The following is a 57,671-nucleotide window of genomic DNA, read 5'->3' as shown; positions in this document are numbered from 1 at the left end:
AGTAACACCACTGCGCCATGTTAGTTCTTTTTTTGACATTACGTCTAAAGAACATCAAGGCTTGCTTACACTTCTTGAAATTGCCCGTCATGAAACCCAGCTTCGTCATCAACCAGATGGCTTTCATATTGGCTTTAATGATGGTGAAGTTTTTGGAAAAACTTCAGATCATTTCCACATTCATGTCATTCCTTACTATAAAAACCAGCCGTTGAAACTAGATCAACTTTGGGGTGTACAAAAGGATTAATTCTTTTTACCCATAGAACAGGGACTACATTTTTGATGTAGTCCCTGTTTTTATATGTCCATTTTCTTCGTTTTCTTTAAACAAAATTTCATCTAAATTTCAGCTATAATTTAGCCCTTACTTCTCTTCTATAGCTGTTCATGCCTGAATTTTCTTTTTCTGATGCCCTCTTAAACTGGTTCGATCAACATGGTCGTCACGATTTGCCTTGGCAAGTTGCCAATGATCCATACAAAGTTTGGGTTTCTGAAATTATGCTACAACAGACTCAGGTAAAAACAGTTCTGCAATATTTTGATCGCTTTATGGAGCGCTTCCCGACTGTAGAAGCTTTAGGTCATGCAACTTGGGATGAAGTAGCACCTTATTGGGCTGGCCTCGGTTACTACGCTCGTGCCCGCAATTTGCATAAAGCGGCTGGTCTTGTCACGCAGCAAGGTAAATTTCCTGAAACGCTAGAAGAATGGATTGCACTACCTGGCATTGGTCGCTCTACCGCAGGCGCGCTCATGTCTTTAGGTTTACGTCAGTACGGCGTCATTATGGATGGCAACGTGAAACGCGTTTTAGCTCGCTTCTTTGCCATTGAAGATGACTTAAGCAAACCACAACACGAGCGTGAAATGTGGAAACTGGCTGAAGAGCTTTGCCCTACACATCGCAATCATGACTACACTCAAGCGATTATGGATCTCGGCGCAACCATTTGTACGCCTAAAAAACCGCTATGTTTATATTGTCCAATGCAAGCTCATTGTCAGGCTTATCAGCAAGGTTTAGAACAAGAGTTACCTTTTAAAAAGCCGAAAAAAACACCGCCTGTAAAAACAGCAGATGTTCTTATTATTCAGTGCGAAGATGAATGGTTCTGGCAACAACGTCAAGCTCATGGTCTATGGGGCGGTTTATTCTGTTTACCTATTTTAGAAAATGAACATGAACGACTGAGCTTAAGCCAACAATTTAAACTACAGCCTCAAGCACAAACTTTTCAGATCAGCCATAGTTTCACTCATTTCACATGGTTACTTAATGCTCACGTGTTCCACGTGGAACCTGATCAAAAAGAACATCTGGCTATTGAACTTGAAGGTCAATGGTTGAGTCAAGAACAAGCCATTGCCAAAGGTGTTCCAACCGCTATGAAAAAATTGATCTCGACAAGCCGTTCATGACATAGTGAGTAAAATAATTTTGATATGGCTGTGACAGGGAGTATTTTGTGCGACGTTTTGTTTCTCATTTCTCACTTGGTTTTCTGATTATTCTATTGGCTGCCTGTGCCAGTGCACCTAAAAAACCTGCCCCACTTCCACCTGCTCAAGTCATCAAACTCAAAAGTATGCAGCTTCCAAGTCGACTACCTGTACCTGTAAAAGGTATTGACCGTGATGAGTTAAAAGACACATGGGGAGCTGCTCGGAGTCAGGGCCGTAGTCACGAAGGAATTGATATTTTGGCTCCACGTGGAACCAAAGTGTACAGTGCAACCGAAGGTCTCGTTGCAGATCTTCGCAATAACAACTTAGGTGGCAAAGTCATCTGGATTTTAGGTCCAGCCGGGACATGGCATTATTATGCTCATCTTGATGGTCACAAACGTGGCTTAAATGTGGGTGACTATGTCAAAAAGGGCGACCTCATTGGCTATGTCGGCAATACGGGCAATGCACGTTATACTTCACCTCATCTTCATTATGGTCTTTACTTAGATGGTAAAGGTCGTGGTGCTGTTAATCCTTATTCATATTTACGCTAGGAACATTTTATGTCGGAAGCGCTGATCAATCGCTTAGTAGAGTTTGCCGAGTCTGGCAACCAGCAAAAGATCGTTTTAAATGGCAATAGCTATCAAGGCTGGATCATGGAAATCAGCGATGATGCCCTACTGATCAGTACCGGTTTTTCAGACAAAGTTGGCAAAGACTTTTGGCTAAAGTTTGAAGACTTAACACAAGCAGAACTGTATTATTGGGATACTCGCCCGAATGAATGGGTGTTATTTAAACTTTAAAATTCTAAGATAAATATAAGGAGCATTATCATGAAAACTCAACGTTGCGGATGGTGTTCCGACGATCCACTCTATATTGCTTACCATGATGAAGAATGGGGTAAACCTGAACACGACGAAGCACGATTATTTGAAATGCTCTGTCTTGAAGGTCAGCAAGCAGGCCTCTCATGGATTACCGTACTGAAAAAAAGAGAAAGCTATCGTCAGCATTTTTTTAATCATCCGATTGCAGACATTGCTTCATTTACAGATGATTTTCTAGAACTAAAATTATCCGATGCTGGCTTAATTCGTCACTTGGGTAAACTCAAAGCCATTCGTGATAATGCTATTGCTTGGCAAGCGCTCAAAGTACAAGTCGGTGATGTTCCTACATGGCTTTGGCAGTTTGTAGATGCAGCTCCACAAAACAATGATGTTGTAGATTATCGTAAGGCCCCTGCTCAAACCGAACTGAGCGTAAAACTTTCCAAAACTCTTAAAAAGAATGGTTTCAAATTTGTTGGTCCAACCACTTGCTATGCTTTTATGCAGGCAGTAGGCATGGTCGATGATCATGAAAACGATTGTCAATTTAAAGCTTCATAACCCACCAGAACGGTTCAAAGCCGCTTAAGGAGTTTCCGATGAGCAATAATACGATTCAAGCTTATGCTGCAATGCAGGCAGGTGAAAAACTGGTTCCCTATCAATTTGACGCAGGTGAATTACAACCGCATCAGGTTGAGGTAAAAGTTGAATATTGTGGTTTATGTCATTCTGATATTTCTGTTTTAAACAATGAATGGCGTTCAACCGTGTACCCTGTGGTTGCAGGTCATGAAATTATTGGACGAATTGTTGCTTTGGGCTCAGAAGCCAAAGGTCTACAAATCGGGCAACGTGTCGGTATTGGTTGGACAGCTGAAAGTTGCCAAGCCTGTGATGAATGTATTGGTGGTCAGCAAGTACTGTGTACAGGTGGAAATGTTGCAACAATCGTAGGACATGCGGGTGGCTTTGCCGATAAAGTTCGCGCAGGTTGGCAGTGGGCTATTCCCCTCCCTGAAGATTTAGACGCTGAAAGTGCAGGCCCTTTACTTTGCGGCGGAATTACCGTTTTTGATCCACTACTCAAACACAAAATTCAGGCAACGCATCATGTCGGTGTAATTGGCATTGGTGGTTTAGGCCATATAGCCATTAAGCTACTTAAAGCATGGGGCTGTGAAATCACTGCTTTTAGTTCTAACCCAGATAAAACGGAAGAACTCAAAGCAATGGGAGCCGACCATGTGGTAAATAGTCGCGATACAGCGGCAGTAAAAGCTCAAAAAGGTAAATTCGATTTATTGCTGAGTACCGTGAATGTGACTCTAAATTGGTCTGCTTTTATTGCAACACTGGCACCAAACGGAACCTTACATTTCTTAGGCCTTACGCTTGAGCCTGTTCCTGTTTCTGTTGGCTCTCTTATTGGTGGTGCTAAGTCAGTGACTGGTTCACCTACGGGCTCACCTGCTGCACTACGTCAGCTTTTAAAGTTTGCTGCACGTAAAAAAATTGCGCCTCAAATTGAGCTATTTCCGATGTCACAGCTCAATGAAGCAATTGAGCGTCTACACTCAGGGCAGGCACGCTACCGCATTGTGCTTAAGGCAGACTTTGCAGAATAAGACTAACTCGCTGTTTTAATCTGTTGCCGTGACCAGTTCGCTAAGTCTTTAATTGCTTGGCGGACATCTGCTGTTAGCTCATGACCTGCATTTAAACGAATAAAATGCCGATAGCGTTCATCCTCACCAAAAACATGACCGGGAACTACAGTAATTCCGTGAGATTTTGCAGTGTAATAGAGCGCCAAACTATCTACAGTTTTAGTTAACTGCATCCATAAAGCATAACCACCTTCTGGTTGACTCAGTGCAATTGGAATACCTTCAAATGCATTTAAAATACAACTACGATACTCCTCGACTTGCCGCATCAAATTCGGTCTTAACTGCTCTAAATGCTCCCTATAACCACGACTATAAATAAAATCAGCTAGACCTAATTGTAGCGGTGTATTGACCCCAATATTACTGGCTAACAGCTCAAGCCTTAAATGTTCTAACTTTGTTGTTAAACAGAACCATCCTACGCGATACGCACTCGATAACGACTTAGAAACCGATCCACACCAAATCACATAGCCTTCACGGTCCCAATAGCGTATAGGTAATGGTCGCTCACCGCTGTAACCACACTCTCCATAAATATCATCTTCGATAATAAAGCACTGATACTTTGCTGCTAATTCGGCAATCTTTTGTTTTTCTGTATTACTTAAACAGTATCCCAATGGATTTTGATAGTTGGCTGTCATTAAGCAAACTTTAGCCAAACCTTGCTTCATAAATGATTCTAAGCGCTCAAGATCGATACCACGATGATGCGCTGGAATTTCAATAATCTGTCGTTTTAAACTTGCTATAAGCTGTAGTTGTCCATTAAAAGTAGGTGTCGGGATTAAAATACTATCGCCTACTTCTGTTAGATGTTGAATCACCAAAGACAAAGCAGGCATGCAGCCATTGGTAATAAAAATATCTTCTGCCGCGATAAAAATCCCATCTTCACGCCAATGATCAGATAACGCTTTTCTTAATTGCTCATGCCCTTGTTTATTACAATAAAGAAAGTCTTGAGGCTGACAATTTTTTAAAGCCCGTTGTATAGAACGACGTAAACCTTCCACAGGAATAAAATGAGGCGTTAACTGAATAGAGCCTAATGGTACAAGATGGCTTTGTAAGGCAGCTTCCTGAATTTGATTATGCAATTCCAGATTTGAAACTTGTCGAGGTAAAGACAAGAAATCTGGACTTTCAGGAATGGGGCCCGATTGTGCACGAGCAACTACAAAATAACCTGACTTCGGCTTTACATAAATAAGCCCCCTCGCCTCAAGTAACTCATAACAACTTTTTGCTGTACTTAAACTAATGCTGTGCTGACGAGCAAAATCTCGTAAAGAAATAAGTTTCTGGTGAGGTTTAAGCTCATCTTGATAAATACGATGCGCTAATTGATTGGCAAGAACCTGATATTGGAAGGTCATTCTGTGCTGCTTTTTTAAAAATTTCTGTATCTGTACTGGTTTATAGAACACCTTTAGGCTATAGAAATCAACTCAGAAAGTAGCAAAGTCATGAAATTAAAAGCTATATTGTTATTTACTATTGTTTTAGCTGGTTGCCAACAACAACCAAAAGATGAGCAGTACAGACATACTGTTTGCCAAAGCCTCATAGAAGGTTATTTAAAAATGACAAATCAACAAGACTATAAAATGGAGCAACGCACTGATGAAAAGACCAGTACGATTTCTCATTATCAATATAAAAGGAATAGCTCAAATGAAGTTGTAATGGTGAACTCGGTTTATTCAACTTTGTATTTTAGCTGCCGAGAACATCAAAAAAGCTATTTTCTGTCTCAACATTCATCACAAGGACAAACGACCCCACTTTTAGAAGTTCATTTTCCAACTGACAGTTACACTACTTTTAGAGAGCGTTTTTAAAACCGTCTTTTAACTGTTCTGCCAAAAACTCAATAAATAAACGAATTCGTTTTGGTAGATGCTCTTGTTGATAATACACAGCATGGATGCTTTGGTATTGATGTTCAATTTGGTCTTCAAATAAAGCAATCAATCGCCCTTCTTCAATATCTTTCCAAATTTCAAATTCAGATAGTCGTGCAATACCATGTCCTCTAATCGTCAACTGACGTACCGTCTCGCCACTTGATGCTTTAATTTTTGATTGTGCAAAAAAATATTCATCACCAACTTTAATCGGCCAACTATTGATATATGCAGGCCTGGTAAAACCAATCAAATCATGTTGTTCAAGCTGTTCAGGTTGTGTCGGTGTACCCTTAATTGCTAAATACTCAGGGCTTGCAACGATAAATAAGCGACTTTTACATACTAATTTGGCATGAAGACTTGAATCATTAAGTTCTCCGAATCGGAATGCAACATCGGTTTTATGTTGTAGCAGGTCAATCACCTGATCATTACTATTTAATTCAATTTCAATATTTGGATAGCACTCACGAAACTTATGCATTAATGGCGCAATTACGTGTAAGACAAACGGCGTTGCTGAATCAATGCGAATAAGTCCCGCAGTACCCTGATCAGATTTTTGTAGTTCTTCTTCGGCAGCATTTAGCTCATTTAAGATTTTACGGGCCTTTACCAAAAACTGCTGCCCTTCTTGAGTGAGTTTTAATTTACGTGTCGTTCGTTCTAATAAGGTCACATCTAACTTCGCTTCTAGGCGCGTTAAAGATCGACTGACTCCTGAAGGCGTTTGTTTTAAATATTCTGCCGCCGCAACAAAAGAGCCCGTATCAACGATTGCGATAAACGCGACCAGCTCTTCAATTGTTGATTTCATGTCTTATTCCATTATTGACTAATGATCAAAGATATTTTGCTTATTCATCTATTTTTTCGCAACAATAAAAAAAGCAAAATGCACATCAAGTTAAATGATTATTCAAATTTAGGTAAACACATGAATATCCCACGTTTTGGTCTAGGAACTTTCCGTCTTAAAGAACAAGCAGTTATTGATTCTGTTAAAACTGCTTTAGACGTAGGTTACCGTGTCATTGATACTGCTCAAATTTATGATAATGAAGCTGCGATTGGTCAAGCAATTGCCGAAAGCGGTGTATCACGTCAGGACTTATTTTTAACCACAAAAATCTGGGTAGATAATTTTGCTCAAGATAAGTTTATTCCGAGCTTAAAAGAGAGCTTACAAAAGCTTCGTACTGACCATGTTGACCTCACTTTGATCCATTGGCCGGCGCCAGATTTAGGCGTTTCGATTCCTGAAGTTATGCAGCTTTTACTTGAAGCGAAACAACAGGGCTTAACTAAACAAATTGGTATTTCAAACTTCAATATTGAGCTTACCCAACAAGCAATTGACACAATTGGTGTAGAGCATATTGCAACAAACCAGATTGAGTTAAGCCCTTATCTTCAAAACCATAAGCTTGTGAATTTCTTACAAGAGAAGAATATTGATGTGACTTCATATATGACTCTTGCGTACGGCAAAGTGCTTCAAGACCCAGTTCTCGCTGAAATTGCAGCAGCACATAAAGCAACGACAGCGCAAATTGCACTAGCGTGGGCATTGCAACGTGGTTTTGCAGTCATTCCATCTTCAACTAAACCTGAAAACCTGATTAGCAACTTCAAAGCACAGGATATCGAGTTAACTTCAGCTGAAATGCAAATGATTGCCGAACTTGATCGTAACAGTCGTGAAGTTAGCCCAGAACCATGGGCACCAGTTTGGGACTAAACTCATGAACACTCAATCAAATACGGCGTTCTCGTTATTGGCATTGGCAATAGGTGCCTTTGCCATTGGCACCACGGAATTCTCTCCAATGGGATTGCTTCCGAATATCGCTAATGATTTAGGGATTTCAATTCCAACGGCAGGTATGTTAATTACAGGTTATGCACTTGGTGTCATGCTAGGTGCCCCATTCATGACCCTATGGTTTGGTGGTTTTGCACGACGTAATGCGCTTATTTTGCTGATGGCGATCTTTACGATAGGTAACCTAATCGCAGCATTTTCACCAAGCTATATGAGCTTATTAGGTGCTCGTCTCATTACAAGCTTAAACCATGGTGCTTTCTTCGGGATTGGCTCTGTTGTAGCGGCAAGCATTGTACCCGCACATAAACAGGCCAGTGCTGTAGCAACTATGTTTATGGGCTTAACCATTGCTAATATCGGTGGTGTACCGTTAGCAACTTGGGTTGGGCAAAACATTGGCTGGCGTATGTCTTTCCTTGCGATTTCTTTGCTTGGTGTGATTACCATGCTCGCTTTATGGAAAGCGCTCCCACAAGGTATGGTTGCCCAAAAACCAAATGTGAAAGCTGAATTGAAGGTATTAACGCGTACTCCTGTGGTCCTTGCGCTACTCACCACCGTACTCGGTGCAGGTGCAATGTTTACGCTCTATACCTATATTGCGCCAAGTTTGACTGAGTTTACCCATGCTTCACCGACCTTCATTACGTTCATGTTGGTGTTGATTGGTGTCGGTTTCTCAATTGGTAACCATTTAGGCGGACGTTTTGCAGATTTGTCCATTAACAAAACTTTGATTGGCTTCTTGGTTCTGTTGATTGTGATGATGGTGACTTTCCCAATTCTTGCGCAAAGCCAGATTGGAGCAGCAATTGCTTTAGTGATCTGGGGTGCAGCAACCTTTGCTTTAGTACCACCTTTGCAAATGCGTGTAATGTCAGTCGCTCATGAAGCACCAGGACTTGCCTCTTCAGTAAATATTGGTGCGTTTAACTTAGGTAACGCAGTAGGAGCAGCAGCAGGTGCATTAGTACTCGATTTAGGTTGGGGTTATAGCGCAGTATCATTTGCTGGAGCATTACTAGCTGGCTTAGGTTTGTTATTGGTTTTATTTCAAATCAAACGTGAAAGTAGCCCTGCACAAGCTTTACAGCAGTGTTCAGATTAATAAAAAAAGCGCCTGATCTCAGGCGCTTTTTTTAAGGTATTTATTTTAAAATATCTGGTAATTTAGGGTGTTCATAAATTGGACTGGTCACTTCCCGCTTCATTTTAAGCAGCATCTGGTAAGGTTGCTGTTGAACAAACATATTTACAAAGCTCAACGGAATTGCACCAGCAGGATCAGCGTAACCACTGGTGGTTACTTTCACCTTATTATTTGCAACTTTCTGGAAGGTCCAATCCCCTTCATAGCGTGTTAAGCGCACTACATCAGGTTGTATCGGATAATTTCCACTAATTGCAGTATTTTTAATTGTCACAACGCCATTTGCAGCCTTGCTCATTTTTCCTTTTACAACCACATCGCGATCTTTCAAAGGAAACGGAAAATCCAACACCATGTACAGTGTGAACTCACCTTTTTTCTCATCTTGAGACAACATTTCAACTTTGCCCATATAAGGCACCCACTGGTCAGCACGATTTACATCTAAAATCACAGCGACAGCGCGTTCAAGTGGCACATCAAATGTCGTTTCAGCCTTATATTGAAAGACTGGATTATCAGTTTTTTGATAGGTCCAGACTTTAATATTATTGCGGTCTAAGCTGAGTTTAGCTTTTTCTGTAGAAGCAGCCCCCGTCCAGAGGCTGCTTAAGCAAAGAAGAGTGGTCAAGGCAATTTGTTTTTTTTTCATGTTCTGCTCTATCTTGTTTTTCTCGCTACACATGGAATACGGACAGGGTTTTATACCTGTACGTCGTTCAATCCTAAAACATCTTTCATATCATATTTACGCGCTTCACGGCCCACAACCCATGCAGCAGCTCGTACTGCACCAGCAGCAAAGTTCATACGGTTAGTGGCTTTATGAGTCACTTCAACACGCTCACCTTCGCCAATAAACATGACAGTGTGTTCGCCAACGATGTCACCACCACGAATAGTTTCAAAACCAATCGTTTGACGGTCACGCGGGCCTGTATGCCCTTCACGGCCGTACACAGCAACTTCTTTTAAGTTACGACCTAAAGTATCTGCAATCGCTTCACCCATCATGAGCGCTGTACCTGATGGCGCATCTACTTTATGACGGTGATGCGCTTCAATCACTTCAATATCTACTGTATCGCCAAATACTTTTGCTGCAAGCTCAAGTAACTTGATTGATACATTTACGCCCACTGAATAGTTCGCAGCGTAAACCACAGGTGTATGCGTAGCAACTTCATCTAACTCAGCTTTTTGCTCATCTGACATACCTGTTGTACCAATAACCATGGCAACCCCAGCGTCACGGCAAAGCTTTAAATGCTGAGCAGTTGCAACTGGTGCAGTAAAATCAATGATTACATCGCAGTCTTTAAGAACTTCTGCCAAGTTTCCTGAAACCTTCACACCCACTGAACCAATACCAGCAAGCTCACCTGCATCAGTGCCCACCAAACTACTTTCCGGACGCTCTACCGCAGCAGCTAATTGATAGCCTGCCTGTTGAACTGCTTGAATAAGCGTACGGCCCATACGACCGCCTGCACCTAAAATACCAATGCGTGGAGCTGCTGACATAATCTTCCCAATCTTCGGTTTTACGTAATTTACCTACTATATCAAAACTCTTTGCTCATCTTAAAAAGTAAAAATTATTTTTTGAGTTAGGACGAAATTTAATCTGTTTTCACAAAAGTTAAAGAATTGATCGGCAGACTACGGAGCCACGAATGAGAAAAAGATGACTATAAGGAGTTCAGCATGCATTCGAGAATTATTAGTTTTACAGTAATGATGGGGATTATGAGTTCAATGGCATTTGCAGAGCCTGCAATCCAGCCAGGAGACACATTAGAAAGCTTATCTAAAGCGCGTATTACAACAAACGTAAATACCCAAACACCAACGTCTACAGCTCAAACAAGCAATGCGAATGCTGACGTTAAAGTTGAAGATATTGACCCGATTATTGGCGAAACTACAGCAGAAACACCTAAAGCAGCTGTACAGCCACAAGCAGTAGCCGCACCAGTGATCGAAAATGCTCCTACTCTTGCTTCTAGCGAACCGACTGTAAGTGTTGACGATATTGATGTTGCTCATCCTACAGAGTAAGCAGACGTAATTTTCTTTTAAGCAGAATAAAAATAATAAGATGAATCAGCGCAATAAAAAGGTGGATATTTTATCAATATCCGCCTTCTTTTTAATTTCTTATCTAATCAAGTATTAATCGAACAAACGATCAAAGAATGATTTTTTCTTCGGTGAAGAAGCACTGTCTTCGCCATCAAAAGAAGCTTGCAACTCTTTAAGTAATTCACGTTGACGAGAATTTAAGTTGACTGGTGTTTCTACCACAATACGGCAGAGTAAATCACCCACCATGCTGCTACGTACTGGACGAACGCCTTTGCCACGTAAACGGAATAATTTACCTGTTTGAGTTCCCTCAGGAATCTTCAAGCTAACACGACCTTCCAAAGTTGGGATTTCAATTTCTTTACCAAGTGCAGCATCAGCAATGCTCACTGGTACGTCCATATAAAGATCTGCGCCATCACGTTGGAAAATTTCGTGTTCACGAACGACGACTTCAACGTACAAGTCACCTGATTGGCCATCACGAATTGCTTCGCCTTTACCACTCAAACGAACGCGGTCACCATTATCTACACCCGCTGGAATGGTAACTTCCAACGTTTGCTGGCGATCGGCAACACCTGAACCATGACATGCCTGACAAGGATTTTTAATAATTTTACCTTGGCCACGACATGTACCACATGTTTGTTGTACAGAGAAGAAACCTTGCTGCATACGAACTTGTCCTGAACCATGACAAGTTTTACAGGTTTCAACATCTTTTGGATTTTTAGAGCCTTTACCATCACACACATCACATGGTGCAGGAGCAGTAAAGGTAATGGTTTTTTTCACCCCTTTTACAGCTTCTTCAAGGGTAAGTTCCATTACATAGCGTAAATCTGATCCGCGACGTTGACGCTGTTGACGTCCACCACCACCGAATGCGCCACCGAAGATATCACCGAACTGGCTAAAAATATCTTCTGCACTAAATCCGCCGAAGCCACCACCGCCCCCGCCAAAGCCACCTTCGAACGCATTATGACCCATGCGATCGTACATGCTACGCTTTTCGCTGTCCGATAAAACTTCATAAGCTTCAGCAGCTTCTTTAAATTTCTCTTCAGCTTCGGCATTGTCAGGGTTTCTATCAGGATGATATTTCATCGCCAATTTACGGTAGGCTTTTTTGATCTCATCATCACTTGCGGTTTTTGAAACGCCTAAAACCTCATAATAATCACGTTTAGCCATTTTTGGCGGTGCTCCTCACGGAATTTTATCAATACTCTATTGCCGACTAAATGGGGGGCTTTAGCCGGATTTACAAGGGGAAAATGTTTAAAAAATAGATATATTAAAAAACTGCCTTATTTTTTAAATATTTAGACAAGCCTTTTAACCATGCATTTAATAGAAATAACCACGCAATAGCGCTAAAAACTACGCCAGCAACCGTAGAGGCTGTGACCCAAAGATTACTATCCCATGCAAAGAAGAAGAGCGGAATGAACCAGACAACAGCAAAAATTGCCATAAATAGAAATAGAATCCCGTTGCGCATAATCCATAGCGCATGCGCATGAATCCAAACTTCTGCATTATCTACAACTGCCACTTTACGAGCGATCAAATAAGCAAAGGCCGCAAAAATAACCGTAAACAATGCAAGAAACATGAACGCATAAGAAATTACTATATAACGGCGATGCTGTTCGATATGGTCTTGCCCCATCTGTATTTCACCTCAATTCACTGCATTTTGCCTATTTTTTATGCAGCGAAATAATCCTGTATTTTTTGTGTAAAGACAGGTGCTACTATATTGGAGTTTTCAATATTTCGCACCTTTATTCACAAAAAATTTATGTATTTTATGCGGTTTTTTTCACCTTAAACCACGCTGCGTAGAGTGCAGGTAGGAAAAATAATGTCAGTAAGGTGGCAACAATCAATCCGCCCATGATCGCAACTGCCATCGGACCAAAGAAAATACTTCGAGAAAGTGGAATCATGGCCAGAACAGCGGCTAAAGCAGTCAAAATAATTGGACGAAATCGACGCACTGTCGCCTCAATAATTGCCTCCCAAGCTGGATGTCCCGCTTGTCGGTCCTGCTCAATTTGATCAATCAAAATAAGCGAGTTACGCATGATCATGCCAGAGAGTGCAATTGTGCCTAACATGGCCACAAAGCCAAATGGTTTGTTAAATAACAGTAAGAATAAAACAACGCCAATTAACCCCAGTGGAACTGTTAACAGCACAATCGTCGAGCGAGACAAGCTTTTGAGCTGAATCATCAGTAATGTCATGACCACTGCCAAAAAGAGTGGCATACCCGCATTCACAGAATTTTGCCCACGTGCAGACTCTTCTACGGTTCCACCCACTTCAATGAGATAGCCACTTGGCAATTCAGCACGTAACTTATCCATTGATTCAGCTAACTCACCAACTACTGTAGCTGGCTGTAGTTGAGTTCGGATATCTGCGCGAACAGTAATCGTCGGTAAGCGGTTACGATGCCAGATCAGACCATCTTCAAACTTATACTCAATTTTCGCGATTTGAGCTAAAGGTACAGTGGTTCCATTGTTCGTTGGCACAGCTAAGCTTGCCAATGAAGCCACTTCAACGCGCTCTGCTTGGTCCCCGCGTAAACGAATTTCAATCAGTTCACGTTTTTCACGATATTGCTCAATCGCACTACCTGTAATTGATGCATTAATGAAGTTCGCTAAATCCAGACTAGAGACACCCATTTGTCGAGCACGGTCTTGATCAATTTGAATAGAAATAATTTTACTTGGTTCGCCCCAGTCTAAATGCACATTGGTGGTATTCGGGTTTTCACTTATTACTTTAGCGACCTGCTGTGCTTCTTTACGTACCAGATTTAAATCTTCACCTGACACACGATATTGCAATGGGTAACCAACAGGGGGGCCATTTTCCAGTAATGATACGCGAGTACGGACTTGCGGAAGTAATTGCTTAATTTGTGTTTCTAACGAGCGTCGAATGTCATCACGATCATCAAGTGATGATGCGAGTACAACAAACTGAGCAAAGCTGGCTTGCGGCAATTGCTGGTCTAAAGGTAAATAAAAACGTGGTGAACCTGTCCCTACATAGGCCACATAGTTATCAATACCCTTTTGTTTAGACAGGAAGTTCTCAACCTTTTTCACAGCTTGTTCTGTTGCTGTTAAAGAAGCGCCTTCTTCAAGTTTTAAATCGACTAAAATTTCGGCACGGTTTGAAGGTGGGAAAAACTGCTGAGGTACCATCTTAAACATGAGTACAGATAGCACGAAAATCCCCACCGTCGTTGCTATTACGGTTTTACGGTAGGTCACACAAAACTCGACCATCTTTCTAAAGCGTAAATAGAAACTAGATTGATAAGGATCGTAATGATGGTCCTGTGAAATTGCCACAGTTTGCGGTTGTGGTTTTTTCGTTAATCTTGCCCATAAGCGGACATACCAAGGGGCCTGATGTCCTAACTTAGTAAAATCTGGTAATAGCTTTTCACCTAAATAAGGTACGAATAGAACTGCTGCAATCCAAGATACTAATAAAGCAATGGTCACGACCTGAAAGATAGAACGCGTGTATTCACCTGTACTAGACTGAGCAGTAGCAATCGGTAAAAAACCTGCCGCAGTGATGAGCGTTCCGGTTAACATTGGAAATGCGGTAGTTTTCCACGCAAATCCGGCGGCTTTAATCCGGCTATAGCCCTGCTCCATCTTAATGGCCATCATCTCAACGGCGATAATCGCGTCATCGACTAACAGACCTAACGCCAAGATCAAAGCACCAAGTGAAATCTTATGCAGTCCGACATCGAATAAACTCATACCGGCAAAGGTCATTGCTAAAACTAAAGGAATAGAAAAAGCGACCACCAATCCCGTACGGAAGCCTAAAGAGAAAAAACTCACTAACAATACAATAATGACTGCTTCAGCGAGTACCTTCACAAACTCATGAATACTGCGTTGTACTGCTACAGGTTGGTCAGAAACTTTTTGCAATTTCATGCCGAGTGGCAAGGTCTTTTGTAATTGGGCAAATTCTGTTTCTAGATTTTTACCAAGGGCAATAATGTCACCACCTTTACGCATCGAAACAGCAATGCCAATACCATTTTCACCCATGAAACGCATACGTGGTTGAGCAGGCTGACTAAAACCACGATAGACATCAGCGACGTCACCAAGCTGAATTGTTTTATCACCGACCAATAAAGGTGTTTTTTTAATTTCATCAATATTTTGCAGATGACCACTTACTCTAATTTGAATACGGTCTGTACCCGTTTCAAAAAAGCCCGCACTTGCCATACTATTTTGCTTTTGTAGGGCTTCTTGAATCGCTGTAACTGGAATTCCGAGCTGTACCGCTTTAGTGTTAGAAATCTCAACCCAGATTTTCTGATCTTGTAGACCAATTAATTCGACCTTACTGACATCTTTGACTCGTTGAAGCTGTAATTGCAAACGATCTGCATATTCTTTCAAAAGTGCATAATCAAAGTCTTTGCCTGTCAGTACATAAATATTACCGAAAGTGTCCCCAAATTCATCGTTAAAAAATGGGCCTTGTACACCGTTTGGTAGTTCATGGCGAATATCATTCACCTTCTTACGGACGTTATACCAAACGTCAGGGATCTGTGCCGATGTCAGTGAGTCCTTGGCAACAAACGTAACCATCGACTCACCCGGGCGGGAGTAAGCCATGATCTTGTCATACTGCCCTGTTGTCATGAGTTCCTTTTCGATACGATCAGTCACCAGCGTTGAAACTTCTTTCGCTGTTGCTCCAGGCCAATAGGTTTGTACGACCATGACTTTAAAGGTAAATGGTGGATCTTCACTTTGTGAGAGTTTTGAATAAGAGATCGCACCGATAATGCCAAGTAACAGCATAAAATAAAGGACGATACCTTTATTATTTAATGCCCATTCCGAGAGATTGAATTTCATGGCTGGGTTGCTCCCTGAATTTTCACCGCACGGTTTTCACGATCAATCGGATGAATCTTCTGTTTATCACGTAGCAAATGTACGCCGCCAATCACAACCCAATCATTTGGAGCCAAGCCTGATAACACCGGTACGCTGTCTTTTCCATATGCACCAATCGTTACAGGTACTTTACGCAATGTCTGGTTGGCATTAACCACCCACACATAAGGTTGATTATCTGTTGCTGAGACACTCGAAAGTGGCACACTCATCACATTGGTTTGAGCTGAGGTAAAAAATACGCGTGCACTTTGTCCAAGCTGAATAACAGATTGACCTTCTTTAAGTGCTACCTTGACTGTAAAAGTACGAGACTGATCCGCTGCCGGAGAAACTTCACGTACATATCCGGCAAACCTTTCATTCGGTTTAGACCACAAGGTGATCCAAGCGCCTTGACCAACTTTAATCTCGGTAACTGCTTGTTCAGGAACACCAATAACAACTTCACGCTCTCCATCAATTGCAAGTTGATAAGCAGCTTGTCCTGCTGCAACCACTTGTCCAATTTCTATATTTCGCGCAGTAATCACCCCGTTTTTGTTAGAAACGAGTTGGTTATAACCTGTCTGGTTAGCAGAAACCTCATAGTTAGAACGAGCTTGTTGTAGTGCTGCCTGTGCCGCGTCATATTGATTTTTTACCGTATCGAATTGCGAACGGCTCACTGCATTAATAGGGAGTAATTGTTGAAAACGTTTAAGTTCATCTGCTGCTGTTTTTGCTGAAGCCTGTGCATTATCCAGTTGGGCTTTAGCAGCATTTAATTGTAACTGAGCATCTGCCACATCGAGTTTTGCTAATACTTGTCCAACTTTAACTCGGTCGCCTACATCCACATAGCGCGCCGTAACTTGTCCACCAACCCGAAATGCCAAAGCCGTTTGTTGTCTAGCCTGCACATCCCCTGCATAGCTTTTTTGTTCATTGAGTGTGGTTAAGGGCTGTGCCACCATCACATAGGGTATTTCTTCTGTTTTGGGAGTTTCTTTACTACACCCCATTAATGTGACCATACAAACAATCACCATACTCATGATGAGAGGTTTTAACACATTCATATCTTATCGCTCTTATTCAAACTGATTTTTTAAGGCACAATATGCTTGCATCATAGTTCGTTTATTTTTTAATTAATATACTCATGGGTACATTAATTAAAGAAAAATGTATAAGTGTTTATTTTTTAAAATTATTATTTAGAGGGTTTTGTGCAAACAGTTAATCAAAGTGGTCGCCCAAAAGATCTAGAAAAACGTGCTCGTATCTTACAAGCCGCTAAAGCTATATTTTTGAAATCTGGCTATCACGGTACCAGCATGAACCAGATTGCACAGGAAGCAGGTGTAACTAAACTGACGGTCTATAATCACTTTCAAGACAAAGCCAACTTATTTATCTGTGCGATTACAGAAACCTGTGAAGAGACACTGTGTACTAAACAATTCGAATTAGATGCATCGGCAGATTTTTATCAAGCACTCTTTATTGTGTGTTCACGCGCCTTGCAAATTATTTACTCACCTGAGGCGCTTAAACTTGAACATGTTTTATTTGAACTTGCAGCAGAACAAAGTCCACTCGCTCTACAGTTTTTTGATGCATCTCATACTCGGCTGCAAAATCAGTTAACCGAGTTTTTGCAAAAAGCAGCTCAATTAGGTTTTATTCAAACCGATGACCCAACCTATCAAACCGAACTTCTTTTGTCCTTATTGCTTGGTGTACGTCACCAGAAGGTTTTACTTAGGATTATTGCTGTACCCAATGCGCACGAGCTTGAACAAATTATTCAAGATGCAATTCATTTATTCTTGCTCAAATATCGGAATTAAACCAAAGTCCGATTGTCAAAAGTTGTGCTGAGTGCATGTCATCTTTTCAGCCTCAACATGCGAATTAAATGTTATTTTTTAAGCAAAAATTCACATTTTCTTACGCTCAAAGCTTGGAATGTTCGCTAATCGCGCTATATTCGATAAGAATAAGAACAGGAGAAAAATAGCATGGTTCAGCAAATCGATGCGCCACTGCGTGAGGATGTCCGCTTACTTGGCAACTTGTTAGGTGAAACCCTAAAACAACATGCAGGACAAGAACTGTTTAATCAGATCGAGCAAATCCGTGCTCTTGCCAAAGGTGCACGTGATGGTCAAGCTGAAGCCGAAAAGCAACTAGAACAATTATTTTTAGAACTGCCCGATGAAGAGTTACTTCCTCTCACCCGCGCTTTTTCTCACTTCCTCAATTTTGCCAATATTGCCGAGCAATATCATGTGGTCCGTAGCCGCAGACAGGCAGAGTTTGATTCGGATGCAAACTCTCCGAATCCGCTGGTTCACTTATTTCAAAAATTTAAAGATAAAAGTATTTCAACAGAAAAACTATTCCAGCAAATTTGCGATCTTAAAATTGAGTTAGTACTTACGGCGCACCCAACTGAAGTGAGTCGTCGTACCCTGATTCAGAAATATGATGATATTAACGCATGTCTCTCGCAGCTTGATCAGCAAAAACTTACCCCACGCGAACGCCAAAATGCACTTGCGAATTTAAAGCAACAAATTAGTTCGGCTTGGCAAACAGATGAAATCAGACAGCATCGCCCAACTCCAGTCGATGAAGCAAAATGGGGATTTGCCACAATTGAGCAAACACTTTGGAATGCTGTACCTAAATTCATTCGCGAGTTAAATGAATTAGTTCAAGAAAACTGCCAACTCAATTTACCACTTAATATTGCACCAGTACGTTTCGCATCTTGGATGGGCGGAGACCGTGATGGCAACCCAAATGTTACCCATCAAATTACCCAAGAAGTGCTGTGGTTATCACGCTGGCAAGCTGCCGATCTCTATTTAAGAGATATCGAAAACTTACGTTGGGAACTTTCAATCCAGACTTGTTCCGAAGAAATGATTCAGGCAATTGGTAGCCAACATGCAGAACCTTATCGCGAATATTTACGTGCTACACGAGAACGTTTAAAAGCAACTCGACACTGGTTAGCGCAGCGCCTACAAGGCTTAGAAGCAGACGACAGCAATGTCATTAAAAGTAAAGATGAGCTTTTACAACCATTATTGCTATGCTATCGCTCTTTAATCGACAGTAACCTACCTGAAATTGCGAATGGTCAACTGCTCGACTTTATCTACCGTGTGAACTGTTTTGGTATTGAATTACTTAAACTCGACATTCGCCAAGAATCAGGCCGTCATCGCCAAGCCATTTCAGCAATTACTGAATATTTAGGTTTAGGTAATTTTGAATCATGGACTGAGCAAGCACGCCAAAACTTCCTCATTCAAGAATTACAAAGTAAACGCCCGCTTTTACCGAAATATATTAATGAGCCTGAAGGCAGTTTGATTGGTCATCCAGACGTTCAAGAAGTATTTGCAACCATGCGTACTTTGGCAGACCAACCGCCTGAATCTTTAGGGGCATATATTATTTCGATGGCTGAATATCCAAGTGATGTTTTAGCTGTGTTGTTATTGCAAAAAGAAGCAGGTATTCAGCATCCTTTACGTGTAGTTCCTCTATTTGAAACTTTAAAAGATTTAGATGGCGCTGCAACTACCATGAATACGCTGTTCAATATGCATTGGTATAAACAGCACATTCAAGGTAAACACGAAGTCATGATCGGTTACTCCGACTCAGCAAAAGATGCCGGTTTCATGTCTGCCAACTGGGCGCAATATCGTGCTCAAGAAGAGCTAACAGCAATTGCTCAAAAACACGGCGTACAGTTGACACTATTCCACGGACGCGGTGGATCAATTAGCCGTGGTGGCGCACCAACCCAACAGGCACTATTTTCACAGCCGCCGGGTTCGATCTCTGGTGCAATTCGAGTCACAGAACAAGGTGAAATGATCCGTTTCAAATTCGGTCTAGAAGGTATTGCCATGCAAAACCTTGAAATCTATACCGCAGCAACGCTTGAAGCGACATTATTACCACCACCAGAGCCTAAGGCTGAGTGGCGTGAAATTATGAACCGTATGACTGATCATTCTGTTAAGGTTTACCGCCAAACAGTTCGTGAAAACCCACACTTTGTGAAGTATTTACGGACCGTCACTCCTGAGCTTGAATTACAAATGTTGCCATTAGGCTCACGTCCAGCAAAACGTAAAGTGAGTGGCGGTATTGAGTCTTTACGTGCGATTCCATGGGTATTCGCTTGGACACAAATTCGTTTGATGTTGCCTGCATGGTTAGGTACTGGTGCAGCAATTAATGAAGTGATTGCCGATCAGCAAAAAGCAACACTTGATGAAATGCTCCAGCAATGGCCTTATTTCCAGACGCTGATTGATATGCTGGAAATGGTATTGTCTAAAGCCGATGCCAATATTGCACTCTATTACGAGTCTCATCTGACTGAAGATGAAGATTTAAAAGTGCTCGGCAACCAATTACGCCAACGCCTAAAAGATGCTGTACAAACTTTATTAACCTTAAAAGATGAATCAAAGCTTCTGAGTAATAATGATGTTCTTGATCAATCCATGCAGGTTCGTAAACCATACTTACTTCCTTTGCATCTTTTACAGGCTGAACTCATGAAGCGTCGTCGTGATTATCTTGCTGAGCGTCAGGCAGAACACACCCCTGTTGACCATGCACTTATGGTGAGTATTGCAGGTATTGCGGCTGGTTTACGTAATACAGGTTAAGCTGATTTTACCAATTGTTTTATAAAGCAGTGCATCTTGATGTGCTGCTTTTTACTTGCAAAATTCTCTATTTTTCTTAAATTTTCCCCGATTTTCTATTTTTTTGAATATTTTTTAAAAATCATAAAATTAATATTTATGAGAAAAAAATAACTAAATACGCACATTTAGTTTTTTTAAAATTATACCAATCGTTAAAAAATAATTACTTTTCACTCACATACTTCTCTGTAGAGATTAAATGCATTCCCAAGAAAGAGTATCATGGCAGCAATTAAAGAATAATGAGCTTATTTTATGTCCAATTGGTTTCCAAAATGGCAGCCTTACCAAGGTGATATTGACCATCGGCCAGTCTCTACCAATGAATATCTCCCACCCGTACAAAGTGCTGTTTTGGGTATTCAACATGCATTTGCCATGTTTGGAGCGACTGTTTTAGCACCTTTACTCATGGGTTTTAATCCTAACCTTGCTATTTTAATGTCTGGCATCTGTACCATCTTGTTCTTTTTAATTACAGGTGGTCGTGTTCCAAGTTATTTAGGATCAAGTTTTGCCTTTATTGGGGTGGTTGCAGCTGCAACTGGGCATATTACAGGTTCAGGTGCCAATCCAAATCTATCTATGGCTTTAGGTGGAATCGTAGCATGTGGCGTTTTTTATGCCATTATCGGTTTTATCGTGATGCTTACGGGTACACGCTGGATTGAAAAACTCATGCCGCCTGTCGTGACTGGCGCGATTGTAATGATTATTGGTCTAAACCTTGCACCTGTTACGATTAAAGGTGTTGCAGGCCAACCATTTGAAATGTGGATGGCCTTAATTACTGTACTTTGTATGGGCAGTATTGCAGTCTTTACTCGTGGCCTATTGCAACGTTTACTTCTGTTGATTGGTTTGATCTTGGCATATGTGATTTATGCTATCACCACCAATGGGCTAGGTTTAGGTAAACCAATCGATTTTAGCCAGATCTCACAAGCCGCATGGTTTGGGATTCCAAGCTTTTCACATCCTACCTTTGATACGAATGCTATGCTAATTATTGCACCAGTTGCACTTATCTTAGTAGCAGAAAACCTAGGACATATTAAAGCTGTTGGCGCGATGACTGGTGAAAACCTGACTCCACAATTAGGTAAAGCATTTGTTGCAGATGGTTTGGCAACAACATTATCTGGTAGTGTCGGCGCTCCAGGGATGACCACTTACGGCGAAAACATTGGTGTGATGGCAGTCACTCGCGTGTACTCAACGATTGTTTTTGTGATTGCTGGTGTCTTCGCAATTTTCTTAGGTCTATCTCCAAAATTTGGCGCGGTAATTAGTACGATCCCAAGCGCAGTTTTAACAGGCGCGTCTATTGTTGTGTTTGGTTTAATTACCATTGCTGGGGCCAAAATCTGGATCGAAAACAAAGTCGATTTTTCTAACAATAAAAATCTGATTGTGGCCTCAGTAACTATTATTTTGGGTGCTGGAAACTTTGAATTATTGTTCGGTAATTTCAATTTAGGTGGTATTGGTACAGCAACGTTTGCAGCTATTATTTTAAACTGGCTGTTTAGTTTAAAAGATAAAACCTAAATTCTAAAAGGCAGCGCAAGCTGCCTTTTTTCATTCCGATTTAGTATGATGAATTTTTGCATTTCAATACGTTCCCTATCATGCGTTTTGATTTTTTTGATTTACAGCTGGTTCTTCATATTGTCTCGACTGGTAGCCTCACCAAAGGCGCTGACCGCTCTGCGATTTCACTTCAGGCGGCGAGTGAACGTATAAAAAAACTTGAACAGTATTTTGAGACCCCTTTATTTATTCGCCAAACCACAGGCGTAGAGCTCACCACAGCTGGACATGCATTTGTAGAACATGCTCGTCAGCTTTTAGCTCAAAAAGATCAACTCGAACAAGAAATGCAGCGTTTTAGGTCACCTACATCAGAGTCATTAACACTTTGGTGTAACTCTTCTGCTCAAAGCGAATATTTGCCTCCGTTATTACCGCAATATTTGGTGCTTCATCCCGAAATGAATATTGATTTACATGAGGCAGAAAGTTCAGAAATTGTAGAGGCATTAACGCAAGGAGTTGCAAATCTTGGGCTGGTCTCAAGTTTTTTTGATACCCGCCATTTGCAAACTAAGGAATTTGCTAGTGATCCATTAGTTCTGATTTGTCCTCCTACTCATAATTTAGCTCAACACCAACAGCTGAATTTGGTAGAGGCTTTAAGTTATGGTTTTATTGGCCTTAAACCCCACCATTCGTTGCAACAGTCCATCGAAACTCAAGCTAAGCTATTAGGCTTTAACATACAGTACCGTTTGCGCTTACCTAATTTTGGTGCGATTGCTGAGGTAGTCGCCAAAGGTGTCGGAATTGCGATTATGCCAGCTCGTGCCGCACAGCGTTTGCAATCGGACTATGACTTTCATTCCATTCAACTGCTAGGTGCTTGGGCAAATCGTAAACTGCTTTTGGCTACACAAAATTTCAATCAGCTCCCTAACAGTTATAAGCAATTTGCCGATTTTTTATTGCAACATCGCCCTTAAAAATTTGGTTTAGTGCAAAATCATATAAAGCCCTAATGACACCAAACCTATAAAAAAGATACGACGAAATAACTGCTCATTTAACCGATAACGGATTTTTTTACCTAACCACATTCCAACGAGCGCTGCCAACAATGCAGCAAAAGATAAACGATAATCCAATGCCATTCCCGACATCGGGTTGTGGTGTAAAAAGACTGCAAGACAGATGGTAGAGACAGTAAACGTTAGTCCTAAAGCCTGAACCAACTCATCACGCTTTAAATGTAAAGACTGCAAATAAGGAACGATTGGAATAATAATGACACCAGTTGCTACAGTCACTGCCCCGCCGATATATCCAATAATCGGTGATAGCCAACGTTCATACTTCCCTAAGTGTGGAAGTTTCTTCACGCACAGACCATAGAGTCCATATAAGGCCAACATACAGCCCAATAAAATCTCACTACTATGCCCATGACTTTGACTTAAAGTGGGTAGAAAGCTCCATATTGAGCCCACAACAATGCCCACAAGCAAAGTCCAGAAACGGCGAATAAAAGCCCAGACATGTCCTTCAGCAAAAAGTTGCCAGACATTGGTGACCATTGAAGGAACTATCAGAAGAGAAGCTGCCTGAAAAGGGCTCATTGCGATGGTCAGTAAGCCCATAGATACTGCGGGCAATCCTAAACCAATCATGCCTTTAATCATGCCAGCGAAGGCAAAGACCACTATAATAATTGCTAAAAAAGTCACTGTTTATCTCCGATTCCTTAAAGGATATGCTACGGAAAAAACAGGTATTGCCCTATTCTTGTTTTTAGAAGTAGGCCTCAATTAAAAGTTGAGGCTGTTTTATATTTCTCTTCTAATACATTGCTAAAAATACTTTCGATCATCCATACACGATACAAGCTATTAAATACGTAGGTCTGACCATCAATACGCAGCTCTAAAACCGGTAAATCAGGCTGATGCTTGTCTTTGCAAAGTGCATCATTTTGCACCAAAACAGATTGAACATCTTGGTCGGTTAGCTGCTCAATCCCAAGTTGCTGCTGTAACTGTTGAAAATGTTTTAAGAAAGATAAATCTTTTCCTTTCGTCCAAACTGCCTGCAATATTGTAAAAATTGTATCGATTTGCTGATTCTCTTGCACACTATAGAAAAGCTTTGCCATCTCTAATGTGCTTTCCTCAGTAGGACGACAAAATGGCGTAAAGGCCACACCTGTTCGTTTAGAAACACGTGTTGCCAAACTCCAGTCAAACCAGTCTCGACCTTGATAACTTAAAGGGTAAACTTTTAGTTGAATATCATAATAATCAGCCAGCTCTTCCTTGATATAGGCAAGTAACAGCCAACTCATTGGATCTTCTAAAGCAATATAGATATCAAGCTCAGGATGAAGCGTCTGAATCTCGGTAAGTGCCTCAGCATCATTAATCAAATGTTCACGCCATTCGATATGATTAATTAAAAAAATTGGATTGCCCGTCAGTAACTTTTGCTGCTTCAGACGACGAGTTAAACGTAGTAAATCATCTACTGCGTGATATTTACGTCCACCAAATTCAAAGTATGCCGCAGGTACAGGCTCATCCGTAAAAATGCGTTCTGAAAAATGTTGAGGAAGCTGATGTTTAACTGCCATGGCATGTAAAGTACGTAACTTTCCATATTGTTGCTGCCAAAGCATGTGGAAAATATCTTCTAGTAAATGGAAGAAATTCTGACCTTGTAATGGGGTTCTTTTTAATATGACTGCCGCTTGTTTTAAAGATTCTGGGCTTGGGATTTCTGGAAACTCATCAAAGCCGAAACGATGTTGTTTGGCTAATATCTTGGCATCATTTAGACAATAATTCTGCCACTCATCATGCGACATGCTGTTTGGAGGTTCAGAAGCTGTATGCGAAATAATAATTTTTAAAGGCTTAAGTTCATCACTTAAAATTTCATCTAGCTGAGACAATTGCTGAACAGCTAAGTAGCTATACACATCATCAAGTCGTAAATAAATACTTAAACCATTTTCCGTGGGTAACACCGCTTGACGAGAAGGCTTTTGGTAAAACCAGCTCGATCGAATAGGGTCAAACCAACGGCGTAGCAGTGACATGAGTGGTGCCTCTAAAAAATAAATCCTAAGCGAGATCAAAGATTGTTTTGATCATAGTGCAAGGTAAAACAGTAGTCGAGATTGAAATATAACTACCTTAGTTTACGCAGAAAATAAGTCATGTTTTTAGCAAGTTTCTACGTAGGTGAAGATTTTATCACCATTTTATGGCAAACCCATAGAATGATCTAAAAACACCTTTTTCTACAAGCTGATTTTTTTTACCAGACATGAAAAATGCACCCTTAACATGATAGCAATTCATCGTGTTAAAGGGTGCATGATTCCTAATCAATTATTAAAATTGAATATTTTATAGAACGCGTACAGCTCCTTTCGCTGCACTTGTTGTATGCATTGCATAAACTTTTAACGCTTTTGATACTTTACGTTTACGTTCTTCTTTCGGATGCCAGCCTTTTGCTTCTTGAACTGTACGGCGATGCGCCATAGTCGCGTCATCAACGTTTAAGTGAATGGTACGGTTTGGAATATCGATTTCAATGGTATCGCCATCTTCAACCAAACCAATTGCACCGCCTTCAGCCGCTTCTGGTGAAACGTGACCAATCGAAAGACCTGATGAACCACCAGAGAAACGACCATCTGTTACCAATGCACAGTCTTTTCCTAAACCTTTCGATTTAAGATAGCTAGTTGGGTACAGCATTTCTTGCATGCCTGGACCACCACGTGGACCTTCATAACGAATCACAACCACATCACCAGCTTTAATGTCATGACCCAAAATTGCATCTACAGCTGCATCTTGGCTTTCAAATACACGTGCTGTGCCCGTAAATTTCAAGATTGATTCATCAACGCCTGCAGTTTTCACGATACAACCATCAAGCGCGATGTTGCCGTATAGAACAGCTAAACCACCATCTTTAGAGAATGCATGTTCTGCATTACGGATAACGCCTTTTTCTCGGTCGCCATCTAATGTTGAATAATAGCGATTTTGCGAGAATGCAACTTGAGTTGGAACACCACCTGGTGATGAACGATAGAATTCATAAACGTCTGCATCTTCAGTACGAATAATATCCCACTTATCCAACGCATCTTTTAAAGTTTTCTCGTGCACTGTCGGTACAGATACATCAAGTAAATTCGCGCGATCAAGTTCACCTAAGATCGCCATGATACCGCCAGCACGATGAACATCTTCCATATGAACGTCTTGTTTTGCAGGCGCTACTTTAGACAGTACAGGAACTCGACGCGATAATTCGTCAATATCATCCATTGTAAAATCAACTTCTGCTTCACTTGCCGCAGCCAATAAATGCAGAACGGTATTGGTTGAACCACCCATTGCAATATCAAGGGTCATCGCATTTTTAAATGCAGCCTTGGTTGCAATTGAACGAGGTAAAATGCTTGCATCTTCTTGTTCATAATAGCGCTTAGCTAATTCAACAATAAGTTGGCCTGCTTTTAAGAATAATTTTTTACGGTTTGCATGCGTCGCAACAATCGAACCATTACCCGGTAAAGATAAACCTAAAGCTTCTGTTAAACAGTTCATTGAGTTTGCAGTGAACATACCTGAACATGAACCACAGGTTGGACATGCCGAACGTTCAAATTCTTCAACTTCTTCGTCTGTATAACTTTCATCAGCCGCAACAACCATTGCATCAACAAGGTCAATCGCTTTTTCATTACCGCGGAACTTAACCTTACCAGCTTCCATTGGTCCGCCAGACACGAAAACAACAGGAATATTCAGACGCATCGCAGCCATGAGCATTCCCGGAGTAATCTTGTCACAGTTTGAAATACACACCATGGCATCTGCACAGTGTGCATTCACCATATATTCAACTGAGTCAGCAATCAAATCACGTGATGGTAAAGAATAAAGCATGCCGTCATGCCCCATTGCGATCCCGTCATCTACTGCGATCGTATTGAACTCTTTAGCAACACCACCTGCTGCCTGAATTTCTGCTGCGACAAGCTGCCCTAGATCTTTAAGATGTACATGGCCCGGCACAAATTGAGTAAATGAGTTGACCACCGCAATAATCGGTTTGCCGAAATCCTCATCTTTCATTCCTGTTGCACGCCATAAGCCACGTGCGCCAGCCATATTTCTTCCGTGTGTCGATGTTTTTGAACGATAGTCAGGCATTAGTGTTTCCAACAAGTTGTGCTTGAGCGGAATTTTTCCCGCTCTGGCGAATGATACTGATATAGCGTTAGATCAGTCGGAATATTGACTCATCATCATAATTTGATCATTCTCCATTCTATAGAAGCAAATAATATTCGGAAAGCCAAGAACAGTAATAGACAGTCAATATTTAGCAAAACTTACATGAATAATTTTTTATTTTTTCATAACCTTTTTTTATCAATAAAAGTTTTTCAATAATTTTTTGTTCACTATTTAAAAACTAAAATGCTCAATCGCCATGATTTTAGGGCTTCAATCGTTTTTCACGTATACTACGCCTAAACTCTTTTTGGATTGCATTTGTGAAAATTATTTTTGCTGGCACCCCCGAATTTGCTGCAACAGCATTGGCGGCTTTATTAAAAACTTCCCATGAAATTATCGCGGTTTATACTCAGCCAGATCGTAAATCGGGTCGTGGACAAAAACTAACGCCATCTCCCGTAAAACAACTTGCACTTGAGCATAATATCCCTGTTTATCAACCCCTTCACTTCAAAGCATCTACAGAAGAAGGTTTAGCGGCTCAACAAGAACTGGCAGCTTTAGGTGCTGATGTGATGGTGGTTGCAGCCTATGGTTTAATTCTTCCACAAAATGTGCTCGATACACCGAAATATGGCTGTTTAAATATTCACGGCTCACTATTACCACGCTGGCGCGGTGCAGCACCAATTCAGCGTGCGATTGCAACAGGTGATGAAGAAACCGGAATCACAATCATGCAGATGGCTGCCGGTTTAGATACAGGCGATATGATGTATAAAACATACTGCCCAATTACTGCCGAAGATACCTCAGCGACATTACATGACAAACTCGCAGCTCAAGGTGCAACAGCAATTTGTGCGGTACTCGAGTCAGAAGCAACACTACAAAAATATTTGGCAGAACGCGAAGTTCAAGACGAAAGCTTAACAGTCTATGCTCATAAACTCGTAAAGTCAGAAGCTCGTATTGATTGGGCAATTGATGCTATTCAAGTTGACCGGAATATCCGTGCTTTTAACCCTTGGCCAGTCGCTTTTGTTCAGCTTGATGAAAATAATGCTCTACGTGTCTGGAACTCTCTAATTTCTAGCCAAAGCAAAGCGAATGCTCAAGCTGGTGAAATTATTGCAATCGATAAACAAGGCGTACATATTGCTTGCGGGGAAAATACATTTATTTGTCTGACTAGCGTGCAGTGGCCGGGTGGTAAAGCATTAAACGCTCAACAAATTGCACAAACTCAAAAACTTCATGTAGGACAAATTTTGCCATGAGTCAGGTTACCTCAAATTCCTCACGTTTTAACCTGCGTGCTCAAGTCGTCCAGACGTTACTAAAAGTTCAGCAAGGCCAATCACTCGCTAGTATTTTAAATACACAGCTCAATCAGGTAGCAGAGCGCGATCGCGCTTTATTTCACGAGCTCGTTTTGGGTACATTACGTCAATGGTTTGCGCTTAAATCAATTAGCCTACCTTTGCTCAGCAAGCCTCTAAATAATGAGACAGTAGAAACCTGTCTTTATGTTGGTCTTTATCAGGTTTTATGCACGCGTATTGCAGCACATGCCGCTATTTCAGAAACAGTAGATGCGACAAAACAACTTGGATTCCCTGCACTCAGCGGTATTGTAAATGCGATTTTGCGCCGAGCTACTCGTGAAACTGATGACTTTCAGCAAGGTTTACAGCAGGCGCATGGCTTACCAAGCTGGCTTTTCAAACGCTTAAAAAAGGATTGGGGTGAACAAACGGAATCTCTCTGCCAATCATTAAAACAAGTCGCACCTTTAACCTTAAGAGTGAACCAGCGTCATATTGGTCGAGATGCTTATTTATCAAAATTACAGAGTTTAGAAATTCAGGCACGTGCATGTACTTTGTCTGAAGCAGGTATTGTTCTTGAACAATCTGTACAAATCACTCAGTTACCTGGTTTTGAACAAGGTTGGTTTTCTGTACAAGATGAACACGCTCAGCTTTGCACAACATTATTGCCAGATTTGAACGATAAAATAGTAGTTGATGCGTGTGCTGCCCCAGGGGGCAAAACTGCTCATTTACTTGAAAAGTTTAAACCTGCTCAGCTCATTGCGATTGATCAGGACCCAAGCCGTTTAGTGCGTGTAACTGAGAACTTAAATCGCTTAGCACTTGATCAAAGTCATACAGAGATTTTGGCAGCCGATGCAACTCAATGGACTCCTGCACAGCCAGTAGATTGTATCGTGCTCGATGCACCTTGCTCTGCTACAGGTGTAATTCGTCGTCATCCTGACATACGCCTATTGCGCCAATCTACCGATATAGCTCAAACCATTGAACTACAAAAGCAGATCTTGGACCACATGTGGCAACAGCTCAAAGTTGGCGGCACATTGCTTTACATCACCTGTTCAATTTTAAAAGCTGAAAATGAACAGCAGATGATGAAATTTTTTGCTGAAAATCCAAATGCAAAAGAGATCAAGATTGATGCTGATTGGGGAGTTGAGCAAACCCATGGTCGCCAATTACTGCCGCAAGCGCAGTCTGGTGATGGATTTTATTATTGTAAAATTCAAAAAATTGCATAAAAAAAGCAGGCTTAAAGCCTGCTTTTTTACTTGATCAGCATTAAAGTGTGTGCTGATCTTTTACTTCTTCTAAAACATCATCTAACTCTTCAGGATGTTTCGATAAATGGATAATGGACAAAGCCAAGCCACCCCATAAAAACACCATCGAAATTACCATCATTACGATTGCTGAAGTATTCATTATTCTATCCTCCTAGCGATCTTTCATTTTGCTTAAAACAATTGCAACGACTGCACAGAAAATCACACTGCCCCAGCCGAATACACCTTGTAAGCTCATACTATAAGTATCATAGCCATTTTTGATCAAATTAAATACAGTCATACTGAGTGTAGTTAACAAGATTAACGATGTAATGACTGTTAAAGTGAAATCCCACCCCTTACCTAATTGAATAGTTGAGATGCGATTTACGTGATCACGAAGTTCCATTAGAGCAGAACGTTTAAACCAAGCTACGGTAATAATAGAAAGTAAAGCACCGCCAATAATACCGATGTTATTGATAAAGTGGTCAACAATATCAACCAGCTTAATTGCGTTTACACTTGAGAATAAAATAATTGATACAAGCGCACTACCACCACCAATAATGGTTACAGCTTTTTTACGACCCCATTTCAATTTATCTTGCATTGCTGCAATAGGTACTTCCAAAATACTCACCATCGAAGAAATACCTGCGACGAAAAGTGAAGAGAAGAATAAGAAACCAAATAAATCGGCACCTGTACCTAAACTTGAGATAATTTTAGGGAATGCAATAAATGCTAACCCAATCCCGCCACTCACAACATCTTTAACTTCAGTACCTGCCGCATGAGCCATAAAACCAAGCGCTGCGAAGATACCAATACCAGCCAAAATCTCTGTTGATGCATTTGCAAAACCAACGATTAAACCAGAACCTGTTAAATTCGTTTTTGGTTTCAAATAAGATGCATAAGTCACCATGATCCCGAAGCCGACAGAGAGGGAGAAGAAGGTATGGCCATAAGCCGCTAACCAAACTTTATAATCCATCATTGCTGACCAGTTCGGCGTAAAGAAAGCATTTAAGCCTTGAACCGCACCTGGTAAACGTAATGATTGAATCACTAAAATAGTGAAGAGAATGAATAATAAAGGCATGAAAATCTTATTCGATAATTCCACACCTTTTTTCACCCCACCATAAAGAATGATTAGAGTAAGTGCCCAAATCCCAACAATCGGCCAGAATAAATGACCTACAAACTGTAAATCAAAACCGGTTGCTTTTGTGGTCTGCAAATAGGTATTAAAGAAGAAACCTTCCGGATCACTTCCCCACATTTGGCCAATAGAGAAGTAAACATAACTACCAGCCCAAGTGAGTACACTTGCATAATACAAACCAATGATGATACAGACACAAACTTGCCACCAACCTAATGTTTCCCCGCCTTTAAATAGGGCACGATACGCTTTAGGAGGTGAACCAGTACTACGATGTCCTACCGCATAATCTAAAAATAGTAACGGTAAACCAGCAGTAATGAGTGCCAATAGATAGGGAATAAGAAACGCACCACCACCATTTTCATAAGCAACGTATGGGAAGCGCCAGATATTACCTAAACCTACAGCCGAACCAACGGCTGCAATAATAAAACCAGATCGTGACGTCCAGTTTTCACGAGAATCTGTCATAGAACACCTAATGTTAAAAGATTACTTATTTTTACTGCTATTGTTGATTGTTATTCCGCATGCAAAAAAAGAACCAAAAAATACTTTTGTGTTTGTAGAAAATAAAAAGCACCTTTTGAGTATTTTTATTCCCTTAACAAACAAGCAAAAATAGAAAATTCTTCCTTAAAGATTTTTGTCCATTTTTTGCCCCTATATAGCTGAACAATACCTGTTTTTATTTCTTTTTACTGTAATTTCCGTCAGAAATTTTACGAATTTTCTGAGTTTTTTTCACAATTGGTTATTTTTCAGCTAATATTTACGTTCTACTACTTGTAGATTAAAATTATTATTTAATGCAATTTTATTGCAATCCCTGAAAATACTTATTTAATTACTCAACTTATCCACTAATTTATTTTTAACTGTCCAGTTATCAATTAAAATTTAATAAGTCCGATACGATTGACAAAATTTATACTAAATTTTCTAAAAGATTAAATTCATTTAAATGAGGAAGAAAATATTAATTATTTGAATTAAATAAATTTTTTTAAGGTTTAAAAATTTACTCATATCACCTACCTCAAATCCTTATTTTTTATCAATGCATCTGTAGCAAGATGTCTATATCATGCGCTCAAAGATTTCTTTCATGTGGATGTAAAAATGAAAATATTAAAAATATCTTTATTAACGCTCGGGATGGGCTTAAGTGGCTTTGCTCAAGCAGACTTCGTAGGAGTAAAAGGCGAAGTAGGTTACTGGTTCTATGACGGTAAAGCTAATATGTCTTCTCAATCACCTGAAGATCAAGATTTAGATCAAAAAGGTAGTGCTCAAATCTCATTAGCAGTAGAACACCCAATCCCATTTATTCCAAATGCAAAAATTCGTTATGTAAATTTAGATACCGAAACTAAATCAGAAACTTTAGGTCAAGCCAACTATAAAGTTGATTTAGATCATAGCGATTTTATCCTCTACTACGAGCTACTAGATAATATCGTAAGTGTAGATGCTGGTCTTGGTGCAACTGTATTAAATGGTGATATTACTGCGTATACAGGTAAGCGCGTGGATATTGATAAAACATATCCTATTGCTTATTTATCAGGTGAAGTAAAACTTCCGTTTACAGGCTTAAGTGCTAAAGGTGAAGCAACTTATACAAACTTTGACGATGCACGAATTACAGATGCACTGGCAGAAGTAAAATATAAATTTGCAGATAACTTACTCATTGATCTGGGTCTAACAGCAGGCTATCGCGTACTTAATATCGACTTAGATGACTACGATAACAATGACCTTAAATTTGAGTTTAAAGGCCCATATGTAGGTCTAGAAGCACATTTCTAAATCAGAATTTCAGAAATAAAAAAGAACTCGATATGAGTTCTTTTTTATTTAAATCATATCTACATAACCTAAATATTCTCGAATTCTTTGACACCACGCTTGAATATTTGGATATAGCTCCAAATCAAAACCACCTTCTTCAGCGACATGCGTGTATGCATATAAGGCAATATCAGCAATGGTCAGTTCATTTCCAACAAGATAGTCATGCTCAACTAAAGCGTTATCCATAATAGATAGTGCTTTATGGCCTTTTGGCTGTAAATTATGGTATTCCTCTATTCTTTCTGGTGGTAACCCTAAATATTTATTAATAAAACGAGCAACTGCAATAAATGGTTCATGACTATACTGCTCAAAGAACATCCATTGGTACATTTTTGCTTTAATAAAAGGATCTGTAGGAATAAATTTTGTTCCTTCAGCCAAGTAACCTAAGATAGCATTCGACTCACTCAAAACACGACCATCTTCTAGGACTAATACAGGTATTTTTCCATTAGGATTTAATGACAAAAAATCAGCTGATTGAGTTTCTTTGTTTAAAATATCAACGTGGATCCATCTATGGTTAATATTTAATAAGGAAAGTAATAGTTTTATCTTATAGCAATTACCCGAACCGACATCACCATAAATTATCATAGATGCTCTTCCCTTATTATGCCTACTTAAAAGATTAATTTTCTTATTATTTATAACAGAGCTCTTTCTTAGAATTAATACATATATGTCTTTATCTCTGCTATATCCAGAGTTTTATAGAATTTTCTTATTTTCACCCCAATAAAAAAACACCCCCATTCTTGCGAATGGGGGTGTTTGTAATAATGAGCTGGCGATGACTTACTCTCACATGGGTAACCCCACACTACCATCAGCGCTAAGAGGTTTCACTTCTGAGTTCGGGAAGGGATCAGGTGGTTCACTCTTGCTATGGTCGCCAGCACAACTGTTTATGGATACTTGCTTCGTTTTATTCACTGTGTGATACGTTGCGTTTTCCAAATTTTTACAGATGGGCTGATTGAATCTGATTTTTCGTTGTTCATTTTAGCTAAGTGTTTAACTAAATCAAGTTGCTTTGCATGTTTATGAATCGATTGATGCTTCATATACAACTGCTTGGGTGTTGTATAGTCAAGCCTCACGAGCAATTAGTATTGGTCAGCTTCACATATCACTATGCTTCCACATCCAACCTATCAACGTCCTAGTCTCGAACGGCTCTTTAGAGGAATAAATTCCTAGGGAAATCTTATCTTGAGGTAGGCTTCCCGCTTAGATGCTTTCAGCGGTTATCCCTTCCGAACATAGCTACCCGGCGATGCGACTGGCGTCACAACCGGTACACCAGAGGTTCGTCCACTCTGGTCCTCTCGTACTAGGAGCAGATCCTCTCAAATTTCCAGCGCCCACGGTAGATAGGGACCGAACTGTCTCACGACGTTCTAAACCCAGCTCGCGTACCTCTTTAAATGGCGAACAGCCATACCCTTGGGACCTGCTTCAGCCCCAGGATGAGATGAGCCGACATCGAGGTGCCAAACACCGCCGTCGATATGAACTCTTGGGCGGTATCAGCCTGTTATCCCCAGAGTACCTTTTATCCGTTGAGCGATGGCCCTTCCATACAGAACCACCGGATCACTAAGACCTACTTTCGTACCTGCTCGACTTGTGGGTCTCGCAGTTAAGCGCGCTTTTGCCTTTATACTCTACGCGTGATTTCCGACCACGCTGAGCGCACCTTCGTACTCCTCCGTTACTCTTTAGGAGGAGACCGCCCCAGTCAAACTACCCACCAGACACGGTCCTCGTCCCGGATAACGGGACAGAGTTAGAACCTCAACATTACCAGGGTGGTATTTCAAGGACGGCTCCATTGGAACTAGCGTTCCAACTTCAAAGCCTCCCACCTATCCTACACAAGTAAGGTCAAAGTTCAGTGTCAAGCTGCAGTAAAGGTTCACGGGGTCTTTCCGTCTAGCCGCGGGTACACTGCATCTTCACAGCGATTTCGATTTCACTGAGCCTCTGCTGGAGACAGCGCCGCCATCATTATGCCATTCGTGCAGGTCGGAACTTACCCGACAAGGAATTTCGCTACCTTAGGACCGTTATAGTTACGGCCGCCGTTTACTGGGGCTTCGATCAAGAGCTTCGCTTACGCTAACCCCATCAATTAACCTTCCAGCACCGGGCAGGCATCACACCCTATACGTCCACTTTCGTGTTTGCAGAGTGCTATGTTTTTAATAAACAGTTGCAGCGGCCTGGTTTCTGCGGCTGTCGTCAGCTCAGGAAGCAAGTTCCATCACCAACAACAGCGTACCTTCTCCCGAAGTTACGGTACCATTTTGCCTAGTTCCTTCAGCAGAGTTCTCTCAAGCGCCTTGGTCTACTCGACCTGACCACCTGTGTCGGTTTCGGGTACGATTCCTGTGTAACTGAAGCTTAGAGACTTTTCCTGGAAGCATGGTATCAGCCACTTCACTGTACAAGTACAGCTTGCTATCGGATCTCAGTATAGAGTACCCCGGATTTGCCTAAGATACATACCTACATCCTTCCACCTGGACAACCAACGCCAGGCTGACTTAACCTTCTCCGTCCTCTCATCGCATTACACAGAAGTATTGGAATATTAACCAATTTCCCATCGACTACGCCTTTCGGCCTCGCCTTAGGGGTCGACTCACCCAGCCCCGATTAACGTTGGACTGGAACCCTTGGTCTTTCGGCGAACGGGTTTTTCACCCGTTTTGTCGTTACTCACGTCAGCATTCGCACTTCTGATACCTCCAGCATACTTCTCAATACACCTTCATCGGCTTACAGAACGCTCCCCTACCACTTGACTAATGTCAAATCCGCAGCTTCGGCACATAGTTTTAGCCCCGTTACATCTTCCGCGCAGGCCGACTCGACTAGTGAGCTATTACGCTTTCTTTAAAGGGTGGCTGCTTCTAAGCCAACCTCCTAGCTGTCTATGCCTTCCCACATCGTTTCCCACTTAACTATGATTTTGGGGCCTTAGCTGGCGGTCTGGATTGTTTTCCTCTTGACTACGGACGTTAGCACCCGCAGTCTGTCTCCCGGATAGTACTCATAGGTATTCGGAGTTTGCATCGGTTTGGTAAGTCGGGATGACCCCCTAGCCGAAACAGTGCTCTACCCCCTATGGTATTCGTCCGAGGCGCTACCTAAATAGCTTTCGGGGAGAACCAGCTATCACCAGGCTTGATTAGCCTTTCACCCCTATCCACAAGTCATCCCCTGGCTTTTCAACGACAGTGGGTTCGGTCCTCCAGTTAGTGTTACCCAACCTTCAACCTGCTCATGGATAGATCGCCTGGTTTCGGGTCTATACCCAGCAACTAAACGCCCTATTAAGACTCGATTTCTCTACGGCTCCCCTATACGGTTAACCTCGCTACTGAATATAAGTCGCTGACCCATTATACAAAAGGTACGCAGTCACACCACGAAGGTGCTCCCACTGCTTGTATGCATGCGGTTTCAGGATCTATTTCACTCCCCTCACAGGGGTTCTTTTCGCCTTTCCCTCACGGTACTGGTTCACTATCGGTCAGTCAGGAGTATTTAGCCTTGGAGGATGGTCCCCCCATATTCAGACAAGGTTTCACGTGCCTCGCCCTACTCGTCATCATTATGTGTGCCCTTTCGTGTACGGGAATATCACCCTCTACGTTCGCACTTCCCAGAGCGTTCCACTAAAACACACATAACTTAATGGGCTGATCCCCGTTCGCTCGCCGCTACTGAGGGAATCTCAATTGATTTCTTTTCCTAAGGGTACTGAGATGTTTCACTTCCCCTCGTTCGCCTTGCAACACTATGTATTCATGTTGCAATACCTACCTTAAAGTAGGTGGGTTCCCCCATTCAGAAATCTCCGGATCAAAGGATATTTGCCGCCTCCCCGGAGCTTTTCGCAGGCTATCACGTCTTTCATCGCCTCTGACTGCCAAGGCATCCACCACATGCACTTAATTACTTGACTATACAACCCCAAACAGTCGATGTTACCTACAAGTTAGTAACTTCAACATTTCAGTTTAGAGTACTGTGTATTTAAACACTGTACAGCTTCAATCTAAATTCATATACCAAAACGCTTGATTCAGTTAATTTGCTAGTTCTCAATTCATCTAGATTAATTGCTTAATCTAAACTCTTGAGTGAACAATTTATTTCAGACTCAATTTTGCCAATCTGTTAATGAATAAACATGCCTTCGTCAGGTCATGCTTAATACCGTGATACTTAAATCACAGAAGTTAATAAACCAAGATCTAAATCTCTATTTACTAATTTCTGTAATCCGAACTTCTCTTAAGTTCTGGTGGAGACTAGGAGAGTCGAACTCCTGACCTCCTGCGTGCAAAGCAGGCGCTCTACCAACTAAGCTAAGTCCCCAGCTTACATCATCAGTCATGTATCCTTTATCTATAACTTCAACCAATCAAAGTCATGGTGGGTCTGACAAGACTTGAACTTGTGACCCCACGCTTATCAAGCGTGTGCTCTAACCAACTGAGCTACAGACCCTCAGATACATCTATGAAGAACAACTTGTTGTGGATTCTTACCAATCGTCAATCTTTCGTTAAGGAGGTGATCCAGCCGCAGGTTCCCCTACGGCTACCTTGTTACGACTTCACCCCAGTCATCGGCCACACCGTGGTAACCGCCCTCTTTGCAGTTAGGCTAGCTACTTCTGGTGCAACAAACTCCCATGGTGTGACGGGCGGTGTGTACAAGGCCCGGGAACGTATTCACCGCGGCATTCTGATCCGCGATTACTAGCGATTCCGACTTCATGGAGTCGAGTTGCAGACTCCAATCCGGACTACGATCGGCTTTTTGAGATTAGCATCCTATCGCTAGGTAGCAACCCTTTGTACCGACCATTGTAGCACGTGTGTAGCCCTGGCCGTAAGGGCCATGATGACTTGACGTCGTCCCCGCCTTCCTCCAGTTTGTCACTGGCAGTATCCTTAAAGTTCCCGACATTACTCGCTGGCAAATAAGGAAAAGGGTTGCGCTCGTTGCGGGACTTAACCCAACATCTCACGACACGAGCTGACGACAGCCATGCAGCACCTGTATGTAAGTTCCCGAAGGCACCAATCCATCTCTGGAAAGTTCTTACTATGTCAAGGCCAGGTAAGGTTCTTCGCGTTGCATCGAATTAAACCACATGCTCCACCGCTTGTGCGGGCCCCCGTCAATTCATTTGAGTTTTAGTCTTGCGACCGTACTCCCCAGGCGGTCTACTTATCGCGTTAGCTGCGCCACTAAAGCCTCAAAGGCCCCAACGGCTAGTAGACATCGTTTACGGCATGGACTACCAGGGTATCTAATCCTGTTTGCTCCCCATGCTTTCGCACCTCAGCGTCAGTGTTAGGCCAGATGGCTGCCTTCGCCATCGGTATTCCTCCAGATCTCTACGCATTTCACCGCTACACCTGGAATTCTACCATCCTCTCCCACACTCTAGCTAACCAGTATCGAATGCAATTCCCAAGTTAAGCTCGGGGATTTCACATTTGACTTAATTAGCCGCCTACGCGCGCTTTACGCCCAGTAAATCCGATTAACGCTTGCACCCTCTGTATTACCGCGGCTGCTGGCACAGAGTTAGCCGGTGCTTATTCTGCGAGTAACGTCCACTATCTCTAGGTATTAACTAAAGTAGCCTCCTCCTCGCTTAAAGTGCTTTACAACCATAAGGCCTTCTTCACACACGCGGCATGGCTGGATCAGGCTTGCGCCCATTGTCCAATATTCCCCACTGCTGCCTCCCGTAGGAGTCTGGGCCGTGTCTCAGTCCCAGTGTGGCGGATCATCCTCTCAGACCCGCTACAGATCGTCGCCTTGGTAGGCCTTTACCCCACCAACTAGCTAATCCGACTTAGGCTCATCTATTAGCGCAAGGTCCGAAGATCCCCTGCTTTCTCCCGTAGGACGTATGCGGTATTAGCATTCCTTTCGAAATGTTGTCCCCCACTAATAGGCAGATTCCTAAGCATTACTCACCCGTCCGCCGCTAAGATCAGTAGCAAGCTACCTCTCTCCGCTCGACTTGCATGTGTTAAGCCTGCCGCCAGCGTTCAATCTGAGCCATGATCAAACTCTTCAGTTAAAATCATTTTGCACCTTATTTAAAGACAAGGTGCCAATTCTGGCTCATCAATTACTGACTTAAATTTCGCTCAAATAAACTTCGAGTAATTTAAACCAATCAATCAATGAAAATTATTTCGATTAATCAATCAGTAAAAATCCACACAAGTTGTTCTTCAATTCTCTTAATGATCTTCTTCCTGGTTCGTCACCAGCAAGCTAGGTCGGCTATATTACTCTTAATCTCTTAAAAGTCAACAGGTAATTTCGATATTTTTAAAACTTATCTCTCAAACCAACTTACCATCAAATTCATCACTTAAAGCAATTAACTTAATCACAAGTAACTGTTTTTCAACAAGTTTCTATCTGCATCACCGCCGATGGATGTGCATTATAGACCATTAACTTACCTTTGCAAGGGGTATTTCAGCCTTTTTCACTTGAGTGCCGTTTTTTTCTACTATTTTGCGAAAAAAGTGATATATATGGCTTTTTTTTAGGCATTTTCACTGCCTTTTATTAGTTTTATATTTAAAAATTTGGGACATTTTTAATTTCCTATGTCTTTAATAGAGTTTATAGACATATATAGTCCCTTAATTCCAAAGATTCCAAAGATTCCAAAGATTCCAAAGATTCCAAAGATTCCAAAGATTCCAAAGATTCCAAAGATTCCAAAGATTCCAAAGATTCCAAAGATTCCAAAGATTCCAAAGATTCCAAAGATTCCAAAGACAGACTAGAGCAAATACTCTATTTATTGATTAATACTTTCTATTCTTTACTTATTCTATTTTTCTACTTATTAAGTTAATTACAAACTGTTCCACGTGGAACGCTTAATTGATTTTGTGATCAGAAATAAAAAAGCAGGATTACTCCTGCTTTTTACTCTATAACTTTATTTTATTAGTCAGTGAAAATTACACGTGCAATTGCTTTTTTACCTGATTGAATAATAAAGCTTCCTTTTTCTTTTACAGAGAAGCTTGCATCAACGGCATTCCAGTCAACTTTTACCGCACCACGAGCAACCGCATCTTTTGCCGCAGCTGCATTTGGGTTTAGCCCCGCTACACGTAAAATCGTAGCAATAAAGATTTCTCCTCCAAACTCACCAAGTGAAATAGTCACTTCTGGTGTGTCTTCAGGTACTTCACCTTCTGTAATACGGTTACCAGCACTCTTATGGGCATTAGCTGCAGCTTCTGCATCATGGAAGCGTTCAACTAACTCAAGTGCAAGGATGCGTTTTACTTCTTGTGGATTACGACCAGCAGCAATTTCATCTAATAGAGCTTTGATCTCATCAAGAGATTTGAAGCTTAATAAATCGAAATAGCGTTCAATTAAAGAGTCTGGCATTGATAAAACTTTTTGGTACATTGCCCCTGGTGTATCAAATACACCAATATAGTTACCTAAAGATTTAGACATTTTATTTACGCCATCTAGACCTTCTAGAATCGGCACGGTGATACACACTTGAGATTCTTGGCCATAACGGCTTTGTAAAGTACGCCCCATAAGTAAGTTAAATGTCTGGTCTGTACCGCCTAACTCAACGTCAGCTTCAAGCGCAATTGAGTCATAACCTTGAACTAAAGGATATAAAAACTCATGAATTGCAATCGGCTGATGATTGCTATAGCGCTTTGTAAAATCATCACGCTCTAACATGCGAGATACAGTTTGCTGGCTTGCTAATTGAATAAGGTCAGCAGCAGACTTTTGATTAAACCATTCTGAGTTAAAACGTACTTTTGTTTTATTCGGGTCTAATATCTTGAATACTTGTTCTTGATAAGTTTTAGCGTTGGCTTCTACTTGTTCACGTGACAACGGCGGACGAGTTGCGCTTTTACCAGTTGGGTCACCAATCATGGCTGTATAGTCACCAATTAAGAAGGTAACTTCATGGCCCAAGTCTTGGAAAGTTTTTAATTTATTAATAAGAACCGTATGTCCTAAATGTAAATCTGGTGCTGTAGGGTCAAAACCAGCTTTAATTTTAAGAGGACGATTCTCTTTAAGCTTTTTCAGTAAATCTTCTTCTGAAATAATTTCGTGCGTGCCTCGTTGGATGAGGGCAAGCTGTTCTTCGGCGGGCAAGAAATTTGACATCACAAAACCTAAACACATCAGTTATTCAATTTGTGCGATATACTAACATTTTTTCAGCGTCTTGCAGGGGAAGTTGCATATGAGCGCAATCTATATCGGCGTAATGACTGGCACTAGTATGGATGGTGTGGATATTGTAGCGGCTTCATTTGAGCCACTACAGCTTCATGCCACTCTTACAGTTCCATTCGAACCCGAGTTACGTGATGAGCTTATGGCATTAACTTTACCTGATGACAATGAAATTGACCGCATGGGTAAAGCTGATGTTGCTCTGGCCCAAATGATCGGCCACGGGATTAATACTCTCATTGAAAAGCACCAATTAGACCGTAGCCAAATTAAAGCAATTGGGTCGCATGGGCAAACCATTCGTCATCGTCCAGAACATGGATTTACGTTACAAATTGGCGATCCCAACATCATTACTGAAATTACTCAGATTCCGGTTGTTTCAGATTTCCGTCGTAGAGATATGGCAGCAGGCGGTCAGGGCGCGCCATTGGTTCCGGCTTTCCATCAAGCATTATTTCAACATCCAAGTATTCATCGTGTAATTTTGAATTTGGGTGGTATTGCTAATGTGAGTATGCTGCCTGCCAATAACAGTGACGGCGTATTTGGTTTTGATACAGGTCCTGCAAATATTTTGATGGATGCGTGGTGCCATCGCCATACAGGTCATCCATATGATGAAAATGGTGATTGGGCTGCCTATGGTCACCCTATTCGCTCTTTACTCGACCGTCTCCATGCACATGAATATTTTTCTAAAGAACCGCCTAAGAGCACAGGACGTGAAGACTTTAATATTGATTGGTTGGATGATCAGTTAATCGATTGGCGAAATGATTTAACTTATGATGAGTTAGAAGATACACCTGAAAACATCCAAGCAACCCTATTAAAACTCACTGTGCGTGCAATTCAAAAAGCAATTTATCGCTCTGAGATGGAAACAGGCGAAGTGTATGTTTGTGGTGGTGGTGCTTATAACTCTTATTTATTAGAGCAATTACGTTGGCGTTTACGTAAACATAATTGGTCTGTTCAACCTACCGATGTGTTAGGACTTTCCCCTACTTGGGTCGAGGCTACAGCATTTGCATGGTTAGCAATGCGCTTTGTAGATGGTTTAAGTGGTAATTTGCCAGCAGTCACAGGTGCTTCGGATTTCAGAATTCTAGGTACGATCACGGCGGTATAAAGCTATTTATCGATTTGATTGGTCAGATTCGACCTCATAGCACATTTACTGACCCGAAATGCTGTTATGTAAATGAGCATAAGAACTCATGATAAATGCCAACAAAAATGATTTAAGGCATGTTTTCATGGATCTGACCAAACGTATTCATCAATACACACGTGGGGTTTGGACATTCGATGTAATTGATTCAGGCCCTATAGATGGTCCACTCGTTGTTTTATTGCATGGTTTTCCAGAAACTGCTCATAGTTGGGAGCAAACCTCTGAATTATTGCATCAGCATCAATTTAGAACACTTGCAATTCATCAACGTGGTTATAGTTTAAATGCTAGGCCTCAAAGCCGATTTCAATATTCATTGAGTGAACTTGTAGAAGATGTGGCAAGTTTCATTGAGCAGCTTGGCCAGCCAGTTTATTTAATTGGGCATGACTGGGGCTCGGCAATCGCTTCGGGCATTGCGATGAAGTATCCACAATATATTCAGCATCTCACTTTAGTTTCTGTGCCCCATCAAGCTGCTTTTTTAAAAGCTTGTTTAAGCAGCAGACAACTTTTTAAATCTTATTATTTTGCAATTTTTCAGCTACCCATTCTGCCCGAACTTTTATTTAAAAAGATACCTAAATTGGGTCGTAAGTTTCTAAAGTCATCAGGTATGACTGAACAGCAAATTGCTATATTCGAGACTGAGTTTATAAAAGAAAATAGATTAACTACGGCGTTGAATTGGTATCGTGGCTTTTTTTGGGACAAACCTCAAAATCCGTTTAAAGCCATAGATGTTCCAACTCTTTTTATTTGGGGTAAACATGATATTGCCGTTACAGAAAAAAGTGCCGAGCTAAACTCACATTATTTTAAAAATAGTTATGAAGCAGTTTTTATGGATGCATCACATTGGATTCCATATCAAAATGCGCCTGAACTGGTGCAATACTTTTTAGAATCTGTCCGTAAAAAATAATGATTTGATCAATAAAAAAACCTCTCAAAATAGAGAGGTTTTTTAAATTTTAAAATTCTATTAAATCGAGAATGAAGAACCACAACCACATGTTGTTGTTGCATTCGGGTTTTGTACGATAAAACGCGAACCTTCAAGACCTTCTACATAGTCAACTACTGAACCAATAAGGTATTGGTAACTAAGTGAGTCAACCAGCATTTTTACATCGCCATTTACGAATTCTGCATCATCTTCATTTACGCTTTCAGCAAAATTAAAGCCATACGAAAACCCTGAACACCCGCCTCCTGTTACATAGACACGTAACATGAGATCGTCATTCCCTTCACTATCACGGAGTTGGCGTACCTTATTGGCAGCATTATCTGTCAAAACTAGAGCTTGGGCATTCATGATGATTGTTCCTCGGATTTTGCTGTGCCTTTCAAAATAAAAAAGACCCTATATTGAGTATAGCATAATCAATATAGGGTCTGTCTTCGAAGTTTAAAGCGAATCTTGAGTATTTTTATCAAGATTATTTGTAATTCTCGTCTTGTAAGCCACATTCGAAGTTTTTAGCATCTTGCTTACAACGGAATTGCCATAATAGTTTCATCATGCGTTTATCATATACACCACGTTGTGTAAGGTTAATTCGAGATTCACGCATAAGCTTTTGGTAGCCCGGTTTATCGGCTGCTGGGACATCCATCCAGTATTTTTGTGGAATATCAGCTTTCATTTTACCCAAGATGGTAAAAGCACGTGGTAACTGACCGGAAACCCATTCCCTAGATTTCTGGCCAAAACCAGCTGGGAACTTATCAGGACGGATAATAATATTTCCTGTGACCTGTAAGATTGGATAATTCACGATCGCACCTTTTGTGCCTAAACCTTTTTGTAGTTCCAAAGGTTTAAATGCTGCTGCTGGCGCACCAATAATATCAACTTGATGGTTATTAAATTTTGCACCGAAATTTGTTACGTCAGCACTCACAGCCTGTGCCCCAACCTGCTGAACCATAATTTTTTGTGCTTCATCATAGTCAAGAACAGCAATTTTCTTACCGGCGGCTTTCGCTACCGTATTGATGCTACGGTCATTTACTAAAAGGTAAGCATCACCAACCGGAATAACACCTACGACTTCATAGCGACCATTAACCATATATTTACTAAAAGTTGGACTTGCTAAACCTTGCATCACTTTTACAGCAAGCTTGAGGTCAGGAATCGCTCCAATTGCGTCTAATGACCCTGTAAATGAGTTAAATTGGCGACCGCGCATCCCTGACACGCTAATACCATCACATTTACCTGCTTTAAAATCTTCAGCAATCACGGCTTCATTCTGGTTTACTTTAAGCTCAATATCAGCTCCCCAGTTTTTAGCGGCAAGTTGATAATCCTTCATCAGCGCATAGACATCGCCATTTTTTCCAACGAAGTCAAAAACACATACTGTTTGTTTAGCCTCGGCTGCAAAAGAAACTGTTGTAAATCCCAGCGCAAGTAATAGCTTTTTGGAAAATTGCATATTCTTTTTCCTTTCCTTGTGGAGTTTTTGTTTTTCGATACCAAGAAATTTCACACCGATAAGGAGTGAATCGGATAGTCTTCATATAAAAATCATGTTGGAATATTTTTATAGACCGAATTTGCTTTTATGATTTTATTTCCATGAAAAATAGATAGCGATTAACCTACCTATTAGCAATTATTTTAATCACTCAAGTCCTTGATCCATTTTTATACCTTCATGTTTCCTTATGAAGTTTTTATCTAAATTTAGCTTAACGTCTTTCTAACTAACCACAATGGCATAACTGACAGCGTATATAAAACAAAAAGCCTAGAACTCAGTCTAGGCTTTCTGAATGAAATTAGGATTATTCACCAGGCATTGAACATTCAAAGTTAGCCTTGTCTACAGAACAACGTGCTTTTTTGAGTACAGACATCATTCCAGCATCGTAAACACCACGTTTAGTTAAGTCCATACGGCCATCACGCAACATTTTTTGATACTTAAGTTTATCTTCTGCACTTAAGTTCATTTTGTATTTGCCAGGAATTTGCGCTTCTAAACGGTTGATCATTGCAAAGCTCTTCGGTAACTGTTTAACAAACCAGTCACGAGATTTTTGACCAAAACCAGCTGGGAATTTATCAGAACGTAATACTAGATCTGCTGTAACGTGTAATACAGGGAAGTTCCACATTACACCGTTTGCGCCTAAACCTTTATTTAATTCTAATGGTTTGTAAGCATAAGCAGGCGCACCTACCATATCTACCTGACCATTGTTAAATTTAGCAGCAAAGTTTGAGATATCAGAAAGAACTGCTTGAGCTCCTACACGTTGCACCATAATTTTTTGTGCATCGTCATAGCCAAGTACAGCGAATTTTTTACCCGCAGCTTTTTCAACAGAGTTGATATTTTTGTCACGTACGAAAATGAATGCTGAACCTAGTGGAGAAATACCAGCAACTTCGTATTTTTTACCACCCATATTTGTGGTCATTTTTGCTGCATTACGCGCATCTAATACATAGGTAATTGCACGTTGAGCGATTTGGTTATTTGGAACACCACCAAGTGAGTCGATAGATCCTGCAAATTTATTATATTGGCGTGCACGCATTGCTGTCATTGCCACAGCATCACACTTACCCGCTTTAAAATCATTATCAGCAACAGCCTCGTCCTGACGAGGAACTAAGTTAATTTCAGTACCCCAGCCTTTTGCAGCAAGAGCCCATTCTTCCATCATTTTATATGAGTCGCCTGCTTTTCCTAAGAGGTCGAATACACATACGGTACTCGCTGCTTGCGCTGAAGCAGAAAAACCAACAACAGAAGCGGCAGCCATAGCAAGTACGATTTTTTTCATTTTCTTCATCCTTCCACGGAACAGATTTTTTGTTTGAAGTTTCCTTTCAAACACAGATATTAATCATGTTTTTTAGAAAAAAATAGAGCTTTTACTCAAATATTTTTATCTCATTGAACCATTGTTTGTTCGATTTAATTTATTTATTAGCAGTAAAAATCACTAAGTTTCCGTAAGTTACTTTTTATATTCACAATTTTCATACCCATATTCAGCTTTGAAATATATGTAGCGTTTTTGTGTTTAAAAAATAAACTACTCACCACTAAGAGTACATTCAAAATTTGTCCGTTCAACTGTACAGCGGGCACGTTTCAGTACACTCATCATTGTTGCATCGTATACGCCTTGTTTTGTTAAATTGAGACGGCCTTCACGTAAAATTTTTTGATATTTAGTTTTGTCTTCTACAGAAAAGTTCATTTTAATTTTTGAGGATACGCCCATTTCTAGCCGTTTTACCATGGCAAAGTTCTGGGGTAATTGTTGTGTAAACCAAGCACGAGACTTTATACCGAAATCTGTGGGGAACTTATCACTTCGGGCAATTAAATCACCCGTAACATTAACCACGGGAAAAGTAAACATTGCTCCTTTCGTTCCAACCCCTTTGCCAATCTCTAAAGGTTTATAAGCATAAGCGGGTGCAGCAATCGCATCAACTTGGCCACTATTAAACTTTTTCACAAAATCGGTAATTTCTGAAGGAATAGGCTTAGCACCAACGCTTTCCACCATAATTTTTTGTGCTGCGTCATATTGCAAAATAGCAAATTTAGTCCCACGTACTTTTTCAATTGAGTTGAGGTTTTTATCTCTCACAAATAAATAAGCCAATCCAATCTGAACAATACCGACGACCTCATAATTGGTTCCATTTTGTGCAGTCACCATGCGATGTTTATTACGCTTATCTAAAACATAACTAATAGCTTTTTGGGCAATTGCATTACTGGTTACCCCTCCAATCGCATCAATTGAACCTGCAAATTTATTATAATTTCGCGCTCGCATGGAGGTCATATAAGCGGCGTCACATTTTCCTTCACGCAGTCTACGGTCAACTAAGCCTTCATCTTGAAATGGAATTAAACTGATATCTGCTTGCCATTCTTTCGCTGCAAGCGCCCACTCTTCCATCATTTTATAGGATTCACCTGACTTTCCTAATAAATCAAACACACAGACACTTTGCCCAGCATGTACTGTCCCCACAGCACAGCAAAATACTGCACCAATTATCCCCAATCTTTTTTTCATTTGACTTTCCTTAGTCTAGTTTTATTAGTAGCTCATTAATCAACCAAATTTTAAACTGTTTTTATTTTAGCCATATTTTTTTAAAAGTATTCTATCTTGTTCAATATTTTGAAAATTTCGGATGAATAGCGAAATTTAGAATGTATTGATATATGTAATTATTAACAGCTACTCACTAAAATCCGGAAAGTTTTGTTTTCATCGGCAGTTCTCTTTAAAATACAGCATCCCTAACTCACCTCGATACAATAAGATGATTCAATTTGACCAAGTTTCTTTACGCCGCGGTGGACGTGTTCTATTTCAAAAAGCGTCTATGCAATTACACCCAGGTTGGAAGATTGGTCTAACTGGTGTAAATGGCGCAGGTAAATCGACCTTATTTGCTGCATTACTTGGAAGTTTAGGTGCAGATGAAGGTTCACTTACTCGTCCTACAGGCTGGACCGTGGCGCATATGGCCCAAGAAGTGAAAGCCCTAGATATGCCTGCAATTGATTTTGTTCTTTCAGGTGATGAAGAGTTTTGGGATATACAAAATAAGCTTGCTCAACCAGATCAACTGACTGATTTTGAATTGGCTAAATTGCATGGCCGTTTTGATGAAATCCATGGTTATTCAGCGCCCTCTAAAGCTGCGCAGCTCATGGCAGGCCTTGGTTTTCTAGAAAATCAATTACGTTTGAACGTTGAGAGCTTCTCGGGTGGATGGCGTATGCGTTTAAATTTGGCGCGTACCCTCATGAGTCGTTCTGATCTACTCTTACTGGATGAACCAACAAACCACTTAGATTTGGATGCAATTCTGTGGTTAGAAGATTGGCTTAAAGCCTATGAAGGTACACTCATTCTAATTTCGCATGACCGCGACTTTTTAGATGCGATTACAGATCATATTCTTCACATTGAAAATCAAGAACTCACACTTTACACCGGAAACTACTCTACATTTGAAACCACACGTAGTGAACGTCTTGCCCAGCAACAACAAGCTTTTGAAAAGCAGCAAGAAACACGTGCTCACTTACAAAAGTTTATTGATCGTTTTAAAGCAAAAGCGACTAAAGCTCGTCAGGCACAAAGTCGTATTAAACAACTTGAGCGCATGCAGCAACTTGCACCAGCCCATGTAGATACGCCGTTTACATTTAGTTTCCGTGAACCGACTAAAATGAGTTCACCTTTGCTGACTTTAGACAATGCCAGCATTGGCTATGGTGATAAACAGATAGCCGAAAAAATCAGATTACAAATTACACCAAACTCTCGTATTGGTTTACTGGGTATGAACGGCGCAGGTAAGTCAACATTGATTAAGAGCTTGGTTGGTGATTTACCACTCTTGGCAGGTGAACGTAAAGCTTCCGAGCTGCTTAATATTGGTTATTTTGCACAGCACCAGATGGATGCTTTAGATGGTCATGCTAGCCCAATGTTACAGCTTGCCCGTATAGCAGATAAACAAATTAGTGAAGCCACTCTACGTTCGTTCTTAGGGAGTTTTGGCTTTAGTGGTGAACGCATGGATACACCATGTGAAAGCTTTTCTGGTGGAGAACGCGCTCGTTTAGCCCTAGCACTCATTGTATGGCAGCGTCCAAATGTTTTAATTCTCGATGAACCAACAAACCATTTAGATCTTGATATGCGTCATGCACTGAGCATGGCATTACAAGATTTTGAAGGTGCCGTTGTTCTGGTTTCCCACGAACGTCAACTTATTGCAAGTGTATGTGATGAGCTTCTTTTAGTACACGGCGGTAAATGTGCTGAGTTCGAGGGTGATTTACAGGACTATGCTAAATGGCTACGTGAAGCACGTCAGCAGCAAATCAATGCTCAGACTGCCGTCGCACAGAACAACTCTTCCTCTGCCGCTCCAGCGCCTGCTAAAGTTGATAAAGAAGCACAGCGTAAAGAAGCAGCTCGCCGTCGTGAACAGACTCGACCTATTCGTAAAAATATTGAAAAGGTTGAATCACAAATTGAAAAGCTACAACCACAGCTCGCCAAAATTGAAGAATCCTTAGCAGACACATCTTTATATGAGGCTGCACGTAAGGATGATCTACTCAAACTTATGAATGAGCAGACAGAGCTGAAAGCTAAACTTGAGCAACACGAAGAGCAGCTTTTGGAACTTATGATGGAGTTAGAAGAAATGGAAGCTTCTTTTGATTAATCCATTTTCTAAAATAAAAAAGCCGATTTCTTAATCGGCTTTTTTATTTGTTAATAAGGCGTATAAAAAGCCCCTAATTCATTTAAATTGGTATTGATCGGTAAAGGCCAAACATTGCTTGATAGACTGTCAGCAATATATAAATCGTATCCGCCTCGACTTCCTGTTTGTCCTGCAAGAGACACTACCATGTAACGCTGATCTAAAGGAGCTGGGTCGGAAGTATCATAATTGGTGTTGTTAAATGGCAAACGTGTAGTTTGTTTATTAGCCATATCATAAATATAGATCTGGTCATGAGGATTTGTTGGGCTATACCAGCGCACATATAAGAACCGACTTCCTTGCCACCATACTGGATAATATGAAGCAATATTGGTCAGCTGTGTATCATAAGCACCCGACTGATCAATACTAAAAATTCTAGAATTATTTCCAGCACCTTTTGCATACAAAATTTGAGTAGTATTCACCATCGGATAAGGCATAGATTCTTCTATATCCCAACCATTTTGAGTCACAGAAGTCATCGTACGATCCGACATTTTAATGATTTTTAGATCGCCATTTTGTTTAAAAATAATACGCTGGTTATCTATAAATTTAGGGTCTTCATCGCGCTTATTATTGCCTTGAGTTAAGTTAATAGGTAACTCAGTGCTTCCGACCTTCCAAACATATATATCCCATGCATCGCCATAATGCTGCCCAGAATTCACTCCCATGAACGTTAACCATTTTCCATCTGGAGAGAAATGGCCATTCATCATATGGTCAATTTTCCAATTTGCGCCGAGTAATGTGGTCTGCTGTGTTGTGAAATTATAAAGATAAAGCTTACTATCCCATGCCTCATAATCACTATAACGATGAAATACTAATTTTCCATAAAAGGTGGGGGCTATCGCAGCATGCAGTTGAAATAAACAATTAAAAAATATGATTCCAATGCATAAGAGTTTTTGTATTTTTTTCATAATTATATTTCCTATTGTTATTAGTAAGTACCGCATAGAGAATATAACTTCGAATAGTTTACTTGTTAAACAAAATACTTTTTTCGGATACAAAAAAGGGCTAATGATGATTAGCCCTTTACCATAAAAAATCAATTATCTAAATTTTTTATGATTTTCATTTCGTATTTTGACTAAATTAATTGCTTCAGTTTTGGCTAGATCTAATTGTCCTTGCTCAACTAAAACAGTTACTTTATCAATCTCGGCAACAAGCTGATCTAAACCAGCTTGATACTCTTTTACCTTTACATTTTCTGATGGCAAACCTTCGAGTTTATGCGGCAAATATTGCTTAGAAGAAACTGCTGCTTCACGCATTACCACAAGCTGTTTTTTCGCGTTATCAGCATCTTTCGCTTCAGCAAATGCTTTCGTACTCTTAGCTAAAGTTTTCATATTCGTTTCTAGGTCTGCCGCCCAAACAGCAGAACTTCCTAAAAACACACATGAAATTAATAGGCTAGCTAATAATTTCTGACTCATCATTCTCTCCCTAGACTGATTTAGAATCATGTTATGAATTAAGCATCAATATCCGCATTTAAAGCATTCTCTTCAATGAATGCACGACGTGGTTCAACATCATCACCCATTAAGCAAGAGAACATACGATCTGCTTCAATCGCATCATCAATTGTCACCTGCAACATATTACGGTTTTCAGGGTCCATTGTTGTTTCCCACAGCTGTTCAGCATTCATCTCTCCAAGACCTTTATAGCGTTGGATCATCATACCGCGGCGTGAATCTTGCAAAATATGCTGCCAAACTTGATGGAAGTTAGCCACTTGAATACGGCGGTCGCCTTTTTGTAAAAAAGCACCGTCTTCAAGTAAAGTGAACCAACTCTTAGAGTTTTTGAGTAAACGTGCATATTCAGCTGAATTCAATAAAGCTGCATCAAGCAAATACGCATGCGGCAGATTATGAACATAGACAGTAATACGCGGCCAATAATGCGCAGATTTTTCACCTTGAGCATTTTCACGCTCAAATGCCTCTAAAGAGATTTCTGGACGTAAACTTGGCTGTAATCTGGTAATGATATCGCGTACCTGATCTGCCCATTGTTGTACATAAGCTTCATCATGGTTTTGATCACTCTTGAATGCTTCTACTTCAAGTAAAGCATCAAGTAAGCTAGCTGGATAACGTAAAGTTAAGCGCTGTAAGCTCTTTTGTGAAACCTGATAGTCCTGAATCACTTTCGCCAGTGCTTCACCTGTAATTGCAGGTGCTTCAGCATTGGTATGCAAAGATAGCTCATCAATCGCATTTGAGATGAGATAAGTTTCTAACGCATCATTATCTTTGATGTATTGTTCTTGCTTACCTTTCTTCAATTTATACAAAGGTGGCTGAGCAATATAAATATGCCCACGCTCAACCAATTCTGGCATTTGACGGAAGAAGAACGTTAACAACAAGGTACGGATGTGCGAACCATCGACGTCGGCATCGGTCATGATAATGATTTTATGATAGCGGAGCTTATCAGGGTTATATTCTTCACGACCAATACCACAGCCAAGTGCAGTGATTAAAGTACCGACTTCCTGACTAGAAATCATTTTGTCAAAGCGTGCACGTTCAACGTTCAGGATTTTACCTTTCAACGGTAAAATAGCCTGCATTTTACGATTACGGCCTTGCTTAGCACTACCACCAGCAGAGTCACCCTCGACTAAATATAATTCAGAAAGTGCAGGGTCTTTTTCCTGACAATCTGCCAATTTACCTGGTAAACCTGCAATATCAAGTGCACTTTTACGACGTGTCATTTCACGCGCCTTACGTGCAGCATCACGTGCACGCGCAGCATCAATAATTTTACCGGCAATTGATTTTGCAGCTTGCGGGTTTTCAAGTAAGTAAGCAGAGAACTCTTTGTTCATTGCTTGCTCAACCGCTGGTTTTACTTCACTCGATACTAGTTTTTCTTTAGTTTGAGAAGAGAATTTCGGATCAGGTACTTTTACCGAAATAATCGCGGTTAAACCTTCTCGTGCATCATCGCCTGTCACATTGACTTTTTCTTTCTTGAGAATGTTTTCGTTTTCAAGATATTGGTTAAGACCACGTGTTAAAGCCGCACGGAAACCTGCTAAATGAGTACCACCATCCTTTTGAGGAATATTGTTGGTAAAACAACGCACGTTTTCTTGATAACTTTCATTCCACTGTAATGCAACTTCTACACCAATACCGTTTTCTGTATCCGCAGTGAAATGGAAAATCTCGTTTAGATGAGTTTTACCTTCGTTAATGTATTTTACAAACTCAGATAAACCACCTTCGTAGTCATATACATGCTCAAGGTTAATACGTTCATCACGTAAAACAATACGCACGCCCGCGTTTAAAAATGAAAGCTCTCGTAAACGACGCGCTAAAATTTCAACGTTAAAAATAGTTTGACTAAAAGTTAGTTCACTTGGCCAAAAACGTACAGTTGTACCACTGCTATCCGTTTCACCAATCACACGTAATGGATATTGCGGATCACCATGGTGATACTCTTGTTCATGCACTTGGCCAGCGCGATTAATAATTAAATGCAATTTACTGGAAAGCGCATTTACAACCGAAACACCTACGCCGTGCAAACCACCTGAAACTTTATAGCTATTGTCATCAAACTTACCGCCTGCGTGCAGGATCGTAAGAATTACTTCCGCTGCAGACACCCCTTCTTCAGGGTGGATATCTGTTGGAATACCACGGCCATTATCAGAAACACTCACTGATTCATCTTCGTGAATCGTGACAATAATTTCGTCACAATGCCCAGCTAAAGCTTCATCGATTGCGTTATCGACAACCTCGAATACCATATGGTGTAAACCGGTACCGTCGTCTGTATCCCCAATATACATACCCGGACGTTTACGAACTGCATCTAATCCACGTAATACTTTAATACTAGAGGAATCATAAGCCTTTTCATTGGTTTGTTCTGTTTGAGAGGCTGATTGAGACTCTGAACTCATGGTTTCTCCCTAGCAAATATAGGTTTATTCAAAGATGGGTAACATCAAAAAATTATGGTGAAGCAAGACTAACTTGACCGGATTCAACATTGAATAATTGATATGAAATAGACAGATCATGTAAGTGTTTTTTTACCGATGCATGATCTAAAGTTGTCATAAAAACCTGGCTACCAAGTTGGCTTAATCGTTCAATTAAACGTTGTTGTGCGGTTAAGTCTAATTCTGCTGTCAGATCATCTAATAATACCACAGTTTCCTTATTACTCGCATGTAACATTGCAATTTGTGACAGTTTTAAGGCAATAATCAAGAGTTTTTTCTGACCTCTTGATAAAACTACATCAGCATGTCCAAACGGGGTTTTTAAGCGCAAATCTGCACGATGTGGGCCATATTCGGTATAGCGTCGTTCGATGTCTTTTTGGTGTTGATTCAGCAAGTCTTGCATGAGTCCCTGCTCTGTATGAAAACCGGGACTATATTCCAGTTCAATCTCTAGATCAGGTAGCAATTGACTTAAATCATTTTGAAAAAAGACATTCCATTGTTCCACAATACTTAAACGCTGAGAGTGTAAAATTTCACCATAATCACTCAACATTTTATTCCACGGCTCTAAATCCGCTAGAGAAATATTCCGTCTGGTTTTAAGTAAAGTATTACGCTGCTTTAATGCACGAGAATAATATTGCCAAGCAAAATAAAACTCAGGTTCCACGTGGAACATCAGCCAATCTAAAAGCTGGCGCCGAGGTTTCGCCCCATGGTCAATAATATCGGTACTTTGTGGATCAATATGCTGCAAAGGAAGCAGTTTAGCGAGTTGTCCTTGTGTAGCCACTGTATCGCCATTGACCTTCATCAACTGCTCACCAGAGGCCAACTTTTGCATGCCAATTTTTTCAGTTGCAGATTGCGCAAAAACAATCGCATCTTCAGCAGAGTATTGAATATAATTTTTAGGTATGTGGGTGCGGAACGACCGCCCTGTTGCAAGCAAATGGATTGCTTCCAGTATTGAAGTTTTTCCTGAACCGTTAGCGCCATAAAATACATTAAACGGTTGCAACCCTTGGAGTGCAACCGTTTTTAAATTACGCACACGTTCAATATTTAAACGCGTAAGATGCATATTAGATAGCCAGATTATACACGCATCGGCATAACGACATAGGTTTGATCAGGATGTGCCGGATCTTGAACCAATACAGATTGATTTGCCTCAGTCATGCTCATATTTACATCATCACCATCAAGCACACCTAAAACATCCAGCAAATATTGTGCATTAAATGACATTTCAAGCGGTATGTTTTGATACTGAATCGCTAAATCTTCAATCGCTTCGTCTTGTTCAGGGTTATTTGCACGTAGCTGTAAAGAATCTTGATTAAAATTCAAGAAAACACCACGTAATTTCTCATTACTCAAAATTGCGACACGTTGTAATGATTGTTTGAACACATCATGGCTAATTAACACATGTTTATCGCCACCACGTGGAATTACACGACGATAATCAGGGAATTTTCCATCAATCAACTTTGTAGTAAAGCGAACAGTGATATCGCCCTGCTCTTTGTCACGGCTTGGCGTATTAATTGTGACATTTAACAATTCGCGACCAATCAGCAACGTTAATTGTTCATCTTCAATGCTAAGTAAACGCTGTAATTCACCAACAGCTTTACGAGGCACAATTGCTTGGACCAATTGAGATGATGTAGAAGAAGCAGTAATTTCACAAAGTGCTAAACGGTGACCATCTGTTGTTACTGCACGTAATTGATTTTCATCAATTTCTAATAAAGTACCCGTTAAATAGAAACGTACATCTTGTACGGCCATAGCAAAAGCCGTTTTTTCAAATAAACGCTTTAACTCACGTTGAGTGACCTGTACTTGTGTACCTTGACTATTTTCAGTGGTCAATAATGGATAATCTTCTGCCGGTAAAGTACCTAATACAAAACGGCTATTACCAGATTTTAAAATACATCTTTGATCTTCTGTAATTTGTAAGTCAATCAATGCAGCTGTAGGCAATGATTTACAAATTTCCATCAACTTACGAGCAGGAACAGTTGTTTCACCTGCTTCAATGCATGCCCCTTCTGTTAAAACAGTACTGGCAACCAGCTCGACTTCTAAATCAGAACCGGTAATGGTGAGTGCCTGAGCATTAGTCTGAATTTTGACGTTTGAAAGGATATTCAATGTATGACGACGTTCTACCGCACCGACAACATGCGATAAAACATTGAGTAAGCTTTCTTTAGCGATTTTCAAACGCACGATTCATTCCTCTAGCAACTTGGAGCAAATATTTCATTTTTTAGCTGTGTACTATGCTGCACTTACGTAGACTTTGCAACAACGTCTTATCATTTCATTAACTCTGGAGTAGACGTAATAGATTTTTATAATCTTCGTCAAAAATCGGATCTTCTTCACGTAGACTTACTACTTTTTCGCAAGCATGCATGACTGTACTGTGGTCACGTCCACCAAAAGCCATTCCAATTTCGGGAAAACTATCACCAGTCAACTCACGAGCAAGTCCCATTGCTAACTGACGTGGTCGCGCATAGATTCGAGTCCGCTTTGGTCCTACCAATTCTTTTAAAGGAATACGGAAATATTCACTCACCACACGTTGGATATTTTCTACACTAATTGTACGTGCACGGATTGCCAACACATCTTTTAAAGACTCGCGGACAACATCAAGATCAATTGGTGCACCTTTAAAACGAGAAATTGCGACGACTTTATTGAGTGCGCCTTCAAGTTCACGTACGTTGGCAACTACTTGTTGTGCAATAAATAATGCACAATTTCGAGGTAAATCAACGCCGCTATTTTCGGCTTTTTTCAATAGAATTTCGATACGAGTTTCAATATCTGGCGGTTCAACGCCTACTGAAAGACCCCAAGAAAAGCGAGAAACCAAACGCGGGTCTAACTCGGTCAATTCTTTTGGATAACGATCTGAAGTTAAAATAATCTGTTTAGATTCATCAAGTAATGCGTTGAATGTATAAAAGAATTCAACCAAACTTGCTTCTTTACCGGCTAAAAGATGAATATCATCGACCAACAATAAATCTAAAGAACGGCAATTTTTCTTAAATTCTTCAACTTTGCCTTTTTGCAAAGAACTTACAAAATCCTGAACGAAGCTCTCAGAGGTCATATACATCACCCGTGCATTAGGCTTGGCTTGCAATAAAGCATTACCAACTGCCTGCATCAAGTGAGTCTTACCCAATCCTGTCGGACCATATAAGAATAAAGGGTTATGCTGTGAAGCACCTAATTGTGTTAATACCTTTCTACATGTTTCAGCAGCCATCTGGTTCGAACGGCCTTCAACAAATAAAGAAAAAGTAAATTGGGGGTTTAATAGTTTCTTTTTCGGTGTTTTTTGGTTCACTACACTATTAGTAGTAGGTGAACTGGAAATAGAATCTGGTTCTTTTTTTACTTTAATACTTTGTTGGGGCGTAGTTTGCAAAGCAGCAGTTGTAGTTGCCGGCTGCTCACCTGATGACAAAATACTACCAGGACGAGAATCAACTAAAATCTCAACCTGACGTACTCGCCCTTCTGATAACTGTTCGGCCAATATAGAAATTAATTCTAGATGGTTCTCTTGAATGTAACGCGTCCAATAAGGATTAGGTGCATAAAGACGCAGTGTCCCTTCTACTTCTTCAGCAACTAATGGGCGAATCCACATCGCAAAGACGTTATCAGAGAGCTCTTGTCGCAAGCGAGTTAAGCAGTCTGTCCAAAGCAT

Annotated in this window: 46 protein-coding genes, 2 tRNA genes and 3 rRNA genes (1 of these 51 running past the window's edge); 20 read left to right on the top strand and 31 right to left on the bottom strand. The window is 40.7% G+C overall.

Annotation, left to right across the window (positions count from 1 at the left end; genetic code table 11):
* The 6 genes from KIP84_RS00255 to KIP84_RS00230 all read left to right on the top strand — a co-directional run.
* Positions 1-250, top strand: the 3' portion of a protein-coding gene (locus KIP84_RS00255; RefSeq protein WP_002119132.1) for an HIT family protein. Its footprint begins 113 nt before the window's first position; 250 of the gene's 363 nt are visible here — the last part of the coding sequence; its start codon lies off the left edge, out of view; its stop codon occupies positions 248-250.
* Positions 251-390: 140 nt separating this feature from the next.
* The gene (gene mutY / locus KIP84_RS00250; RefSeq protein WP_002119190.1) at positions 391-1,425 is read left to right on the top strand and encodes an A/G-specific adenine glycosylase; all 1,035 of its coding nucleotides are present in this window, start codon (positions 391-393) and stop codon (positions 1,423-1,425) included.
* 47 nt (positions 1,426-1,472) lie between these two features.
* Positions 1,473-2,009, top strand: a complete 537-nt coding sequence (locus KIP84_RS00245) for a M23 family metallopeptidase (protein ID WP_002119177.1) — start codon at positions 1,473-1,475, stop codon at positions 2,007-2,009.
* 9 nt (positions 2,010-2,018) lie between these two features.
* Positions 2,019-2,264, top strand: coding sequence for a hypothetical protein (locus tag KIP84_RS00240; RefSeq protein WP_005066589.1), 246 nt, complete (start codon positions 2,019-2,021; stop codon positions 2,262-2,264).
* A 30-nt stretch (positions 2,265-2,294) separates the two neighbouring features.
* Complete coding sequence (locus tag KIP84_RS00235) at positions 2,295-2,855, top strand: DNA-3-methyladenine glycosylase I (RefSeq protein ID WP_151282522.1); 561 nt, start codon at positions 2,295-2,297, stop codon at positions 2,853-2,855.
* A gap of 38 nt (positions 2,856-2,893) precedes the next feature.
* Positions 2,894-3,922 carry an NAD(P)-dependent alcohol dehydrogenase gene (locus KIP84_RS00230; RefSeq protein ID WP_170247953.1) on the top strand — a complete coding sequence of 343 codons (1,029 nt, stop codon included), beginning with the start codon at positions 2,894-2,896 and terminating at the stop codon, positions 3,920-3,922.
* A 2-nt stretch (positions 3,923-3,924) separates the two neighbouring features.
* On the opposite strand, the gene KIP84_RS00225 is transcribed toward KIP84_RS00230, so the two are convergent.
* Complete coding sequence (locus KIP84_RS00225; protein ID WP_213689100.1) at positions 3,925-5,349, bottom strand: PLP-dependent aminotransferase family protein; 1,425 nt, start codon at positions 5,347-5,349, stop codon at positions 3,925-3,927.
* 90 nt (positions 5,350-5,439) lie between these two features.
* Here KIP84_RS00225 and KIP84_RS00215 point away from each other — a divergent pair, with 90 nt between their 5' ends.
* Positions 5,440-5,814, top strand: a complete 375-nt coding sequence (locus KIP84_RS00215) for a hypothetical protein (RefSeq protein WP_033849206.1) — start codon at positions 5,440-5,442, stop codon at positions 5,812-5,814.
* On the opposite strand, the gene KIP84_RS00210 is transcribed toward KIP84_RS00215, so the two are convergent.
* On the bottom strand, positions 5,798-6,700 hold the full coding sequence (locus KIP84_RS00210) for a LysR family transcriptional regulator (RefSeq protein ID WP_213689099.1): 903 nt from the start codon (positions 6,698-6,700) through the stop codon (positions 5,798-5,800). The two genes, KIP84_RS00215 and KIP84_RS00210, sit on opposite strands and share 17 nt — an antisense overlap.
* A 120-nt stretch (positions 6,701-6,820) precedes the next feature.
* Here KIP84_RS00210 and dkgB point away from each other — a divergent pair, with 120 nt between their 5' ends.
* On the top strand, positions 6,821-7,624 hold the full coding sequence (gene dkgB, locus KIP84_RS00205; protein ID WP_213689098.1) for a 2,5-didehydrogluconate reductase DkgB: 804 nt from the start codon (positions 6,821-6,823) through the stop codon (positions 7,622-7,624).
* Positions 7,625-7,628: 4 nt separating this feature from the next.
* Entirely contained in the window at positions 7,629-8,819 is a 1,191-nt protein-coding gene (locus tag KIP84_RS00200; protein WP_057075425.1) for an MFS transporter, read from the top strand.
* Between the two features lie 40 nt (positions 8,820-8,859).
* On the opposite strand, the gene KIP84_RS00195 is transcribed toward KIP84_RS00200, so the two are convergent.
* Positions 8,860-9,513, bottom strand: coding sequence for an START domain-containing protein (locus KIP84_RS00195; RefSeq protein WP_213689097.1), 654 nt, complete (start codon positions 9,511-9,513; stop codon positions 8,860-8,862).
* Between the two features lie 50 nt (positions 9,514-9,563).
* Positions 9,564-10,385, bottom strand: coding sequence for a 4-hydroxy-tetrahydrodipicolinate reductase (dapB, locus tag KIP84_RS00190; protein WP_032007450.1), 822 nt, complete (start codon positions 10,383-10,385; stop codon positions 9,564-9,566).
* Between the two features lie 183 nt (positions 10,386-10,568).
* Between dapB and KIP84_RS00185 the strand changes: the two genes are divergently transcribed.
* Positions 10,569-10,922, top strand: a complete 354-nt coding sequence (locus KIP84_RS00185; protein WP_213689096.1) for a hypothetical protein — start codon at positions 10,569-10,571, stop codon at positions 10,920-10,922.
* A 114-nt stretch (positions 10,923-11,036) separates the two neighbouring features.
* Here the strand turns inward: KIP84_RS00185 and dnaJ are convergent, their stop codons facing one another.
* The 4 genes from dnaJ to KIP84_RS00165 all read right to left on the bottom strand — a co-directional run bounded on the left by dnaJ (position 11,037) and on the right by KIP84_RS00165 (position 16,998).
* Positions 11,037-12,149, bottom strand: a complete 1,113-nt coding sequence (gene dnaJ / locus KIP84_RS00180) for a molecular chaperone DnaJ (RefSeq protein ID WP_002119101.1) — start codon at positions 12,147-12,149, stop codon at positions 11,037-11,039.
* Positions 12,150-12,252: 103 nt separating this feature from the next.
* On the bottom strand, positions 12,253-12,630 hold the full coding sequence (locus KIP84_RS00175; protein ID WP_213689095.1) for a hypothetical protein: 378 nt from the start codon (positions 12,628-12,630) through the stop codon (positions 12,253-12,255).
* A 139-nt stretch (positions 12,631-12,769) separates the two neighbouring features.
* Positions 12,770-15,895 (bottom strand): efflux RND transporter permease subunit, encoded by a 3,126-nt coding sequence (locus KIP84_RS00170; protein WP_213689094.1) that lies wholly within the window; start codon positions 15,893-15,895, stop codon positions 12,770-12,772.
* Entirely contained in the window at positions 15,892-16,998 is a 1,107-nt protein-coding gene (locus KIP84_RS00165) for an efflux RND transporter periplasmic adaptor subunit (protein ID WP_213689093.1), read from the bottom strand. Before KIP84_RS00165 ends, KIP84_RS00170 begins: the two co-directional genes overlap by 4 nt.
* A 150-nt stretch (positions 16,999-17,148) precedes the next feature.
* On the opposite strand from KIP84_RS00165, the gene KIP84_RS00160 reads away from it, so the two are divergent.
* The 4 genes from KIP84_RS00160 (at position 17,149) to KIP84_RS00145 (ending at position 23,192) form a co-directional block, all read left to right on the top strand.
* The gene (locus KIP84_RS00160; RefSeq protein ID WP_199113269.1) at positions 17,149-17,772 is read left to right on the top strand and encodes a TetR/AcrR family transcriptional regulator; all 624 of its coding nucleotides are present in this window, start codon (positions 17,149-17,151) and stop codon (positions 17,770-17,772) included.
* A gap of 171 nt (positions 17,773-17,943) precedes the next feature.
* Entirely contained in the window at positions 17,944-20,628 is a 2,685-nt protein-coding gene (gene ppc, locus KIP84_RS00155) for a phosphoenolpyruvate carboxylase (protein WP_174723018.1), read from the top strand.
* 297 nt (positions 20,629-20,925) lie between these two features.
* Complete coding sequence (locus KIP84_RS00150; protein ID WP_002119102.1) at positions 20,926-22,221, top strand: solute carrier family 23 protein; 1,296 nt, start codon at positions 20,926-20,928, stop codon at positions 22,219-22,221.
* 80 nt (positions 22,222-22,301) lie between these two features.
* Entirely contained in the window at positions 22,302-23,192 is an 891-nt protein-coding gene (locus KIP84_RS00145; protein WP_213689092.1) for a LysR family transcriptional regulator, read from the top strand.
* A gap of 9 nt (positions 23,193-23,201) precedes the next feature.
* Here the strand turns inward: KIP84_RS00145 and KIP84_RS00140 are convergent, their stop codons facing one another.
* From KIP84_RS00140 to ilvD, 3 genes are all read right to left on the bottom strand, one after another.
* Entirely contained in the window at positions 23,202-23,933 is a 732-nt protein-coding gene (locus KIP84_RS00140) for a sulfite exporter TauE/SafE family protein (protein WP_213689091.1), read from the bottom strand.
* 77 nt (positions 23,934-24,010) lie between these two features.
* The gene (locus tag KIP84_RS00135) at positions 24,011-25,300 is read right to left on the bottom strand and encodes a hypothetical protein (RefSeq protein ID WP_213689090.1); all 1,290 of its coding nucleotides are present in this window, start codon (positions 25,298-25,300) and stop codon (positions 24,011-24,013) included.
* A gap of 313 nt (positions 25,301-25,613) precedes the next feature.
* On the bottom strand, positions 25,614-27,443 hold the full coding sequence (gene ilvD / locus KIP84_RS00130) for a dihydroxy-acid dehydratase (RefSeq protein ID WP_039766669.1): 1,830 nt from the start codon (positions 27,441-27,443) through the stop codon (positions 25,614-25,616).
* 347 nt (positions 27,444-27,790) lie between these two features.
* Here ilvD and fmt point away from each other — a divergent pair, with 347 nt between their 5' ends.
* The gene (fmt, locus tag KIP84_RS00125; protein ID WP_213689089.1) at positions 27,791-28,753 is read left to right on the top strand and encodes a methionyl-tRNA formyltransferase; all 963 of its coding nucleotides are present in this window, start codon (positions 27,791-27,793) and stop codon (positions 28,751-28,753) included.
* Positions 28,750-30,054: a 16S rRNA (cytosine(967)-C(5))-methyltransferase RsmB gene (gene rsmB / locus KIP84_RS00120; protein ID WP_213689088.1), complete on the top strand. Its 1,305-nt coding sequence runs from the start codon at positions 28,750-28,752 to the stop codon at positions 30,052-30,054. The genes fmt and rsmB overlap by 4 nt, the downstream gene beginning before the upstream one ends.
* Before the next feature lie 40 nt (positions 30,055-30,094).
* Here the strand turns inward: rsmB and KIP84_RS00115 are convergent, their stop codons facing one another.
* Both KIP84_RS00115 and KIP84_RS00110 read right to left on the bottom strand, forming a co-directional pair.
* Positions 30,095-30,238, bottom strand: a complete 144-nt coding sequence (locus tag KIP84_RS00115; RefSeq protein WP_002119126.1) for a methionine/alanine import family NSS transporter small subunit — start codon at positions 30,236-30,238, stop codon at positions 30,095-30,097.
* A 12-nt stretch (positions 30,239-30,250) separates the two neighbouring features.
* Complete coding sequence (locus KIP84_RS00110; RefSeq protein WP_017481897.1) at positions 30,251-31,729, bottom strand: sodium-dependent transporter; 1,479 nt, start codon at positions 31,727-31,729, stop codon at positions 30,251-30,253.
* Between the two features lie 639 nt (positions 31,730-32,368).
* Here KIP84_RS00110 and KIP84_RS00105 point away from each other — a divergent pair.
* Positions 32,369-33,073, top strand: coding sequence for a TIGR04219 family outer membrane beta-barrel protein (locus KIP84_RS00105; protein ID WP_206218766.1), 705 nt, complete (start codon positions 32,369-32,371; stop codon positions 33,071-33,073).
* A 48-nt stretch (positions 33,074-33,121) separates the two neighbouring features.
* On the opposite strand, the gene KIP84_RS00100 is transcribed toward KIP84_RS00105, so the two are convergent.
* The 8 genes from KIP84_RS00100 to tyrS all read right to left on the bottom strand — a co-directional run bounded on the left by KIP84_RS00100 (position 33,122) and on the right by tyrS (position 41,371).
* Complete coding sequence (locus KIP84_RS00100) at positions 33,122-33,718, bottom strand: glutathione S-transferase family protein (RefSeq protein ID WP_213689087.1); 597 nt, start codon at positions 33,716-33,718, stop codon at positions 33,122-33,124.
* Positions 33,719-33,906: 188 nt separating this feature from the next.
* Positions 33,907-34,021 (bottom strand): 5S ribosomal RNA (rrf, locus tag KIP84_RS00095).
* Positions 34,022-34,053: 32 nt separating this feature from the next.
* Entirely contained in the window at positions 34,054-34,188 is a 135-nt protein-coding gene (locus KIP84_RS18910) for a hypothetical protein (RefSeq protein ID WP_017481231.1), read from the bottom strand.
* Positions 34,189-34,209: 21 nt separating this feature from the next.
* Positions 34,210-37,100: ribosomal RNA gene (locus KIP84_RS00090) — 23S ribosomal RNA — on the bottom strand.
* 340 nt (positions 37,101-37,440) lie between these two features.
* Positions 37,441-37,516, bottom strand: a tRNA-Ala gene (locus tag KIP84_RS00085).
* Between the two features lie 55 nt (positions 37,517-37,571).
* A tRNA-Ile gene (locus KIP84_RS00080) sits at positions 37,572-37,648 on the bottom strand.
* 59 nt (positions 37,649-37,707) lie between these two features.
* Positions 37,708-39,245, bottom strand: a 16S ribosomal RNA gene (locus KIP84_RS00075).
* The 16S, 23S and 5S rRNA genes sit together here with 2 tRNA genes alongside, the layout of an rRNA operon.
* A gap of 893 nt (positions 39,246-40,138) precedes the next feature.
* A complete protein-coding gene (tyrS, locus tag KIP84_RS00070) occupies positions 40,139-41,371 on the bottom strand; it encodes a tyrosine--tRNA ligase (RefSeq protein ID WP_017481201.1) in 1,233 nt (410 codons plus the stop codon).
* Between the two features lie 61 nt (positions 41,372-41,432).
* Here tyrS and KIP84_RS00065 point away from each other — a divergent pair, with 61 nt between their 5' ends.
* The gene (locus KIP84_RS00065; RefSeq protein ID WP_017386211.1) at positions 41,433-42,560 is read left to right on the top strand and encodes an anhydro-N-acetylmuramic acid kinase; all 1,128 of its coding nucleotides are present in this window, start codon (positions 41,433-41,435) and stop codon (positions 42,558-42,560) included.
* Between the two features lie 127 nt (positions 42,561-42,687).
* Positions 42,688-43,530 (top strand): alpha/beta hydrolase, encoded by an 843-nt coding sequence (locus KIP84_RS00060; protein WP_213689086.1) that lies wholly within the window; start codon positions 42,688-42,690, stop codon positions 43,528-43,530.
* 60 nt (positions 43,531-43,590) lie between these two features.
* Here the strand turns inward: KIP84_RS00060 and erpA are convergent, their stop codons facing one another.
* From erpA to KIP84_RS00040, 4 genes are all read right to left on the bottom strand, one after another.
* Positions 43,591-43,926 carry an iron-sulfur cluster insertion protein ErpA gene (gene erpA, locus KIP84_RS00055; protein ID WP_002115421.1) on the bottom strand — a complete coding sequence of 112 codons (336 nt, stop codon included), beginning with the start codon at positions 43,924-43,926 and terminating at the stop codon, positions 43,591-43,593.
* 124 nt (positions 43,927-44,050) lie between these two features.
* A complete protein-coding gene (locus tag KIP84_RS00050) occupies positions 44,051-45,055 on the bottom strand; it encodes a putative solute-binding protein (protein WP_213689085.1) in 1,005 nt (334 codons plus the stop codon).
* Positions 45,056-45,407: 352 nt separating this feature from the next.
* Entirely contained in the window at positions 45,408-46,415 is a 1,008-nt protein-coding gene (locus KIP84_RS00045) for a putative solute-binding protein (protein ID WP_002115480.1), read from the bottom strand.
* A gap of 255 nt (positions 46,416-46,670) precedes the next feature.
* Entirely contained in the window at positions 46,671-47,675 is a 1,005-nt protein-coding gene (locus KIP84_RS00040; protein WP_213689084.1) for a putative solute-binding protein, read from the bottom strand.
* A 253-nt stretch (positions 47,676-47,928) separates the two neighbouring features.
* Between KIP84_RS00040 and KIP84_RS00035 the strand changes: the two genes are divergently transcribed.
* The gene (locus KIP84_RS00035) at positions 47,929-49,857 is read left to right on the top strand and encodes an ATP-binding cassette domain-containing protein (RefSeq protein ID WP_213689083.1); all 1,929 of its coding nucleotides are present in this window, start codon (positions 47,929-47,931) and stop codon (positions 49,855-49,857) included.
* A 50-nt stretch (positions 49,858-49,907) separates the two neighbouring features.
* On the opposite strand, the gene KIP84_RS00030 is transcribed toward KIP84_RS00035, so the two are convergent.
* From KIP84_RS00030 to dnaA, 6 genes are all read right to left on the bottom strand, one after another.
* A complete protein-coding gene (locus tag KIP84_RS00030) occupies positions 49,908-50,834 on the bottom strand; it encodes a hypothetical protein (RefSeq protein WP_213689082.1) in 927 nt (308 codons plus the stop codon).
* A gap of 135 nt (positions 50,835-50,969) precedes the next feature.
* Entirely contained in the window at positions 50,970-51,362 is a 393-nt protein-coding gene (gene cybC, locus KIP84_RS00025; RefSeq protein WP_068615244.1) for a cytochrome b562, read from the bottom strand.
* Between the two features lie 35 nt (positions 51,363-51,397).
* Positions 51,398-53,866 carry a DNA topoisomerase (ATP-hydrolyzing) subunit B gene (gene gyrB / locus KIP84_RS00020; protein ID WP_002115497.1) on the bottom strand — a complete coding sequence of 823 codons (2,469 nt, stop codon included), beginning with the start codon at positions 53,864-53,866 and terminating at the stop codon, positions 51,398-51,400.
* Positions 53,867-53,918: 52 nt separating this feature from the next.
* Positions 53,919-55,001, bottom strand: coding sequence for a DNA replication/repair protein RecF (gene recF, locus KIP84_RS00015; RefSeq protein ID WP_002115479.1), 1,083 nt, complete (start codon positions 54,999-55,001; stop codon positions 53,919-53,921).
* A 14-nt stretch (positions 55,002-55,015) separates the two neighbouring features.
* A complete protein-coding gene (gene dnaN / locus KIP84_RS00010) occupies positions 55,016-56,164 on the bottom strand; it encodes a DNA polymerase III subunit beta (protein ID WP_002115478.1) in 1,149 nt (382 codons plus the stop codon).
* 97 nt (positions 56,165-56,261) lie between these two features.
* Positions 56,262-57,671: a chromosomal replication initiator protein DnaA gene (gene dnaA / locus KIP84_RS00005; RefSeq protein WP_199986045.1), complete on the bottom strand. Its 1,410-nt coding sequence runs from the start codon at positions 57,669-57,671 to the stop codon at positions 56,262-56,264.

This window comes from Acinetobacter sp. BHS4, assembly GCF_018454425.1.
In the GTDB taxonomy this organism is placed as follows: Bacteria; Pseudomonadota; Gammaproteobacteria; order Pseudomonadales; family Moraxellaceae; genus Acinetobacter; species Acinetobacter pittii.
The sequence above is the reverse complement of the archived record's forward strand: the minus strand, read 5'-3'. Positions and strand labels throughout refer to the sequence as shown.

Coding starts and splice junctions, on each gene's coding strand:
- mutY (WP_002119190.1), top strand. CDS start 391: ATGCCTGAATTTTCTTTTTCTGATGCCCTCTTAAACTGGTTCGATCAA.
- KIP84_RS00240 (WP_005066589.1), top strand. CDS start 2,019: ATGTCGGAAGCGCTGATCAATCGCTTAGTAGAGTTTGCCGAGTCTGGC.
- KIP84_RS00235 (WP_151282522.1), top strand. CDS start 2,295: ATGAAAACTCAACGTTGCGGATGGTGTTCCGACGATCCACTCTATATT.
- KIP84_RS00230 (WP_170247953.1), top strand. CDS start 2,894: ATGAGCAATAATACGATTCAAGCTTATGCTGCAATGCAGGCAGGTGAA.
- KIP84_RS00225 (WP_213689100.1), bottom strand. CDS start 5,349: ATGACCTTCCAATATCAGGTTCTTGCCAATCAATTAGCGCATCGTATT.
- KIP84_RS00215 (WP_033849206.1), top strand. CDS start 5,440: ATGAAATTAAAAGCTATATTGTTATTTACTATTGTTTTAGCTGGTTGC.
- KIP84_RS00210 (WP_213689099.1), bottom strand. CDS start 6,700: ATGAAATCAACAATTGAAGAGCTGGTCGCGTTTATCGCAATCGTTGAT.
- dkgB (WP_213689098.1), top strand. CDS start 6,821: ATGAATATCCCACGTTTTGGTCTAGGAACTTTCCGTCTTAAAGAACAA.
- KIP84_RS00200 (WP_057075425.1), top strand. CDS start 7,629: ATGAACACTCAATCAAATACGGCGTTCTCGTTATTGGCATTGGCAATA.
- KIP84_RS00195 (WP_213689097.1), bottom strand. CDS start 9,513: ATGAAAAAAAAACAAATTGCCTTGACCACTCTTCTTTGCTTAAGCAGC.
- dapB (WP_032007450.1), bottom strand. CDS start 10,385: ATGTCAGCAGCTCCACGCATTGGTATTTTAGGTGCAGGCGGTCGTATG.
- KIP84_RS00185 (WP_213689096.1), top strand. CDS start 10,569: ATGCATTCGAGAATTATTAGTTTTACAGTAATGATGGGGATTATGAGT.
- dnaJ (WP_002119101.1), bottom strand. CDS start 12,149: ATGGCTAAACGTGATTATTATGAGGTTTTAGGCGTTTCAAAAACCGCA.
- KIP84_RS00175 (WP_213689095.1), bottom strand. CDS start 12,630: ATGGGGCAAGACCATATCGAACAGCATCGCCGTTATATAGTAATTTCT.
- KIP84_RS00170 (WP_213689094.1), bottom strand. CDS start 15,895: ATGAAATTCAATCTCTCGGAATGGGCATTAAATAATAAAGGTATCGTC.
- KIP84_RS00165 (WP_213689093.1), bottom strand. CDS start 16,998: ATGAATGTGTTAAAACCTCTCATCATGAGTATGGTGATTGTTTGTATG.
- ppc (WP_174723018.1), top strand. CDS start 17,944: ATGGTTCAGCAAATCGATGCGCCACTGCGTGAGGATGTCCGCTTACTT.
- KIP84_RS00150 (WP_002119102.1), top strand. CDS start 20,926: ATGTCCAATTGGTTTCCAAAATGGCAGCCTTACCAAGGTGATATTGAC.
- KIP84_RS00145 (WP_213689092.1), top strand. CDS start 22,302: ATGCGTTTTGATTTTTTTGATTTACAGCTGGTTCTTCATATTGTCTCG.
- KIP84_RS00135 (WP_213689090.1), bottom strand. CDS start 25,300: ATGTCACTGCTACGCCGTTGGTTTGACCCTATTCGATCGAGCTGGTTT.
- ilvD (WP_039766669.1), bottom strand. CDS start 27,443: ATGCCTGACTATCGTTCAAAAACATCGACACACGGAAGAAATATGGCT.
- rsmB (WP_213689088.1), top strand. CDS start 28,750: ATGAGTCAGGTTACCTCAAATTCCTCACGTTTTAACCTGCGTGCTCAA.
- KIP84_RS00115 (WP_002119126.1), bottom strand. CDS start 30,238: ATGAATACTTCAGCAATCGTAATGATGGTAATTTCGATGGTGTTTTTA.
- KIP84_RS00110 (WP_017481897.1), bottom strand. CDS start 31,729: ATGACAGATTCTCGTGAAAACTGGACGTCACGATCTGGTTTTATTATT.
- KIP84_RS00100 (WP_213689087.1), bottom strand. CDS start 33,718: ATGATAATTTATGGTGATGTCGGTTCGGGTAATTGCTATAAGATAAAA.
- KIP84_RS18910 (WP_017481231.1), bottom strand. CDS start 34,188: ATGAAGCATCAATCGATTCATAAACATGCAAAGCAACTTGATTTAGTT.
- tyrS (WP_017481201.1), bottom strand. CDS start 41,371: ATGTGTTTAGGTTTTGTGATGTCAAATTTCTTGCCCGCCGAAGAACAG.
- KIP84_RS00065 (WP_017386211.1), top strand. CDS start 41,433: ATGAGCGCAATCTATATCGGCGTAATGACTGGCACTAGTATGGATGGT.
- KIP84_RS00060 (WP_213689086.1), top strand. CDS start 42,688: ATGGATCTGACCAAACGTATTCATCAATACACACGTGGGGTTTGGACA.
- erpA (WP_002115421.1), bottom strand. CDS start 43,926: ATGAATGCCCAAGCTCTAGTTTTGACAGATAATGCTGCCAATAAGGTA.
- KIP84_RS00050 (WP_213689085.1), bottom strand. CDS start 45,055: ATGCAATTTTCCAAAAAGCTATTACTTGCGCTGGGATTTACAACAGTT.
- KIP84_RS00045 (WP_002115480.1), bottom strand. CDS start 46,415: ATGAAAAAAATCGTACTTGCTATGGCTGCCGCTTCTGTTGTTGGTTTT.
- KIP84_RS00040 (WP_213689084.1), bottom strand. CDS start 47,675: ATGAAAAAAAGATTGGGGATAATTGGTGCAGTATTTTGCTGTGCTGTG.
- KIP84_RS00035 (WP_213689083.1), top strand. CDS start 47,929: ATGATTCAATTTGACCAAGTTTCTTTACGCCGCGGTGGACGTGTTCTA.
- KIP84_RS00030 (WP_213689082.1), bottom strand. CDS start 50,834: ATGAAAAAAATACAAAAACTCTTATGCATTGGAATCATATTTTTTAAT.
- cybC (WP_068615244.1), bottom strand. CDS start 51,362: ATGATGAGTCAGAAATTATTAGCTAGCCTATTAATTTCATGTGTGTTT.
- gyrB (WP_002115497.1), bottom strand. CDS start 53,866: ATGAGTTCAGAGTCTCAATCAGCCTCTCAAACAGAACAAACCAATGAA.
- recF (WP_002115479.1), bottom strand. CDS start 55,001: ATGCATCTTACGCGTTTAAATATTGAACGTGTGCGTAATTTAAAAACG.
- dnaA (WP_199986045.1), bottom strand. CDS start 57,671: ATGCTTTGGACAGACTGCTTAACTCGCTTGCGACAAGAGCTCTCTGAT.